At 67.3% G+C, this 57,671-nt stretch carries 44 protein-coding genes and 2 pseudogenes (1 of these 46 running past the window's edge); 18 read left to right on the top strand and 28 right to left on the bottom strand.

What is annotated here, in order from left to right; all coding sequences use genetic code 11:
- The 9 genes from ACR65K_RS08985 to ACR65K_RS08945 all read right to left on the bottom strand — a co-directional run.
- A protein-coding gene (locus tag ACR65K_RS08985) for a hypothetical protein (protein WP_056333315.1) crosses the window boundary here: on the bottom strand, nucleotides 1-21 show its 5' end (the start). 870 nt of this gene lie to the left of the window's left edge; the window shows 21 of its 891 coding nt (coding positions 1-21); the start codon lies at nucleotides 19-21; the stop codon falls past the left edge of the window.
- Between the two features lie 186 nt (nucleotides 22-207).
- Nucleotides 208-1,233, bottom strand: a complete 1,026-nt coding sequence (locus tag ACR65K_RS08980; protein WP_440152360.1) for a nucleoside hydrolase — start codon at nucleotides 1,231-1,233, stop codon at nucleotides 208-210.
- A 6-nt stretch (nucleotides 1,234-1,239) separates the two neighbouring features.
- Nucleotides 1,240-2,217 carry an aldo/keto reductase gene (locus ACR65K_RS08975; RefSeq protein WP_056333309.1) on the bottom strand — a complete coding sequence of 326 codons (978 nt, stop codon included), beginning with the start codon at nucleotides 2,215-2,217 and terminating at the stop codon, nucleotides 1,240-1,242.
- Between the two features lie 9 nt (nucleotides 2,218-2,226).
- Nucleotides 2,227-2,787, bottom strand: coding sequence for a hypothetical protein (locus ACR65K_RS08970; protein ID WP_056333306.1), 561 nt, complete (start codon nucleotides 2,785-2,787; stop codon nucleotides 2,227-2,229).
- Nucleotides 2,784-3,401 carry a DUF402 domain-containing protein gene (locus ACR65K_RS08965; protein WP_200946238.1) on the bottom strand — a complete coding sequence of 206 codons (618 nt, stop codon included), beginning with the start codon at nucleotides 3,399-3,401 and terminating at the stop codon, nucleotides 2,784-2,786. The genes ACR65K_RS08970 and ACR65K_RS08965 overlap by 4 nt, the downstream gene beginning before the upstream one ends.
- Nucleotides 3,398-5,371 carry a 1-deoxy-D-xylulose-5-phosphate synthase gene (dxs, locus tag ACR65K_RS08960; protein ID WP_440152358.1) on the bottom strand — a complete coding sequence of 658 codons (1,974 nt, stop codon included), beginning with the start codon at nucleotides 5,369-5,371 and terminating at the stop codon, nucleotides 3,398-3,400. Before dxs ends, ACR65K_RS08965 begins: the two co-directional genes overlap by 4 nt.
- 130 nt (nucleotides 5,372-5,501) lie before the next feature.
- Nucleotides 5,502-8,327 (bottom strand): aconitate hydratase, encoded by a 2,826-nt coding sequence (locus tag ACR65K_RS08955; RefSeq protein WP_440152356.1) that lies wholly within the window; start codon nucleotides 8,325-8,327, stop codon nucleotides 5,502-5,504.
- A gap of 165 nt (nucleotides 8,328-8,492) precedes the next feature.
- On the bottom strand, nucleotides 8,493-9,881 hold the full coding sequence (locus ACR65K_RS08950; RefSeq protein WP_440152354.1) for a class I SAM-dependent RNA methyltransferase: 1,389 nt from the start codon (nucleotides 9,879-9,881) through the stop codon (nucleotides 8,493-8,495).
- A complete protein-coding gene (locus tag ACR65K_RS08945; protein WP_440152353.1) occupies nucleotides 9,878-11,854 on the bottom strand; it encodes an APC family permease in 1,977 nt (658 codons plus the stop codon). Before ACR65K_RS08945 ends, ACR65K_RS08950 begins: the two co-directional genes overlap by 4 nt.
- Before the next feature lie 118 nt (nucleotides 11,855-11,972).
- On the opposite strand from ACR65K_RS08945, the gene ACR65K_RS08940 reads away from it, so the two are divergent.
- Both ACR65K_RS08940 and ACR65K_RS08935 read left to right on the top strand, forming a co-directional pair.
- On the top strand, nucleotides 11,973-12,647 hold the full coding sequence (locus tag ACR65K_RS08940; protein WP_056333290.1) for a potassium channel family protein: 675 nt from the start codon (nucleotides 11,973-11,975) through the stop codon (nucleotides 12,645-12,647).
- Nucleotides 12,644-13,399: a potassium channel family protein gene (locus ACR65K_RS08935; RefSeq protein ID WP_056333288.1), complete on the top strand. Its 756-nt coding sequence runs from the start codon at nucleotides 12,644-12,646 to the stop codon at nucleotides 13,397-13,399. Before ACR65K_RS08940 ends, ACR65K_RS08935 begins: the two co-directional genes overlap by 4 nt.
- 37 nt (nucleotides 13,400-13,436) lie before the next feature.
- Here the strand turns inward: ACR65K_RS08935 and ACR65K_RS08930 are convergent, their stop codons facing one another.
- The 4 genes from ACR65K_RS08930 to dut form a co-directional block, all read right to left on the bottom strand.
- Nucleotides 13,437-14,207, bottom strand: coding sequence for a DUF3159 domain-containing protein (locus ACR65K_RS08930; protein WP_440152351.1), 771 nt, complete (start codon nucleotides 14,205-14,207; stop codon nucleotides 13,437-13,439).
- Nucleotides 14,204-14,482, bottom strand: a complete 279-nt coding sequence (locus ACR65K_RS08925; RefSeq protein ID WP_082566744.1) for a hypothetical protein — start codon at nucleotides 14,480-14,482, stop codon at nucleotides 14,204-14,206. Before ACR65K_RS08925 ends, ACR65K_RS08930 begins: the two co-directional genes overlap by 4 nt.
- Nucleotides 14,483-14,558: 76 nt before the next feature.
- Complete coding sequence (locus ACR65K_RS08920) at nucleotides 14,559-15,272, bottom strand: DUF3710 domain-containing protein (protein WP_056333283.1); 714 nt, start codon at nucleotides 15,270-15,272, stop codon at nucleotides 14,559-14,561.
- Between the two features lie 105 nt (nucleotides 15,273-15,377).
- Nucleotides 15,378-15,896: a dUTP diphosphatase gene (gene dut / locus ACR65K_RS08915; protein WP_440152350.1), complete on the bottom strand. Its 519-nt coding sequence runs from the start codon at nucleotides 15,894-15,896 to the stop codon at nucleotides 15,378-15,380.
- A 116-nt stretch (nucleotides 15,897-16,012) separates the two neighbouring features.
- Between dut and ACR65K_RS08910 the strand changes: the two genes are divergently transcribed.
- The 3 genes from ACR65K_RS08910 to ACR65K_RS08900 all read left to right on the top strand — a co-directional run bounded on the left by ACR65K_RS08910 (nucleotide 16,013) and on the right by ACR65K_RS08900 (nucleotide 18,668).
- Nucleotides 16,013-16,501: a DUF3093 domain-containing protein gene (locus ACR65K_RS08910; protein ID WP_440152349.1), complete on the top strand. Its 489-nt coding sequence runs from the start codon at nucleotides 16,013-16,015 to the stop codon at nucleotides 16,499-16,501.
- A gap of 148 nt (nucleotides 16,502-16,649) precedes the next feature.
- Nucleotides 16,650-17,972: a septation protein SepH gene (gene sepH, locus ACR65K_RS08905; protein WP_440152348.1), complete on the top strand. Its 1,323-nt coding sequence runs from the start codon at nucleotides 16,650-16,652 to the stop codon at nucleotides 17,970-17,972.
- Nucleotides 17,973-18,080: 108 nt separating this feature from the next.
- Nucleotides 18,081-18,668 (top strand): dihydrofolate reductase family protein, encoded by a 588-nt coding sequence (locus ACR65K_RS08900; RefSeq protein WP_440152347.1) that lies wholly within the window; start codon nucleotides 18,081-18,083, stop codon nucleotides 18,666-18,668.
- 101 nt (nucleotides 18,669-18,769) lie between these two features.
- Here ACR65K_RS08900 and ACR65K_RS08895 read toward each other — a convergent pair.
- The 5 genes and pseudogenes from ACR65K_RS08895 to ACR65K_RS08875 form a co-directional block, all read right to left on the bottom strand.
- Nucleotides 18,770-19,234: pseudogene (locus tag ACR65K_RS08895) on the bottom strand (HNH endonuclease signature motif containing protein); the annotation flags it as partial.
- A gap of 48 nt (nucleotides 19,235-19,282) precedes the next feature.
- Nucleotides 19,283-20,017, bottom strand: coding sequence for a thymidine kinase (locus ACR65K_RS08890; protein WP_440152346.1), 735 nt, complete (start codon nucleotides 20,015-20,017; stop codon nucleotides 19,283-19,285).
- Entirely contained in the window at nucleotides 20,010-21,248 is a 1,239-nt protein-coding gene (locus tag ACR65K_RS08885) for an alkaline phosphatase family protein (protein WP_440152345.1), read from the bottom strand. The genes ACR65K_RS08890 and ACR65K_RS08885 overlap by 8 nt, the downstream gene beginning before the upstream one ends.
- A 1-nt stretch (nucleotide 21,249) precedes the next feature.
- Nucleotides 21,250-21,993, bottom strand: a complete 744-nt coding sequence (locus ACR65K_RS08880) for a DUF5998 family protein (protein WP_056333264.1) — start codon at nucleotides 21,991-21,993, stop codon at nucleotides 21,250-21,252.
- Nucleotides 21,994-22,034: 41 nt separating this feature from the next.
- Nucleotides 22,035-24,719 carry a bifunctional acetate--CoA ligase family protein/GNAT family N-acetyltransferase gene (locus ACR65K_RS08875; protein ID WP_440152344.1) on the bottom strand — a complete coding sequence of 895 codons (2,685 nt, stop codon included), beginning with the start codon at nucleotides 24,717-24,719 and terminating at the stop codon, nucleotides 22,035-22,037.
- A 76-nt stretch (nucleotides 24,720-24,795) separates the two neighbouring features.
- Between ACR65K_RS08875 and ACR65K_RS08870 the strand changes: the two genes are divergently transcribed.
- Together ACR65K_RS08870 and ACR65K_RS08865 are read left to right on the top strand one after the other, a co-directional pair.
- Nucleotides 24,796-27,312 (top strand): DNA gyrase/topoisomerase IV subunit A, encoded by a 2,517-nt coding sequence (locus ACR65K_RS08870; RefSeq protein WP_440152343.1) that lies wholly within the window; start codon nucleotides 24,796-24,798, stop codon nucleotides 27,310-27,312.
- 34 nt (nucleotides 27,313-27,346) lie between these two features.
- Entirely contained in the window at nucleotides 27,347-27,865 is a 519-nt protein-coding gene (locus ACR65K_RS08865) for a DinB family protein (RefSeq protein ID WP_440152341.1), read from the top strand.
- Here the strand turns inward: ACR65K_RS08865 and cydD are convergent.
- From cydD to ACR65K_RS08850, 3 genes are read right to left on the bottom strand one after another with little or no spacing between them, the layout of a single operon-like run.
- Nucleotides 27,788-31,291, bottom strand: coding sequence for a thiol reductant ABC exporter subunit CydD (gene cydD / locus ACR65K_RS08860; RefSeq protein ID WP_440152339.1), 3,504 nt, complete (start codon nucleotides 31,289-31,291; stop codon nucleotides 27,788-27,790). The two genes, ACR65K_RS08865 and cydD, sit on opposite strands and share 78 nt — an antisense overlap.
- A 1-nt stretch (nucleotide 31,292) precedes the next feature.
- On the bottom strand, nucleotides 31,293-32,342 hold the full coding sequence (gene cydB, locus ACR65K_RS08855) for a cytochrome d ubiquinol oxidase subunit II (RefSeq protein ID WP_440152337.1): 1,050 nt from the start codon (nucleotides 32,340-32,342) through the stop codon (nucleotides 31,293-31,295).
- A 15-nt stretch (nucleotides 32,343-32,357) separates the two neighbouring features.
- Nucleotides 32,358-33,962 (bottom strand): cytochrome ubiquinol oxidase subunit I, encoded by a 1,605-nt coding sequence (locus tag ACR65K_RS08850; RefSeq protein ID WP_056333251.1) that lies wholly within the window; start codon nucleotides 33,960-33,962, stop codon nucleotides 32,358-32,360.
- 261 nt (nucleotides 33,963-34,223) lie between these two features.
- On the opposite strand from ACR65K_RS08850, the gene ACR65K_RS08845 reads away from it, so the two are divergent.
- Together ACR65K_RS08845 and ACR65K_RS08840 are read left to right on the top strand one after the other, a co-directional pair.
- Nucleotides 34,224-34,607: a BlaI/MecI/CopY family transcriptional regulator gene (locus tag ACR65K_RS08845; RefSeq protein ID WP_018769682.1), complete on the top strand. Its 384-nt coding sequence runs from the start codon at nucleotides 34,224-34,226 to the stop codon at nucleotides 34,605-34,607.
- Nucleotides 34,608-34,613: 6 nt separating this feature from the next.
- Nucleotides 34,614-35,606, top strand: coding sequence for a M56 family metallopeptidase (locus tag ACR65K_RS08840; RefSeq protein ID WP_056333246.1), 993 nt, complete (start codon nucleotides 34,614-34,616; stop codon nucleotides 35,604-35,606).
- A gap of 26 nt (nucleotides 35,607-35,632) precedes the next feature.
- On the opposite strand, the gene ACR65K_RS08835 is transcribed toward ACR65K_RS08840, so the two are convergent.
- The gene (locus tag ACR65K_RS08835) at nucleotides 35,633-37,741 is read right to left on the bottom strand and encodes a DNA gyrase/topoisomerase IV subunit B (RefSeq protein ID WP_440152336.1); all 2,109 of its coding nucleotides are present in this window, start codon (nucleotides 37,739-37,741) and stop codon (nucleotides 35,633-35,635) included.
- Nucleotides 37,742-37,997: 256 nt separating this feature from the next.
- On the opposite strand from ACR65K_RS08835, the gene ACR65K_RS08830 reads away from it, so the two are divergent.
- Entirely contained in the window at nucleotides 37,998-38,219 is a 222-nt protein-coding gene (locus tag ACR65K_RS08830; protein WP_013600696.1) for a DUF7455 domain-containing protein, read from the top strand.
- 177 nt (nucleotides 38,220-38,396) lie between these two features.
- Here the strand turns inward: ACR65K_RS08830 and ACR65K_RS08825 are convergent, their stop codons facing one another.
- From ACR65K_RS08825 to ACR65K_RS08810, 4 genes are all read right to left on the bottom strand, one after another.
- Nucleotides 38,397-39,710: an RNA polymerase sigma factor gene (locus ACR65K_RS08825; RefSeq protein ID WP_056333241.1), complete on the bottom strand. Its 1,314-nt coding sequence runs from the start codon at nucleotides 39,708-39,710 to the stop codon at nucleotides 38,397-38,399.
- A 315-nt stretch (nucleotides 39,711-40,025) separates the two neighbouring features.
- Entirely contained in the window at nucleotides 40,026-41,384 is a 1,359-nt protein-coding gene (locus ACR65K_RS08820; protein ID WP_440152335.1) for a DUF4192 domain-containing protein, read from the bottom strand.
- A 95-nt stretch (nucleotides 41,385-41,479) separates the two neighbouring features.
- Nucleotides 41,480-42,826, bottom strand: coding sequence for an MFS transporter (locus ACR65K_RS08815; RefSeq protein WP_440152333.1), 1,347 nt, complete (start codon nucleotides 42,824-42,826; stop codon nucleotides 41,480-41,482).
- A 51-nt stretch (nucleotides 42,827-42,877) separates the two neighbouring features.
- Entirely contained in the window at nucleotides 42,878-43,816 is a 939-nt protein-coding gene (locus ACR65K_RS08810; protein ID WP_440152332.1) for a proteasome assembly chaperone family protein, read from the bottom strand.
- Between the two features lie 256 nt (nucleotides 43,817-44,072).
- Here ACR65K_RS08810 and ACR65K_RS08805 point away from each other — a divergent pair, with 256 nt between their 5' ends.
- The 5 genes from ACR65K_RS08805 (at nucleotide 44,073) to ACR65K_RS08785 (ending at nucleotide 50,273) form a co-directional block, all read left to right on the top strand.
- A complete protein-coding gene (locus ACR65K_RS08805) occupies nucleotides 44,073-45,596 on the top strand; it encodes a leucyl aminopeptidase (protein ID WP_440152331.1) in 1,524 nt (507 codons plus the stop codon).
- Between the two features lie 266 nt (nucleotides 45,597-45,862).
- Nucleotides 45,863-47,245: a dihydrolipoyl dehydrogenase gene (gene lpdA, locus ACR65K_RS08800; protein ID WP_056333229.1), complete on the top strand. Its 1,383-nt coding sequence runs from the start codon at nucleotides 45,863-45,865 to the stop codon at nucleotides 47,243-47,245.
- A gap of 114 nt (nucleotides 47,246-47,359) precedes the next feature.
- Complete coding sequence (gene sucB / locus ACR65K_RS08795) at nucleotides 47,360-49,141, top strand: 2-oxoglutarate dehydrogenase, E2 component, dihydrolipoamide succinyltransferase (RefSeq protein ID WP_440152329.1); 1,782 nt, start codon at nucleotides 47,360-47,362, stop codon at nucleotides 49,139-49,141.
- Nucleotides 49,142-49,302: 161 nt separating this feature from the next.
- Nucleotides 49,303-49,656, top strand: a complete 354-nt coding sequence (locus ACR65K_RS08790; protein WP_056333225.1) for a hypothetical protein — start codon at nucleotides 49,303-49,305, stop codon at nucleotides 49,654-49,656.
- A 188-nt stretch (nucleotides 49,657-49,844) separates the two neighbouring features.
- Nucleotides 49,845-50,273, top strand: a complete 429-nt coding sequence (locus tag ACR65K_RS08785) for an OsmC family protein (RefSeq protein WP_056333222.1) — start codon at nucleotides 49,845-49,847, stop codon at nucleotides 50,271-50,273.
- Between the two features lie 82 nt (nucleotides 50,274-50,355).
- On the opposite strand, the gene ACR65K_RS08780 is transcribed toward ACR65K_RS08785, so the two are convergent.
- Entirely contained in the window at nucleotides 50,356-53,949 is a 3,594-nt protein-coding gene (locus ACR65K_RS08780) for a S41 family peptidase (RefSeq protein ID WP_440152328.1), read from the bottom strand.
- Nucleotides 53,950-54,022: 73 nt separating this feature from the next.
- Here ACR65K_RS08780 and ACR65K_RS08775 point away from each other — a divergent pair, with 73 nt between their 5' ends.
- Nucleotides 54,023-54,925, top strand: coding sequence for a TIGR01777 family oxidoreductase (locus tag ACR65K_RS08775; protein WP_440152326.1), 903 nt, complete (start codon nucleotides 54,023-54,025; stop codon nucleotides 54,923-54,925).
- Here the strand turns inward: ACR65K_RS08775 and ACR65K_RS08770 are convergent.
- Nucleotides 54,922-56,559 (bottom strand): serine/threonine-protein kinase, encoded by a 1,638-nt coding sequence (locus ACR65K_RS08770; RefSeq protein ID WP_440152325.1) that lies wholly within the window; start codon nucleotides 56,557-56,559, stop codon nucleotides 54,922-54,924. The two genes, ACR65K_RS08775 and ACR65K_RS08770, sit on opposite strands and share 4 nt — an antisense overlap.
- A 136-nt stretch (nucleotides 56,560-56,695) precedes the next feature.
- On the opposite strand from ACR65K_RS08770, the gene lipB reads away from it, so the two are divergent.
- Both lipB and ACR65K_RS08760 read left to right on the top strand, forming a co-directional pair.
- Nucleotides 56,696-57,364 carry a lipoyl(octanoyl) transferase LipB gene (lipB, locus tag ACR65K_RS08765; protein WP_440152324.1) on the top strand — a complete coding sequence of 223 codons (669 nt, stop codon included), beginning with the start codon at nucleotides 56,696-56,698 and terminating at the stop codon, nucleotides 57,362-57,364.
- Nucleotides 57,361-57,671: pseudogene (locus ACR65K_RS08760) on the top strand (lipoyl synthase); the annotation flags it as partial. The gene lipB and the pseudogene ACR65K_RS08760, both read left to right, overlap by 4 nt.

Below are 57,671 nucleotides of genomic sequence, written 5' to 3'. Positions count from 1 at the left end.
CGTCAAAGAGGGCGATGACATGGGGAAAGTTCCTTTGGGTGCAGGCAGTGGCCCGGCAGTGCCGGGACGAGCGTGTGGCTGCCTATGTCACCTCGGCAGCAGCCGGCGGCAACTGCGCCGGGCCGGTCCGTGCCCCATTCTACCGGGCATCCCGGACGTCGTCCCGTGCGGAATGCACTGGTCGCACGGCGCCCCGCGCCTGCCGTTTCATCCCACCCGGCCGGCCAGGCTTCCGACGGCGGACACCAGCTCGCGGAACGCCTGATCCGGGTTGTTGCCGGACACGATCCGGGCGTTGGGAGGTGTGCCCCAGAGCCCGCGGAAGTCGGCAACGGTGGTGCCGGCCAGGAGCGGCGACTCTGTTTCGACGTCCACGGTGGCGGGGCGGGCCGTATACTCGAGCGTGCCTGCCGCCACTCCTGCGGCGAAAAAGTCGTGGACGTGGGCCAGGTAGCCCTGGTCGTAGAGCCGGTGGAATTCGAAGTAGAAGCGCAGGGCATCCGAAAGGTGCCTGATGAGGGTGTTGTCGGAGCTGCTCCGCTGGCCTTCCGGCTGTTCGGGGAGCACCAGTTCGGGAACGGCGGCACCGGCAGCGCGGGCCAGCGCCGTGACGTGGGCTGGGCGGAGCTCCATGCGTTCGGTGGTGTCCAGCGAGCAGACGATGGGCAGTTTCTCCAGCGGCTTTCCCCGGTACGCGGCGTAGACCTCCTTGGCGGCGTGCGGGTCCACGTGCGTGTTCCATTCGGCGGTGGGGGTGGTGTTGCCCTGGTGGTAGAAGGCGCCGCCCATGATCACCACCTTTGCCAGGAGGTCGGGAAGTTGCGGTTCCCTGCGCAGCGCCAGGGCGAAGTTGGTCAGCGGGGCGGTGATGAGCGCGGTGAGCTCCCCCGGCCTGGCCCTGGCGTGTTCGATCCACAGGTCCACGGCATCCCGTTCGCTGATCCGGCCGGCGGGCTGCGGCAGGACGGCGTAGCCGATTCCTTGTGGTCCGTGGGTCTCCGGGGTGGTCTGCAGCGGGATGGACAGGGGCTTGCGGGCCCCCACGGCCACCTGGACCCCGGGCCGGCCGCACAGTTCCAGCAACGCCAGGGTGTTGCGGGCCACCTGGTCCGCGTCCACGTTGCCGGGGGTGGCAGTGACTGCCACGAATTCCGTGTCCGGGAGGGCCGCCAGGTAGGCCAGGGCCAGGGCGTCGTCGATTCCGGTATCAACGTCCAGGAGGTAGGCGGGCACGGCTGCCTAGAAGAGCGCGACCTTGGGCACGGCCGGGAAGATCCCGTCCAGGGCGGCCAGGTCTTCGGGGGTGGGGATCCAGTTCGCCGCTTCCGCGTTCTGCCTGACCTGCTCCGGCCTGGTGGCCCCGGCGATGACGCTGGCCACCGAGGGCTGCGCGGCGAGCCAGGAGAAGGCCACCTCAATTTCGGTCAGCCCGCGTTCCTTCGCGAAGACACTGAACCGGCCCAGCTGGTCCCAGTCGGCGTCGTCCACCATATTGGTGCGAGTGTGGCTGAGCCGGGATCCTTCCGGCGCATGGCCCGGGGCGTACTTGCCGGTCAGGAGGCCGTTGGCCAGCGGGAAGTACGGAAGGACGCCGAGCCCGAACTCCTCCGCGGCCGGGGTCACTTCAAGCTCGGCACGCCGGTCCAGGAGGTTGTAGTGGTTCTGGGTGGAGATGAAGCGGGCGGTGCCCAGTTCGCGTGCCACGTACTCGGCCTGGGCGATCTGCCAGCCGGACCGGTTGGAGTGGCCGATGTAGCGGACCTTGCCGCTGCGGACCAGGGTGTCCAGCGCGGCGAGGGTCTCGTCGATGGGGGTCAGCGGGTCCGGGGTGTGGAACTGGTAGAGGTCGATCCAGTCCGTGCCCAGCCGCCGCAGCGAAGCCTCAACCGCCTGGATGATGTAACGCCGCGACCCGCGGGCACCGAAGTCCGGCCCGCTGGCGCCCTTCATGTCCATGCCGAACTTGGTGGCCAGCACCACGCTGGAGCGCCGGTTTCCGAGGGCCTTGCCAAGCATGGTTTCGCTCAGCCCGGGCTCGCGGCCGTAGGTGTCGGCGACGTCGAAGAGGGTGATGCCGGCATCGACTGCCGCGTGGACGACGGCGTCCGTTGCGTCCTGCGATTCGGTGGCGGTGTTGGCGCGGCCGAGGTTGTTGCAGCCAAGCCCCACGGTGGAGACGGTCAGGCCTGATTTTCCAACGCGGCGGTAACTGGTCAAGGACGCCTCCTAGAGGGTGAAGCTGCTGGCCGGCTTGGCTGAGTGCTTGAGTTTGTAATGGTCGGGGTTGCTGTACGGGGCGGCACCGATGCTGAGCTTGGTGAAGTCCAGGTCTTCGCCGCGGGCGCAGACCTTGATGGCATTCACGGCCTTGTTCACATCCGGGCAAAGGCAGAAGATGTTGAGTTTGTAGTCCGTGAATTCGGAACGCTCCACCGTGCCAAGGCCCCGCCAGGCGAGGTGGCTGATCAGGGCGTCGGTGGCCTTCTCCTCCAGGTAGCGGTCCCGCTCCGTCCCTTCCCGGGTCTTGAGCGCGAACTGCGCCACCACCCAGAACTGCTCCTCGGCGGGGATCTCGGCGAATCCGTCCTCAGCGCATTGGGCTGCGAAGGCGTCCAGGAGGCCCTCGGCGGCGGCAGCGTCGGGAACGTCGGTTTCCTCGGTCTTGCTCTGGTGCCCCACAGCGCCGAAATTCATGACGAACTGCGAGTAGTCCTCATCGAACCAGGCCTCCCGGAAGTGGAGGGTGCCCTCGTCGTCGCGCTTGTAGACCCTGACAATGCCGCTCATGTGCGTCCTTTTGTAAACCATTCGACGTCGGTGCCGTCGAATGGAGCTTGCTGTGCCTTCACGGCGTGGTACAGAGTGTCCGCGGAGGACTGGATGTCTTCGATCAGTTGCTGCGGGTAGCGCATGGAGACGCTGTGGTCGGCGAATTCGTCCTGGTCGTCGATGAAGACGCCGCGGTCAGCGGTCCGGATGACGTCCAGGTCCATGTCGATGACGTGGAACTCGGTGACGGCCGGCCGGATCTGTGTCCATTCGTGGCCGACCGCCAGGTCGATGTACACCCGTACGCCCCCCGGGTGGGCAGAATCGTAGAACGTGGCCACCCAGTCGCCCTGGCGCGGCACCAGCAGGACGGCGTCGGAACGCGTGTAGAACGCGGCCCCGGGGCGGGAACAGAACTCGTTGGTGCCCTGGAAGATCCACCACCCGTGCCGGTCTTCGCCAAGGTACCGGCCCGGCACCACCCAGTGCGCCTTGCCGTTCCATTTCCGGTTCCGGGAAACCACCAGCTGTCCGGGCTGCAGTCCATTGGGAACACGCGTGGTGGTGGTGTGCAGGACCGGTCCGGACTCCCCCGCGGGTCCGGGGTACTTCAGCTCGTCCTCGTCCCTCACAGGATCGGAAGGCTGCCGGTGGTGGGGTGCTGCTGCCCGGGCAGGGGCCGCGCGAACGGAACCTTGGTTCCCAAAACCTGCGCGACGACGTCGTGCGTGATCTGTTGGGCGGTCAGCCCAACGCGCTCCAGCACCTGGTTGCGGGTGCCGTGCTCCAGGAACTCCACGGGCAGGCCCACCTCATTCAGGGCGGTGTCCACGCCTGCGGCACGCATTTCCTGACGGATGCGCGATCCGACTCCGCCGGCGCGGACGCCGTCCTCGATGCAGATGACCAGCCGGTGGTGGGAGGCCAGCGCAATGATGGAACGGCGGACCGGGAGGACCCAGCGTGGGTCCACCACGGTGGTGCTGATGCCCTGCGCCCCGAGCCGGTTGGCGACGTCGAGGGCCAGCTCTGACATGGCGCCGACGCTGACGATCAGCACGTCGTTCTCGGTGGAACCGGAGGGGCGGCGGGCCAGGACGTCCACGCCGTCGCTCAAGCGTTCCAGCGCCTCCACGGCCGGACCCACGGATCCCTTGGAAAAGCGGACCACGGTGGGGGCATCGCTGATGGCCACCGCCTCACGCAGTTCCTCGCGGAGCCTGGTGGCGTCGCGGGGTGCGGCCAGGTGCAGGCCCGGGACGATCTGGACCATGGCCATGTCCCACATGCCGTGATGGCTGGCGCCGTCCGGGCCGGTCACGCCCGCGCGGTCCAGGACGATGGTGACGCCGGCCTTATGGAGGGCGACGTCCATCAGCAGCTGGTCGAAGGCACGGTTGAGGAAGGTGGCGTAGACGGCCACCACCGGGTGCAGCCCGCCGAAGGCCATGCCGGCGGCCGCGGTGAGCGCATGCTGCTCGGCGATGCCGACGTCGATGACGCGCTCAGGGTGCTTGGCTGCGAACTTGTGCAGGCCCACCGGAATCAGCATGGCCCCGGTGATGCCCACGATGTCGTCGCGCTCGTCCGAGATGGCTGCGATTTCGTCGGCGAACACGGAGGTCCAGGACTGTGCCCCGCCGCTGCCGGTTGGTTCGCCGGTTTCCGGATCGATGATGCCCACCGCGTGGAACTGGTCGGCTTCATGGGCGCGGGCGGGGGCGTAGCCGTGCCCCTTCTCCGTCATGGCGTGCACAATGACCGGGCCGCCGTAGTTCCTGGCGGTGGAGAGGGCGTGTTCCATGGCCTGGAGGTTGTGGCCGTCCACGGGGCCTATGTACTTCATGCCGAGGTCCTCGAACATGCCCTGCGGCGCCCACCAGTCCTTGATGCCCTTCTTCATGGCGTGCAGGCTCTTGTACGTGAACTGGCCCATGGGGCCGCCGTTCTGGAGCTTCTTCTTCCACCAGTCCAGTGCCACCTCATAGGCGGGCGCGGCGCGGAAGGAGTCAATGGTGGGGCGCAGCGAGGCAAGGTAGTCGGCGAATCCGCCGACAGTGGGGGCGTAGGAGCGGCCATTGTCGTTGACCACGATGACGACGCGGCGCTTCTTGTCCGCGGCGATGTTGTTGATGGCTTCCCACGCCATCCCGCCGGTGAGCGCGCCATCGCCAACGACGGCAACGACGTGGCGGTCGCCTTCCCCGGTGAGCTGGCGGGCGCGGGAGATACCGTCGGCCCAGGACAGGGAGGAGGAGGCGTGGGAGCTCTCGACGATGTCGTGCTCTGACTCGGCCCTGGCGGGATAGCCGGAGAGCCCGCCTTCCTGGCGGAGGGTGCTGAAGTCCTGGCGCCCGGTCAGCAGCTTATGGACGTAGGACTGGTGGCCCGTGTCGAAGACGATGCTGTCGCGGGGAGACTCGAAAATGCGGTGCACGGCCAGCGTCAGTTCCACGACGCCGAGGTTGGGTCCGAGGTGGCCGCCCGTCTGGGAAACGTTCGTGATCAGGAACTCCCTGATCTCCGAGGCCAGCTGTGCCAGCTGTTCCTCGGTCAACTCGTTCAGGTCCTGCGGATTCCGGATGGTGTCCAAGATTCCCAATGACCCCTCCTTCGGGTGGTAGACGTGCCGTTTAACTCTAACGCCTTGGTTTTGACTGCAAAGCCGAAGCCCCGGCTGGTCGGTGACCGGCCGGGGCTTCGGGAGGATGTTGCCTGCTGGGCAGAAACCGCTAGTTCGCGGAGATCTGGCGCAGCACGTACTGCAGGATGCCGCCGTTGCGGTAGTAGTCCGCTTCACCCGGGGTATCGATGCGCAGGACGGCGTCGAACGACTTCGAGGAGCCGTCCTCTGCGGTGGCGGTAACCTTCAGGGTCTTGGGCGTGGTGCCCTCGTTGAGGGCGGTGACGCCCTCCACCGAGAAGGTTTCCGTGCCGGCCAGGCCCAGGCTGGCAGCGTTCTCGCCGGCCGGGTACTGCAGCGGCAGGACGCCCATGCCGATGAGGTTGGAGCGGTGGATGCGCTCGTAGCTCTCGGCGACGACGGCCTTGACGCCCAGCAGTGCGGTGCCCTTGGCAGCCCAGTCGCGCGATGATCCGGAACCGTACTCCTTGCCCGCCAGGACCACCAGCGGAGTGCCGGCTGCCTGGTAGTTCTGCGCGGCGTCGTAGACGTAGGCCTGCGGGCCGTCAGCCTGGGTGAAGTCGCGGGTGAAGCCACCCTCAACGCCGTCCAGGAGCTGGTTCTTGATGCGGATGTTCGCGAACGTACCGCGGATCATCACCTCGTGGTTGCCACGCCGTGAGCCGTAGGAGTTGAAGTCCTTGCGCTCCACGCCGTTGGCCAGCAGGTACTGGCCGGCAGGGGTGTCGGACTTGAACGAACCGGCCGGGGAGATGTGGTCGGTGGTGACGGAGTCGCCGAGCTTCAGCAGCACGCGGGCGCCCGTGATGTCCTTGACCGGCTCCGGCTTCGCCTGCATGCCCTCGAAGTACGGGGGCTTCCGGACGTACGTGGAGTTTGGATCCCAGGCGAAGGTGTCGCCGGCCGGGGTGTCCAGGGCCTTCCAACGGTCGTCCCCGTCGAAGACGCCCTCGTAGCCCTTGGCGAACATTTCCTTGTCAATCGAGGAATCGATGACCTGCTGGACCTCAACAGGGTTGGGCCAGATGTCCTTCAGGAAGACGTCGTTGCCGGCCTCATCCTTGCCGAGGGCGTCGGTTTCGAAGTCGAAGTCCATGGAACCGGCCAGGGCGTAGGCGATGACCAGCGGCGGGGAAGCCAGGTAGTTCATCTTGACGTCCGGGTTGATCCGGCCTTCGAAGTTGCGGTTGCCGGACAGGACGGCGGCGACGGCCAGATCGTTGGCCTGGACGGCCTCGGAAATCTCAGCTTCCAGCGGACCGGAGTTGCCGATGCAGGTGGCGCAGCCGTAGCCCACGATGTAGAAGCCCAGCTTCTCCAGGTACGGGGTCAGGCCGGACTTCTCGTAGTAGTCCGTGACAACCTTCGAGCCCGGGGCAACGGAGGTCTTGACCCACGGCTTGGCGGTGAGGCCCTTTTCGACGGCGTTGCGCGCCAGGACGGCGGCGGCCAGCATGACCGAGGGGTTGGACGTGTTGGTGCAGGACGTGATGGAGGCGATGGTGACCGCGCCGTGGTCCAGTTCGAACTCGCGGCCGTCAGCCATCTTCACGGGGACCGGGTTGGAGATACGCCCCGCGCCGCCGTGTGCTGCCGAGTACTTCGGCGGTTCACGGTCCGTGTCGGAGATGTGGGTTGCACCACCGGTGAAGGACGGCGCGTCCGAAGCCGGGAAGGACTCCTCCAGGGACTCGTCCAGGGTTCCCGCGTTGGCGTCGTGCGAGACGTAGTTGAGCAGGTCGTGGCGGAACTCGTCCTTGGCCTCGGTCAGCTCAATGCGGTCCTGCGGGCGCTTGGGGCCGGCGATGGACGGGACAACGGTGGACAGGTCCAGTTCCAGGTACTCCGAGAACTTGATGTCGCGGGACGCGTCGTGCCACAGGCCCTGTTCCTTGGCGTAGGCCTCCACCAGGGCGACGTTCTGCTCGGACCGGCCGGTGAGGCGCAGGTAGTCAAGGGTGACGTCGTCGATGGGGAACATGGCGGCGGTGGAACCGAACTCGGGGCTCATGTTGCCGATGGTGGCGCGGTTGGCCAGCGGCACCGCTGCGACACCTTCGCCGTAGAATTCGACGAACTTGCCCACAACGCCGTGCTTGCGCAGCATTTCGGTGATGGTCAGCACCACGTCGGTTGCGGTGGCACCGGCGGGGATGCTGCCGCTGAGCTTGAAGCCCACGACGCGCGGAATCAGCATGGAGACGGGCTGGCCGAGCATTGCTGCCTCGGCTTCAATGCCGCCCACGCCCCAGCCCAGCACGCCCAAGCCGTTGACCATGGTGGTGTGCGAGTCGGTGCCGACGCAGGTGTCGGGGTAGGCGCGGAGCGCACCGTCCACCTCGCGGGTCATCACGGTGCGGGCCAGGTATTCAATGTTGACCTGGTGCACAATGCCGGTTCCCGGGGGAACCACCTTGAAGTCGTCGAATGCGGTCTGGCCCCAGCGCAGGAACTGGTAGCGCTCACCATTGCGCTGGTATTCGATCTCCATGTTGCGCTCCAGTGCGCCGGAGTTGCCGAAGGCATCGATCTGCACTGAGTGGTCGATGACCATCTCGGCCGGTGCCAGAGGGTTGACCCGCTTGGGGTCCCCGCCCAGGTCCTTGACCGCTTCACGCATGGTGGCAAGGTCAACCACGCAGGGAACGCCGGTGAAGTCCTGCATGATCACGCGTGCCGGCGTGAACTGGATTTCTGTATCGGGTTCCGCATTCGGATCCCAGCCTGCCAAGGCGCGGACGTGATCGTCAGTGATGTTCGCGCCGTCCTCTGTCCTCAACAGGTTTTCAAGCAATACCTTGAGGCTGAACGGAAGGGCTTCTGCACCTTCAACGGAGTTCAACCGGAAAATTTCGTATTCGGTTCCGGCTACATTAAGTTTGCCTTTTGAACCGAAGCTGTCCACAGTGCTCATCGCAGGACTCCTCTCGCAACAGTTTCATCTTTGTCGCGCGGTTGACCGCCTGCTAGTTAGGACGCCCTAAGTAGTTACAGGGCCCGAAAATTGCACACGGCCGGCCGAGAATACGGGCGCGACGTGGGACTACTACGGCCATCGTAGTCCAAAACCCCCGCGGCATCATGGAGCCGGAGCCAGCAGTGCCACCGTCTCGAGGTGGTGGGTATGGGGGTACAGGTCGAAGGCCCGGAGTCCGGCCAGGTCCCACCCTGAGCGGCGGAAGTAACCCAGGTCACGTGCAAACGACGCCGGGTCGCAGGACACATACGCGATGGCCCGGGGTTGCGACGCAACGAGCTGGCCGACGACGGCTTTCCCGGCTCCGGCCCGGGGCGGGTCCAGGAGCAGGGCGTCGAAGTTCCGCGGTTTCTGGCGCAGGACCCGCTCCACGCGGCCCTGGACCACCTCCACCTGGGGTGCCGAGTGCAGGTTCTTCCGGGCGTCCCGGCTGGTTCCCGGCGCCCCCTCGACCGACAGCACGGACCCCGTCTCCCCCACGGCGTCGGCCAAGACTGCGGTGAAGAGGCCGGCGCCGGCGTAGAGGTCGGCAACCACGGCCCCGGCGTGCAGGAAGTCGCCCTCCCGCAGGAATTCTGTGACAGCCCCCACAAGCGTCCCGGGCGCGTCGCGGTGGATTTGCCAGAAGCCCTCCCCGGTGACCCGGTAGTCGTGGCCCACCGCGGATTCCTGTACCCAGGTCCGCCCCCGGAGCTGGGTCACACTGCCCGTCAGCGGATCAAAGACCGCGACCGAGGCATCCTCCGGCACTCCCGCAGCGATTGCCCGCAGCCGTTTGTCCCTGGTTCCGGGCGCCGGGGCCAGGAGCACCAGGGGCCGGGACCCGTTGGCCGGAGCCGCCACCTCGACCCGCTCGATGCCCTGGAGGTCCAGGTCCCACAGGCGCAGGGCGTTGATGGCGTCGCTGGCCAGGGGCATCTCCCGAATGGGGATGATGTGGTTGGAGCGGTGCGCGTGCATGCCCAGCCTGCCCCCGGGGGTGACCGAAAAGCTGGCCCGTGTGCGCCACCCGAGCCCGCTGCCGCCGTCGTGGTTCTCCCCCACGGCTTCCACGCCGCCGGTCCAGGCGGGCGGCACCTGCTCAAAGCCGGCCAGCCGCGTGAGCTGTTCTGCCAGGACGTCGGCCTTCAGGCTGCGCTGCTTTGCCAGCGTCATGTGCCCGAACTCGGCACCTCCCACCGGCGGGTGGCCGTGGCTCCATGCCCGGGGGGAATCCGCCGGGCGCCAAAAGTGCTCCACCCGGTCCGGGGAAGCCTCAAGCACCTCGATCACATCCGCCCGCCAGAACTTCGCGTCGTCTCCTGCGTCGGTGAGCCGCACCCGGACTTTCTCCCCCGGAACGGCGTGCCGGACAAAGACCACCCTGCCCCCGTGGCGCGCCACACAGTGCCCGCCATGGGCTACGGGCCCGACGTCCAGCACCGCCTCTTCGCCTGCATGGCCGGCGGTTTCGGGTGCCTGCGGGGCGTTGGTGGAAGTTCTTGTGGTCACTGCACGTCCTGGAGGTTCTTTGCTTCTTCGGATGATTTGAGCTGCCAGGGAACGCTGGCCACCATGACCCCCGGTTCAAAGTGCAGGCGGGTCTTGATGCGCAGCGCGGTCTGGTTGTGCACCAGCTGCTCCCACCACTTGCCCACCACGTATTCCGGGATGTAGACCACGATGAGGTCCCGCGGGGAGTCCAGGCGCATCTGCTTGATGTAGTCCATGATGGGCGTGACGGTCTCGCGGTAAGGGCTGGCGAGGACGGTCAGCGGGACGGGGATTTCGAGCTTTTCCCAGTCGGCGATGGTATGTGCCGTTTCCTCCTGGTCGATGTCCACCGTGATGGCGTCCAGCCGGGAGGGCCTGGACGCACGTGCATACGCCAGCGCGCGCAGGACGGGCTTGCGGACGTGCGACACCAGCAGCACGGCGTGCACCCGGGTGGGCAGGGCCCGGGGCGAGGAGTCCTCGTCCACCGCAAGTTCCTTGGCCACGTTGTCGTAGTGCGCCCGGATGCTCCACATGATCAGGAACAGGATGAACATGGCCAGCAGGGCGATCCAGGCGCCCTGCTCGAACTTGGTGATCAGGACGATGACCAGCACCAGCGCCGTCATGCCGAAGCCGATGCTGTTGATGGTGCGGGACTTCATCATCCGGCGCCGGACGGCCTTGTCCTTGGCGAGCTTCAGCTCGCGCCCCCAGTGCCGGATCATGCCGAGCTGGCTGAGGGTGAAGGAGATGAAGACTCCCACAATGTAGAGCTGGATGAGCTTGGTGACGTCCGCGTCGAACGAGATGATGAGCACCAGGGCGCCCGCCGCGAGGGCCAGCACACCGTTGCTGAACGCGAGCCTGTCGCCGCGGGTCCGGAGCTGGCGGGGCAGGTAGCCGTCCTGGGCCAGGATGGAGCCCAGGACCGGGAAGCCGTTGAAGGCGGTGTTGGATGCGAACACCAGGATGACGCCGGTAGCGGCCACCACGATGTAGAACGGAATCGAGCCGGCGCCGAAGATGGTCTGGGCGATCTGGCTGATGGCGGGGTTCTGGACGTATCCCTCCGGCAGGGGGTTTCCGTTCAGCAGGAATTCCGTGGCGGGGTCCAGCACGATGTGGACCTTGGTGGCGTTGGCCAGGTAGATGATGCCGGCCAGCATTGCCGCGCCGATCATGCCCAGGAGCAGCAGCGTGGTGGCCGCGTTCTTGCTCTTGGGGTGCTGGAAGTTGGGGACGCCGTTGCTGATCGCTTCCACGCCGGTGAGCGCCGCGGCGCCCGAGGAGAAGGCCCGGAGGAGCAGGAAGGCACCGGCCAGGCCTACAAGGCCCTGGTCGAAGCCCTCTGCCGGGACGATGGTAAAGGCCGCGGAGGGCGCCTCCCCGAGTGTCCCCGTTGCCGCCTGGAATACGCCCACCGCGGTCATGCCAAAAATGGATGCCATGAAGATGTAGGTGGGGACAGCGAAGACGCTGCCCGCTTCCTTGATGCCGCGCAGGTTGACCAGGGCAAGGATGACGACGCCGATGGTGGCGATGACGGCCTGCTCACCGTGCAGCGATGGTACGGCAGTGGTGAGGTACGCCGCTGCCGAGGACATGGACACGGCCACCGTCAAGACGTAGTCCACCAGGAGGGCCGAGGCCACTGTCAGGCCGGCGTACTTGCCCAGGTTCACGTTGGCGATCTCGTAGTCACCGCCGCCTGACGGGTACGCGTGGACGTTTTGCCGGTAGGAAGCGACGACGGTCAGCAGGACCACCATCACGGCCAGGCCCACCAGCGGCGAGATGGCCACGGCGCTGACGCCTGCAAGGGCAAGGGTCAGGAGGATCTCGTCCGGCGCGTAGGCTACGGAGGAAAGGGCGTCGGAGGCGAAGATCGGCAGTGCGATCTTCTTGGGAAGCAGGGTATGGGCCAACCGGTCGTTCCGGAACGGCCGGCCCACCAGCACGCGTTTGACGGCGTTCAGTATTGTCAACACCCCACAAAGCTAGTCTGAATCACGGACGATGTCATGACGGGCGCGGGCCAGGCCGAACAAGGGCCGTGCCGGTAGAGTTCTAGCTGCACGATCCTGACTTACATATGGAGGAGATACGGTGGCGCATTTCGTGATCATGGGATGTGGCCGGGTGGGGGCAACGCTGGCGCACACGCTGGAGGATGCCGGGCATTCCGTGGCCATCATCGACCAGGACGACCGCGCCTTCCGCCGGCTCCGCCAGGGCTTTACCGGACGGAAAGTCACCGGCGTTGGCTTTGACCGGGACACCCTCAAGCAGGCGGGGGTGGCTGAGGCCTACGCCTTCGCCGCCGTCTCCAGCGGTGACAACTCCAACATTCTGGCCACCCGCGTTGCCCGTGAGACCTTCCACGTGCCGCATGTCGTCGCCAGGATCTATGACCCGGGACGGGCCGAGATCTACCAGCGCCTGGGCATTCCCACGGTGGCCGCGGTCCGGTGGAGTGCCGACCAGGTGCTGCGCCGCATCCTTCCCGAACAGCACCTCGCAGGCGACTTCCGCGAGCCCTCCGGACGCCTCGTCCTCGCCGAGCTGGAACTCGACGCCGGCTGGGTCGGGCACCGCGTCAGCAGCATTGAGAAGGCTGCCGACGTCCGCGTGGCGTACCTGACCCGCTTCGGCGAGGGCCTGCTGCCCGACGCCGGGACCGCCTACCAGGACGGCGACACCGTGCACGCCATGCTGCAGGTGGACCGCAGCGCCCAGATCGCCCAGATCCTCGCCAAAGCCCCCGCCAAGGAGTACCAGTGAAAGTCGTTATTGTCGGCGCCGGCAGCGTCGGATCCTCCATCGCCAGGGAGCTGCTGGCGCACAAGCACGAGATCCTCCTGATCGACCTCAAACCCGAGGTGATCGGGCGCAGCGGCCTGCGGGGCGCCCACTGGCTGGTGGGTGACGCCTGCGAGCTCTCCACACTCCAGGGGGCCAAGGTGGAGGACGCGGACGTGGTGGTCTCCGCCACGGGCGACGACAAGGTGAATCTGGTGGTGTCCCTGCTGGCCAAGACCGAGTTTGGGGTCGGGCGCACTGTGGGCCGGGTGAACAACCCGAAGAACGACTGGATGTTCAATGATTCATGGGGCGTCGACGTGGCCGTGAACACCCCGCAGCTGATGACCGCCCTGGTGGAGGAGGCGGTGGAGATTGGCGACCTGGTCCGCCTGCTGACGCTGCAGACGGGTGTGGCTTCCCTGGTGGAATTTACGGTTCCGCACGATTCCCACGTCATCGGCATGACCGTGGGCGACATCCACTGGCCGGAGGACGCCACGCTGGTGGCGATCCTGCGGGACCAGGCACCCATCACGCCCAGCCGGGACGACGTGATCGACGGCGGCGACGAGCTCTTCTTCGTCACCACCATCGCCGCTGAGGACGGGCTCCGGGAGCTGCTCTCCTCCGCCCCCGGCAGCATCGAGACCGGTGAGGCTGCGGACAGTGCCCAGCCCGCTGCCGCCGGCAGCCACGGGCACGCTCAGGACGACGACGGTTTCGACGGCTAGGTCCGCCGCCGCACCCGTGCCGCAGCGCACCTGGGCGTCACGCGGTCTGGTCTGCGCCGGCTTCAGGTTCCGCCGCCGCAGGCCGGGTCACCAGCCAGGCCACCCAGACTCCGAGGATGTACAGCGGGGCCCCCATAATGAGGCGGGTGGTTGCGAGGGCAGCCAGTCCGTCCGTGCCCATCAGGTAGAGGGGCACCTGCACGATGAGCCGGAGCGCCAGGACAGCCACGATGATCCAGGTGCCCAGGCGGTACGCCCTGACGCGGTCAGGGTTCTTGCGCCACTCCACCCCTTCGTTGCGGATGAATCCGAAGAGGAGCCCGGCCACCGGCCACTTGACGGCAATTGAGATGACCATGGCCAGGATGTAGGCGGCATTCGTGAAGAACCCGGGCAGGTAGAAGTCCTCGGCCTTGCCGGTGGTGTTGGCCAGCCAGGCGGAAATGCCCACGCCCACCACGCCCGCCAGGGCCTGGGTGAGGGGGCGCCGCTGCATCAGGCGGACAACCGTGAACACGGCCGCGGATGCCAGTGCTGCCACCAGGGACAGCGTGAGCTCGCGGGTGATGGTGAACGCCACCAGGAACACGAGGCCGGGAACGATGCTCTCGGCAATGCCCTGCACTCCCCCGGCGCTGCGCAGGACGTCCACCCGGCCGTCGTGGGTGCGGTGGAGCCCGGCCTTTGCGGCGTACCCGGCAGCGAGCCCCGCAACCGGGGACGGACCGGGAACCTGCGGCGTGCCCTGCTGTGCTCCGCCCGGCTGTGCAGGACCGGAAGGCTGTTGTTCGGGCTCTTGGGCGGTCATTCGTGCTCCTGGCGGGACAGTATCTCGTAGCGGGGATTGAAGATGGTGGGCACGTCTTTGCCCCGGGCCAGCATCCCCTCAACCCGGATCTGCGCGCCTGCTTCGATGCCGGGCACACGGTGGCGGCCCAGCCAGACGACCCGGAGCCTCGGCGGCCTGCCCCGCCTCGGACCCGGGGCGGGACGCCCGGCATCATCCTCGGAAAGGATGGCGCTGAATTCCGGGGTCCGGTCCGCAGGAACAAAGGTTACTGACTCAACATGCCCCTGGCACATGACGCGTCCCTTGTCCGGAAGTTGCCCCAGCGGGGTGATCCCCCCGGACGCCTGGACCGGGTTGTCGTGGGGAGGTTCAGCCGATCTGGGTAATTTCGGGACCACGTTCGGGCTCCTCCAGGGTGGGCGCGGCGGGCGGAGGAGTGGCGGATGCGTCCTTGGGCAGCCTCAGCTGCAGGAGGTCGCGCGGCGGCATGGGGCTGTCACCGCGGACCACCACCACCTGCCGGAACAGTGCCTCCAGCGGTTCCGCGGCGGGGCGCTCCAGCGCCGCAGGTCCGCCCAAGACGCCGCGCAGGAACCAGCGGGGACCATCGACGCCGATGAAGCGCGCCACGCGGTAGCCCTGGCTGCCGTCCGGTAGCCCGGCGGGCAGCTTGGCCACGAGTTCGGTACCGAAAGCCCCGTCCACCTCTTCAACCTGGCCGCCCTGCGCACCCACCGACTGGCCGATCTGTTCGCGGATCTCGTCCCACAGGGTCTCGGTCTTGGGCGCCGCGAAGGCCTGCAGCTGAAGGCTGGAGCCGTTGAGGTCCAGGGTCACTGCCACCACCCGCTGCGTGGCCTCTTCCACCTCGAGGCGGAGCTGGAGGCCCTCGCTGGGCGTGATCAGCAGGGCGCCAAGGTCCACATAGCCGTCCCGGCCGCTGATCTCGGCCTCGTCGAAAGGTCCGTCCTGGCGGCGGGCGCCGGTGGCGGATGCGCTTTCTTCGCCCTCCGCAACGGTGAGCTCGTCGGCCGGCTCTGCCGGCTCTTCCTTTTTATCTTTCCTGCCGAACCCAAAGACCATGGGTGACTCCTTAATTCTGAAAATGTGCCAGTCCTGAAACCTGCCGCCGGAACATTGGGGGTTCCGCCGTCGTGCATGCCGGCGCGGCAGCGGTGCAGCCTAAGGTCAGGCTCCGGGGACGTTGAACCCGCCGGTGGAGCCGAAGCCGGCCGCGCCGCGCACGGATCCGCTCAGTTCGCTGACAGGAATGAATTGGGCATGCTCCACCCGCTGGATGACCATTTGGGCAATTCTATCGCCGCGCCGGAGCTCTATCGGCTGGGACGAATCGGTGTTCAGCAGCGTTACCGAGATCTCGCCCCGGTAGCCGGCATCAACGGTGCCGGGGGCGTTCACGATGGTCAGGCCGTGCTTGGTGGCCAGGCCCGACCGGGGGTGGATCAGCGCCACGAACCCGTAAGGAAGTGCGATGGCGACGCCGGTGGGAACCAGTTTGCGTTCCCCGGGCATCAGGACCACGTCCTCACGGGCCCGGAGGTCTGCACCGGCGTCGCCCGGATGTGCATAGGACGGCGCCTCCAGTTCCGGATCCAGCATTTTCAACTGGACCTGCAGGGTGGGAGCTGCGGGGGCGGGCATTGCTGCGTCCGGGACAAGGTCTACCGTGGCGGGATGATCAGTCACAGTCACTCACTCTAACCCGCGCCCCCAAATCACTCCTAGGGAGGCCGCCGCCTGAAGCCGGGCGGGGATGCCTGTCCCAAGGTGAAATAGCGGGCCAAAGGTGGAAAGCTGGGGCCATGCCCGATTCAAGCCCGCCTGCGTCCGTTCCCAGCACACCCTCTACCGGGACAGCTGTCATCTACAGGGAGAAGCTGTGGCCGAATGCCTGGATCTGGATTATCGCAGCCGGCGTCTCCGCAGCGGGCATCCTGGTTTTCGCCCCGATCAGCATGGCGGCGGGCTTCACCGCTGCATTGGTGCTCTTCGCCATCATCACTGTCCTCCTGGTTCTTTCCACCCCCGTCATCATGGTCACGGCGGACACCCTCACCGTTGGCAGGGCCACCATTGAACGACGTTTTGTCGGCGCCGTGGAGCACTTCGAGGCCGGCGAGGCGACGGCGGAACGGGGCACCCGGCTTAACGGGCTCGCTTACCTGTGCATCCGTGGCTGGATCGACCCGGTCGTGAAGATCGAGATTACCGACCCCGCCGACCGGACCCCCTACTGGCTGGCCTCAACGCGCCATCCGGATCAGCTGACGGCCGCCCTGGCCCGGCGCTGACGCTGCCGGGCTGCCTGGCCGTAGCCTGAACCCGCCTTTCCGGCCTGGTTCCAGCGGAAAATCACGGCGCGCCCTGCTCCTTGAGCCAATTCCCCGCCGCCGGGTGGCAGAGTTTCGATTGATAGTAATGCCAGGGTGGAGGATTTGTATGCAGGATCTACGGCTTGTAGGCGTGCACGACGACGGGACGCATCTCCTGTTGAGCGGGGCCGGCGGCGAGATGTTCCAGCTGCCGATCGATGAGGCCCTCAGGACGGCCAGCAGGTCCACGGCCAAGCCGCGGGCGGAACGGCCCGCCGTTCCCATGTCGCCAAGGGACATCCAGGCGCGGATTCGCGCCGGAGCGACAGCTGCGGACGTGGCTGAACTGTCCGGAATGCCGCTGGCCAAGGTTGAGCGCTACGAGGGCCCGGTCCTCGCCGAGCGCGAATACGTTGCCCAGCAGGCGCGGAAAGTCGAAGTCGCGGCGCCCTCCCCCGGCCACGACATCTACCGTTCCGCTTTCGGTGACAACCCGGCCACGCTGGACGACATGGTGGCCCACCGTCTCTCCGCCCACGGCATCGACCCAGCAACAGTGGAGTGGGACTCCTGGCGGCGCCAGGACGGGACATGGACTGTGTCGGCAAGCTTTGAGGCCAAGTCCGGCGGCACCTCTGGCATTGGCGAGGAGCCTCCCGCGCTGTGGACCTTCAATCCGGGGCGGAAGTCACTGCAGAACACCAACCGCTGGGCGCAGCAGCTGAGCGAACTTGAGCCGCTGGACGGACCCGTTCCTGCCCGCCGGCTCACCGCGGTTTCCGACCGCCCCTTTGATTTCGAGACTGACGCGGATGCGGCCAGGACCCCGTCCGGTGCCCAGGGAGGGCCCGCCCCGGATTCCGGCAAGGAGTCCGATGGCCTCCTGGACATGCTCCGGTCCCGCCGCGGCCAGCGGCTGGGCGTGGATGAGGACTCGGACGACGCCCTGGCGCTGCTGCTCACGCATGGCGTGCCCGCCGCCCACCCCCGCCCTTCCGAGGTGCCGGCCGAACCTGAGGCAGAGGAGCCGGAACCGCAGGATGACCAGCGGGAAGCGCCGGCAGCCCAGGGAGACTCCTTCATCAAGCGCAGGGACACCAGGCCTTCCATGCTGTCCAGGCTCAGCCTCATTCCGCCGCACCGCGACAACCACGATGATGGGTTGCGGCTTCACGACGGCGTGAGCACCGACACGAGGGAAATCACCATTGCGGCGTCCCCGCAGAAACCCTCCGGGTCCACTCCCGCGGCAGGTTCCGGAACGTCCGGCGGAGCCGGGCTGGATGAACTGCTCGGCAGCAATCCCCGGCGCCCGGCCGCAAAGCAGGACGACGCTTCCCCCTCCACCGGACAGCTGCCGGAGACTGAGGCGCCGGAACGGCCTGCACGGCCCAAGCGGTCCAGCGTACCGTCCTGGGATGAGATCGTTTTCGGTACCCGGAGCGACTAGCCGTCCCAGGCTCCCTTATGGCTTAGGTCACGTGCTACGCTGCCCAGCACGTGCCGCACGCAAGGCACCAACACCAGGAGGTTTGCGGTGCCTGACACAACCTGCCACATGTCAATCTCGCTCGACGGTTTCGTCGCCGGGCCGGACCAGAGCCGGGACAACCCGCTGGGCCGGCGGGGGCTGGAACTGCATGCCTGGCACATCGGCGACCCCCGGGCGAACGATGCCGACAAGGTGGCCAACGAATGGCTCATGCGCCCGCGTGGCGCATATGTGATGGGCCGGAACATGTTCGGCCCCATCCGCGGGGACTGGGATGAGGAATGGAGCGGTTGGTGGGGCGCCGAACCGCCGTACCACGCCCCCGTCTTCGTTCTGACGCATCATCCCCACGCCCCCATCCAGATGGAGGGCGGGACCACCTTCCACTTCATCACCGGCGGCTTCGACGCAGCCTACGCTGCAGCCCGGGAAGCCGCCGGGAACAACGGCGTGGATATCGCCGGCGGAGCCTCCACAGTCCGGCAGGCGCTGGCCGCCGGCGTGGTTGACGAACTCACCCTCGACATCGCCCCGGTCCTGCTCGGTTCAGGGGAACGGATTTTCGACGGCGTTAAATCCTTCGGTTTCGAGCCCGTCGAGGTGCTCCACTCGCCGCTGGCCACCCACATCCGCTACCGCCGCGTTTCCCAGTAGAACGCCCGCGCAGTTAGTAGGCGCCCAGAACTCACTGAGACCCGCCGCCCACTTCGCTGCTGCCAACTGAGGTCCGCGGCCAGAGGTGCAGAAGTTTGGCGTCACGAAGCGAGGAATTCGATGAGCGCGTCTTCGAGGAGGCTTCGTTCTTCAGGTTGCGGTCGCGCAAGTGTTGGTGAACATCGCGGCAACTTTGGTGGCTCCCAGTCCTGATGTTCGCTGGCGTAGTGGCGGCCGGTGGGTGAGGTCCAGCCGGGTGGTTCGCTTTTGCTGGCCGGGGTGGGTTTCCAGCCGGTGGTGTGCCGGAGCTTATGGTGTTTCGGGCAGGGCTGTCCCAAATTGCTGACGCCGGTAGTGCCACCCTTATGCCAGGCGAGGATGTGGTCGGCCTCGTTGTCCAGGGAGTTGTTGCTGCACCCGGGGAACGGGCACTTGCCGTCCCGCATCCGCAACCAGTTCCGCATCGCTTTCGTGATTCGGTAGCTGGTCCTGCCAATCTCCAGCGGCGCCCCGTCCCGCGGGTCCACCAGGACCCGGTGGAACGAGTCCGCCCCGTCGGCAACCAGCCGGCCCTATCCGCGGCCATCCGTGTCCAGAGCGACGCGCCGTGAAGCCTAGGTTCCGCGGTTCTCCCCCGGTCCGCCCGAACCCCGCCACAGGCAGGCATCCACGTCGAACGGCAGCAACTGGTCCTGCTGGGCCATCAGGCTGGCGCCGTGCGCCGTCACCCGCCGCATGAAGTGGCGCCGGCACAGCGTCTCGTAGCCCACCACCGGCAAATGCCCAGCGGCTTCCGGGGCGGCGGGAGCCTCCACCACCATGTCCACGTCACCCACCACTACCTGCGCACCCTCGGTGACCATCACGCCGTCGACCGTCCTGGCGTTGTGCGTGGCGCGCCGCCCGCACCAGCACAGCGCCTCCACCTGGAGCACCTGCACGCGGTCGGCAAGCTCGATGAGCCGTTGTGAACCGGGGAACAGCCGGGTGCGGAAGTCCGCCGTGATGCCGAAGGCAAAAACGTCGACGTCGATTTCGTCCACCACCTTGGCCAGCTGCTCCACCTGCTCCGGGGTGTAAAACTGGGCTTCGTCGCAGATCAGGTAGTCAACGCGCTGACCCTGCGTGCGGCGAAACATGACTTCCTCCCAGAAGTCGGTGCTGTCCACCACCTCCACGGCGTCCGTCTCCAGGCCCAGCCGGCTTGAGATCCGGGACTCTCCGGCCCGGTCGTTGCGGCTGAAGCGCACGCCGCCGCGGCCGCGGGCCCGGTGGTTGTAGTCCATCTGCAGGGCCAGGGTGGATTTGCCGCAGTCCATGGTGCCGGAGAAGAAGATGAGTTCAGCCACGCCGGCGGTTCCTTCCCTCAGCCGTGAAACACAGCAGCGGGACCTCCCGCTCCGCCTTGGTCAGCGAGCCGTGCTGGCCCACCACTTCCATGGCGGTGGGCCGCATCCGCCGTCCGTCGTAAAGCGCGACGGCGTCACGCGCCGCGATCATCACGTCACCGATCCTGCCCGCAACAGCGGGCCGGACGTCACCAAAGAGTCCCCCGGCAATGGCTTCCTCGCGTGTGAAGGCCCAAACGCGGTCACCGAACCGCGCCTTCCATGCAGCAAGCAGCCTGTCCCGCACGCCTGCATCCGCTGCCAGGTCCGCGTGGTCCAGGTACAGGTGCACCATGCGCGGTTCCCCGGCCGTGTGGCGGACGCCGTCCACCAGCTCCGGATGGGTGGAAAAATCAATCCGCTGGGTTTCCGGGACATCCAGCATCCCGTGGTCCGCGGTGAGCACAATGGTGGTCCCGGCGGGGAGCGAGGAGTTGAGCCGCTTGACCGTGGCATCGAGCTCTTCCAGCTGGTGTTCCCACTGCTCGGAACGGCAGCCGTAACGGTGGCCCGCCTTGTCCAGCTCATTGACGTAGAAGTACATGAGGGACGGGCCGGACCCTGCCATGGCCTCGGCAGCTGCCGCCGTGCGCGCGTGCGCGGTGGTCCCGGAGATGAACCTGCCGCCCCGGAGCGCGGCGCGGGTCATGGGCGAGCCGTCGAACTGGGCGAGGCTGACGGTGCTGACATCCACCTGCTGGGCGATTTGTTCGAAGACGGTGGGAAAAGGCTGCCACGTGGCCGGGTCCACGCCCGGATCCCAGTTCCCCAACAGGTTGACCACCTTGTCCTGGCCGGGGTCCAGGACGTCATAGCCCACCATGCCGTGCTGGCCCGCAGGAAGGCCGGTCCCAAAGCTGGACAATGCCGCCGCCGTGGTGGAGGGGAAGGCGGAATCCAGCCACACGGGGACCTCGCCCTGCCCGGCCTGCATAACGGACCGCAGGAAGGGTGTGTGGGCCGCCTTCTGCTTCAGCAGGTTCCGGCCCAGTCCGTCAGCGAGGACTATGCAAACCCGTGAGGCGGCCGGGAATCCCAAGGCGTTGGTGAAGTCCTCCACGCCGATGCTGGCGGCGGCGCTGGTGAGGACTTCCGCGACGGAACGCTGTCCGTAGGCGGGTGCGGCTGGAAGGTCGGGAGTGCGGCCGGTGGCTGCGGTTTCCTGGAGGGCGGAGTGGCGTTCTTCCGGCATCTCAGCGCTGCTGGTGCCCGCGGCTGAGCCGGTTGCCGAACACGCCGGCACGAGGCCGCGGCGCCATGGACTGGGCGTGGGATACGGGAGTTGCGGAGCCGGTGTTGACGGCCCGCAGGGCCCGGGCGAAGAGCTTGGCGTCCTGCACTGCCTGCAGCCCGTCAGCCTCGGCACTGATGCGCAGCACGATGTCTTCCTGGGCAATGGTTCCGGTGTAGCCGTGGTCCGCTTCGCACTGCGGATCGCCGCAGCTGGCCGGACCCATGTCCAGCCGCTGGCCGCCGGACCAGGCAATGGACAAGGTGAGTTCCCGGACCGGGTCCGAGGGCTTGTAGTTCTGCGGCTGGGCGTACATGTAGCTCAGCACCACGGACCGGATCTGGGCCACGGGCACGGACTCGGTGGAGATCTGGGCGACGATCTGCTCCCCCGCCTCGTCCAGCTGCTGGTCGTCCACGTGGGTGATCACCAGCATGTCAGCGGTAAGGACCAGCACGGTGATGTGGCGGCGCACCTCCGCACGGTCAAAGTGGGTTTCCAGGTGCACCAGGTGGGCCACGCAGTCGCGGCCGTCCAGCGCGTCATCGACGACATCGGACACCAGGCGCGGGTAGAACCCTGCCTTCTGCAGCGCATCTTCCAGGCTCTGGCCCTGGATTCCGTGGTTGTGTGAGCTGTGCTGGCGGACTGCCTGGTTTTCATTTCCGGGCGTTTCGGGCGCCGAAGCGGGAGGCTGGAAGCTCATGCCCCCATTTTCACAGATCGTCCGGTCACTTGCTAACCGCGTCAGCCCAGCATGGCCCGGCGGGCGCTGTCGGTGCGCTGCGCGGCGTTGCCGATGCGCACGTCGGCGGCGAGGATGGTGACCCCTGAGGTGCCGCACAAAACTGGGTTAAATTCCACCAGCGCGATCTCCGGATGGTTGTCCTTCATCCAGGCCAGCCGCGCGGCCAGGTCCTCCAGCGCCTGCACGTCCACGGCCGGCAAGCCCTGGTAGCCGAAGAGCTTCCGGGATGCCCTGGGGGCCCGGACGAAATCGTGGACGTCCGCCGCGGAGAGCGGCGGTACCCGGTGAGACCAGTCATCCAGGAGGTTGACGGCGTCGCCGGCGAGGCCGAACGAGATGACCGGGCCCAGCAGCGGATCCTCGATGGCGCGGAAGGTACAGGCCTGGCCCACGGGCGCCATCGCCTGGACTTCCAGGACCGGATCGCCGTAGGCGGCGAGCGCCCGCCGCATCTGTTCGATGTTGAGCCGCAGCGATTCCGCGTCCTCGATGCCGAGGCGCACCCCGCCAAGGTCCAGCCGGTGCCGCAGCGCGGGGTCGGTGGTTTTCAGGACCACCGGCCAGCCCAGTGCGTCTGCCGCCGCCACGGCCTCGTCCGGGGTGGTGAAGCCGGCAGAGGGCAGGACGGAGATGCCGTAATGCCCCAGCAGGGACGCAGCCGCGGCCGGGTCCAGCTGCTTAAGCTGTTCACCCGTGACGTCCCCGAGCAGCGCGTCGAGTTCGGCCTCTGCCTGCCGGGGGTCGCAGCCGGCGGGTTCGACGAACTGCCCCTGGTCGCGCGCCGCCCACTCCGCGTACCTGACCACGGCCGCGAGCGCGGCCACGGCGGCGCCGGGGTTGGAAAAGCACGGGACGGTACAGCCCTCCGCCCCCACCAGGCCTTCCACGTTGATGGCGGGGTCCAGGATGCCGGTGAATGCTGCCACCACCGGCTTCCCGGCACTGGCCGAACATTCCGCCAGGACCTGTGCCACGGCGTCGGCAGTCAGCCCGCGGGCCGGCAGCAGCGCGGCGACGGCGGCGTGCACGGCATCCGAGGCCAGGGCGTCAAGGAGGGCCTTCCGCAGTGCGGGCAGGGCCACGGACTGGCCGGCATCGAGGTCCAGTCCGGAAACCACCCGGGCCACTCCCAGCCCATGGGCTGCGGCGCTGTCCGCCACGACGTTCCCCAGCGCCTGGGAGTTGCTGAAGATCGCCACGTCCGGTCCTGCGGGCAACGGCTGTCCTGATACCACCTGGGCCACATCCACCAGCTGTTCCACCGTTTCCACCCGGATCACGCCCGACTGGCGCAGCATGGCATCCAGCGCCCCGGCCGGCGCCTGGGTGGTCCGGACAGCGTGTCCGGGCGGCAGGCGGAGTCCCATGGTGTCCGACTTGGCCACGATGACCGGCTTGGTGCGCGCCAGGCGGCGCGCGATGCGGGAGAACTTGCGCGGGTTGCCGATCGACTCCAGATACAGGCCCACCGCGGAGGTATCGGCGTCGTCCTCCCAGTACTGCATCATGTCGTTGCCGGAGACGTCGGCCCTGTTGCCTGCCGAGAGGAGGCTGGACAGTCCCAGCCGGCGCCGGCTGGAAGCGGCGTAGAGCGAGACGCCGATGGCCGCCGACTGGCTGAACAGGCCCAGGCCGCCGCGGCGCGGCATGGTGGGTGCCATCGAGGCATTCAGGGACACGTCCGGGTGGGTGTTGACGATGCCCAGCGATGCGGGGCCGATCACCCGCATCCCGTTGGCCCTGGCCTGGCGCACCAGGGCGCGCTGGCGCAGAAGGCCCCGCCCGCCGTCGTCCGCGAAGCCTGCCGAGGCAATCACCACGCCCTTGACCCCCGCTGCGGCACACTCAGCCACGACGCCGGCCACTTCCTCGTAGGGGACGGCGATGATGGCCAGCTGGACGGGTTCGGGAACTTCGGAGAGCTTGCCGTAGGACATCATCCCCGCCAGCTCCAGCGCTTCGGGGTTGATGGCGTACACGGAGCCGTGGAAGCCGCCCTCGATGATGTGCTCCAGCAGCTGGTACCCCACGGTGCCCCACTTGCGGCTGGCACCGATCACGGCAACGGACGACGGCGCCAGCAGCTCCCGGACGCTCCTCGCCTCGGCGCGGTGCTCGCGGGATTCCATCACGGCGCGTGATTTCTCGGTGGGGTCGATGTTGAACTCGAGGGACACGACGCCGTCGTCGAAGTGGCGCTTGACGTCGTAGCCGGCGTCGGAGAAGACCATCAGCATCTTGCGGTTTTCCGGCAAGACCTCGGCGGTGAACTTCCGGATCCCGTTTTCGTGCGCAGCGGCGGCCAGGTGCTCCAGGAGGATTGACCCGATGCCCCTCCCCTGGTGGGCGTCGGCGATGTTGAAGGCGACCTCTGCCTCGGTGGGATCGGCAAGCCGGTCATACCGGCCAATCCCGATGATTTCCCCATGGATGGTGATGACGAACGCCACCCGGTCCTTGTAGTCCACTTCCGTGAAGCGCTTGAGCTCCTTGGCGGACAACCTTGCCTTGAAGGCAAAGAAGCGCATGTAGATTGAGTTCTGCGACTGTCCGGTGTGGAAGGCCTGCACCGCGTCCGCGTCCGACGGGTGGATGGGCCGCAGGTGCGCTGTCCCGCCGTCGCGCAGGACGACATCGGCTTCCCAATGTTCCGGATATTCGCCGTCCCCGGGCTGATCCACCATAGGCTTAGCCTAGCCAAAAACTATCGCAGCACACCCCAAGGCTGCGCAGTAACCCCAGAAGGATTTACCAAACCCCATGGCACGCCGCCAAAGTTCACAGCCCATCGTGGAGAGCGACTACACGGAAAACATCGTCGATATCGATGTGACGTCCGAAATGCAGGGCTCCTTCCTGGAGTACGCGTACTCGGTGATCTACTCCCGTGCCCTCCCCGACGCCCGTGACGGGCTGAAGCCGGTACAGCGCCGCATCCTGTACATGATGAGCGACATGGGCCTGCGCCCGGACCGGGGCCACGTCAAGAGCGCCCGCGTGGTGGGCGAGGTCATGGGCAAGCTGCACCCGCACGGGGACGCCGCCATCTATGACGCCATGGTGCGCATGGCGCAGGACTTCTCGCTGCGGCTGCCGCTGATTGACGGGCACGGCAACTTCGGCTCGCTCGACGACGGCCCGGCAGCGCCGCGGTACACCGAGGCCCGGCTGGCGGCGGCCGCCCTCACCCTCACCAACCACCTCGACGAAGACGTGGTGGACTTCGTCCCCAACTATGACAACCAGCTGACCCAGCCGGACGTCCTTCCCGCCGCGTTCCCCAACCTGCTGGTCAACGGAGCCACCGGGATCGCCGTCGGCATGGCCACCAACATGGCCCCGCACAACCTGGTGGAAGTCATTTCCGCCGCCCGGCACCTGATTGCCAACCCGGACGCCACCCTCGATGACCTCATGCGGTTCGTCCCGGGCCCTGACCTGCCCAGCGGCGGCCGCATCGTTGGCCTGGACGGCATCCGCGACGCCTATGCCACCGGCCGCGGCTCCTTCAAGACCCGGGCAAAGGTGGAGGTGGAACAGCTCTCCGCACGCCGTACCGGCCTGGTGGTCACCGAACTGCCGTACATGGTGGGCCCGGAGAAGGTGATCGAGAAGATCAAGGATGCCGTCAACGCCAAGAAACTGACCGGCATCAGCGACATCGTGGACCTGACGGACCGCAAGCACGGGCTGCGGCTGGTCATCGAGCTCAAGAACGGCTTCAACCCGAACGCTGTCCTGCAGCAGCTCTACCGGTACACCCCGATGGAGGACTCCTTCGGCATCAACAACGTCACGCTGGTGGACGGCCAGCCGCAGACGCTTGGCCTGGTGGACCTGCTGCGCGTCTACGTCAACCACCGCATCAACGTGGTCAGGCGCCGGACCGTCTTCCGGCTCGGGAAGAAGAAGGACCGCCTGCATCTGGTGGAGGGCCTCCTCATCGCCATTGTGGACATCGATGAGGTCATCCAGATCATCCGGTCCTCGGACGAGGCCTCAGCAGCGCGTGAGCGGCTGATGTCCATCTACGACCTCACCGAGATCCAGGCCAACTACATCCTGGAACTGCGCCTCCGCCAGCTCACCAAGTACTCCCGGATCGAGCTGGAAAAGGAACAGGACGAACTCCGCCGCGAAATCGCGGAACTGCAGGCCATCCTGGACTCCGAGGAACTGCTCCGCACCGTGGTCTCCGACGAACTCGGTGCCATTGCCGAGGAACATGGCACCCCCCGCCGCACCGTGCTGCTGGAATCCGAGGCCGTAGCCCCCACCGTTGCGTCCGCCGAACTGGTGGCGGCCAATGGCAAAAAGGGCAAGGCCGCGCCGCTGGCACTGGAGATCGCTGACGACCCCTGCTGGGCCATCCTCACCGCCTCCGGGCAGGTGGCCCGCACCAGCAACCAGGAGCCGCTGGCCGAGGCCGGGCCCCGGAGCAAGCATGACGTGTACGCCTCCGTGGTGAAGACCTCGGCCCGCGGCGAAATCGCGGCCGTCACCTCGCTGGGCCGCATGCTGCGCCTGCAGGTCATGGACATGCCGGTCCTGCCGCCGGTGACCGGCCTGCCCAACCTGGCGGGAGGCGTCCCGGCCAAGGAGTTCCTCACCCTGGTGAAGGGCGAAACCCTGGTGGCGTTCGTGCGCCTCGACGAAGTCCTGGCCATCGGTACGGCGCAGGGTGTGGTGAAGCGCGTCCAGCCGGACTACCCGCTGAACCGCGAGGACTGGGAAGTCATCACCCTCAAGGACAAGGACGTGGTGGTGGGGGTGGCCCCCGCCGGAGACGACGACACCGAACTGGTGTTCCTCACCCGGGAGGCCCAGCTGCTGAAGTTCCCCGCCGCCGTCGTCCGCCCCCAGGGACGTACCGCCGGCGGCATGGCCGGGATCAAGCTCGCCGCGGGCGACCAGGTGATCTTCTTCGGCGCCGTCCAGCCCAAGGACGAGGCCGCCGTCGTGGTCACCATCGCCGGCACCAACGGCGCCCTGCCGGGCACCGCCCCGGGCACGGCCAAGGTCACGGCCTTCTCCGAGTATCCGGCCAAGGGGCGTGCCACCGCCGGGGTCCGGTCACACCGGTTCCTCAAGGGTGAGGACATGCTGCTGCTCGCCTGGGCCGGGCATGGTCCGGCCAAGGCTTCATCCGCTGCGGGCGTGGCGCGGTCGCTGCCGCAGGAACACGGCCGCCGCGACGGTTCGGGCGTCCCGCTCTCCCAGGCGGTTGAAGCGGTGGGTCCGGCGATGGCATGGACGGACGGCCCGGCAGAGGCGTAGCTTCGGGCGCATGGACACCGCTTAGACTGCTCCCATGCCTATCGTTCCTGATGCCAAGGACTGGACCTGGGTCCTGTCCCGCCCCTGCCCGGACTGCTCCTTCGACGCCTCCACGGCCACGCCGGCAACGGTTCCCGGGAGCATCGAAAGCATGATCCCCCGGTGGCGGGCCGTCCTCCGCCGGCCGGACGCCGCGCAGCGCCCCGGCGACGACACATGGTCGGCCCTGGAGTATGCATGCCATGTGCGGGACGTCTTCGCACTCTTCGACCAGCGGCTGAACCTGATGCTGGCCGAAGACGGCGCCCGTTTCGAGGATTGGGACCAGGACCGGACGGCCGTCGAGAAGGACTACGCCAACGCCGAACCATCCGAGGTGGCCCGCGAACTGACGGCGGAAGGCCACCAGGCTGCTGAGGCCTTCGCCCGCGTCCGGGAAGAGGACTGGGGACGCAGGGGGCTGCGCAGCAACGGCTCAGAGTTCACTGTCCTCACGCTCTCCCAATACTTCCTGCACGACGTCGTCCACCACCTTCACGACGTCGACGGCTAAAGAACCCCAGCCAGTCCGGGCCAAGCGGGAAGCGGCCAGCGATCCGCGGCGCTGTCCGGATGACGCCGAAAGATCCAGCCGGGCGTCGCCGGCCAGGATATCTGCCGGGTTGTGGGTGACCAGCACCACGGTGCGGTCCCGCAGCCCTGCGCGCAGGTCCGCCAGCATGGCGGCCGCGGACTCCGCGTCCAGGTGGGCGGTGGGTTCATCCAGCAGGATCACCTCCGCACCGGTCAGCAGTGTCCGTGCCACGGCCAGACGCTGGCGCTCGCCGCCGCTCAGGAAGGCACCGCCGGGACCGATCCGGGTGTCCAGTCCCGCCGGGAGCCGGCCCACCAGGCCGGCAAGTCCGACGGCGGCCAGGACGGCTTCCAGCCCGTCATCCGCCAGCGGTGGTGCAGCGTTCCCTGACGGCCTGCCCACCATCAGGTTGCCACGGATGGTGGAGTCGAAAAGGTGCGCCTCCTGCGGGCACCACGCCGCCCGGCCGCTGACCCGCACCTGGCCCGTGGCCGGCGGCAGGAACCCCAGCAGCACCGAGAGCAGGGTGGACTTTCCCGAACCCGACGGCCCGGTCACTGCCAGCCACCGCCCCGGAGCTGCCACCGCGTCCACGCCTGTGAAGACCGGGGAGCCGCCCGGCCACGCCGCGGCAAGGTCCACCAGTTCAACGCCGGGCAGACCGCCCGCCCGGCCGGGAACGGACTGCAGCCCATCGGATGCCTCGCCGCCGCTCTCAAGGGCCCCCGACTCCCCCACCCTGCGCATGACGGTACGGAGCGCCGGGAACTGCCGGACCGCCGTCGTCATCGCTGCGTACGGTTCCACCAGCGCAAGCAGCAGGAGCACCACGACGGCTGCCGTGGCCGGGGCCACCTGGGCCGCGAGGACGCCGGGAGCCGCCAGCCATGCGGCGGCCAGCGCCGCGGTGCCGCAGGCGGCGGTGGCGACGGCATGTCCCAGGCCGTCGGCCCAGGCTGAGCGCTGGGATGCGCGCGTGGCGCGGCGGTCCTCTGCCAGCAGCGCCTCAAGCACGCGGGGTGCCACGCCGTTTGCGTGCAGTTCGGCGCGCGCGTCCAGGGCCGCCGTGACGCGGCGCAGGACGCCGGAGCGAAGGGACTGCTCGGCGCTGGCGGATTTTCGGTCGCCCCACAGTGCCGCCGCGGGGGCCAGCAGCAGGCCGCTGATGGCCGCGCCCGCAACCGCGGGAAGGGCTGCCGGGACCAGGACGGCGGTGGCGGTCACGGCCAGGACGGATACTGCCAATGCCGTGATGGGCGGCAGGACCACGCGGGGAAGGAGGTCGCGGACCGTGTCCACGTCGTCAATGACCGTCCCCAGCACGTTGCCGCCCTGCAGGAGCCGGCGCAGCGACAGGGCCCTGCGGCTCAGTGACTCCCAAAGCCGGCCGCGCAGGCGGGTGAGTGCGGCGAAGACGGCATCGTGCAGCAGCAGCCGCTCCCAGTAGCGGAAGACGGCCCGGCCGATGCCGAAGAACCGGACGCCGACAATGGCGGTCAGGAGGTAGAGGATGGGCGGCTGCTCGCTGGCGCGGATGATGAGCCAGCCGGAAAGGCCCGAAAGCGCCACGGCGAAGACGGCCGCCAGGGTGCCGATGAAAGCGGCCGCGGCAAACTTTCCCCGCACCGGTGCCAGGAGGGCGGCCAGGAGGCGGACCGGGCCAGGTGCGGCCTGGGTGGGCTGGCTGGTGCCGGCGTTGTTGCCTGCGTTGCCCACGGCCGCCACTGCTGGGGCAGGGTCCGCGGCGGCAGCGGGCAGGAGCTGCTCACCGCTGTCATCCCGGAGTGTTGCCGGCGCGGCCTGGCTCCCCGTTCCCACCGGCACCAGAAGGTCTGCGAGCTGGCGGGTGCGCTGGTTGTGGGCCACCAGGATGACGGTGGCCTCGCCACGGAGCCGCCGGATGGCGTCCTCCACCACGAGCGCGGAAGCATCGTCCAGATGGGCCGTGGGCTCGTCCAGCAGCAGGAGGGTGGCACCGGCCTCGATCCTGGCCAGCCCGCGGGCCAGGGCCACGCGGCGCAGCTCGCCGGGACTCAATTCCGCCTGGTGCTTCGCTGCCAGGTGGGCTGCTCCGGCGCGGTCGAGGCAGCGGCGGGCAGTCTCTTCGGCGGCCAACCGGTCCGTCCCCCGGCCGGGGTCCGGCAAAAGGTACAGCAGCACCTCGTCCAGGACGGTGCCTGCCACCATGACGGGGTGCTGCGGCACCCAGGCCACGGCACGGCGGTCCAGTCCGCTGACGGATCCGGTGATGACCGTCCCGCCGCCGGCGCCGATGGTTCCGGCCAGCACGCCCAGGATGGTGCTCTTGCCCGCGCCGCTGGGTCCGTCCAGGGCGGTGATCCTGTCCTGCGGCGCGGTGAAGGTGAGGGGTCCCACGGCTGCTTCGGACCGTCCGGGGTAGGTCACAGTAAGTCCGGTGACCTCCAGCGGGGCACCGGGCCTGCCGGCCTTTGCCGCCGGCAGGGGTGTTGGCTCGGGGGCGCCGGTCACGGCGGCGGTTTCCGCGAGCGCCACCCGGCCGTCGTCGCTGGCGTGGTGGGCGGTGCCCAGTTCACGCAGCGGAAGGTAGCAGTCCGGCGCGAGGAGGAGCGCCAGCAGGCCGGCTTCCAGTGGCATGTCGCCGTGGACCAGCCGGACCCCGATGAAGACGGCCACAACGGCCACCGAAATGGTGGCGATGAGTTCCAGGGCCAGGGCGGACAGGAAGGCGGTCCGCAGGGTGCCCATGGTGCGGGTGCGGTATTCGTCGGAGATTTCCTCCAGGGCCTTGCGCTGGGCGGTGGCCCGGCCCAGTCCCACCAGGACCGGCAGGCCTTTGGCCAGCTCCAGCATGTGGGCGCTCAGCCGGGCAAGCGACGCCTGCGCCTCGCGGACGCTGTCCTCGGTGTACCGGCCGATCAGCACCATGAACACCGGGATCAGGGGCACGGTGAGGACAATAACCAGCGCGCTCACCCAGTCCGCGAAGAGGATCCGGGCCCCCAGCAGCAGTGGCACGGCCGCGCAGTTGACCAGCGCGGGAAGGAACTGGGTGTAGTAGCTGTCCAGGGCGTCCAGTCCGCGGGTTGCCAGTACTGCCAGGCCGCCGTCGGCAGGGCCTGAGGACCGGACGCCCGTGCGCAGGGCACGCGCCAGCAGCTCCGCCCGGAGCTCTTCCTTGACTCCCAGGGCAGCGCGGCGGGCGGCGACGGCCTGGCCCCAGACGGTCAGCGATCGGAGGACGACGCCGGCGAGTCCGGCCGTCAGCTGGGTTGCCCAGGCAAGGTTCCCGGCTACAAGGCCGGCCAGGACGGAGGCCACCGCCTGGCCGATCAGGACCAGGGACAGGGCTTTGAGGGCGGCCAGGACTCCCAGCCAGTAGATGGCGGAGCGGGTTGCCGGACCGGCAGGAAAGGTGGGCCGCACGTCAGCCCTTGGTGGTGAACGCCTTGGCGGCCACCGCCGGGAGGAAGCTGTGGGCTTCCGGGATGTGGGCGGCACTGACGCGGCGGCGGAACACCCAGTAGGTCCAGGCCTGGTAGGCGATCACCAGGGGAAGGCCGACAGCCGCCACGATGCTCATCAGTCCCAGGGTGTAGTCCGAGGAGGACGCGTTGGAGATGGTGAGGTCAAAGGCGCTGTCCAGCGTGGAGGGCAGCACCACGGGGAACACGGCGCCGAAGATGGACGCCGTGCCCAGGACCAGGAAGGCGCCCAGGGCCAGGAAGGACCGGCCTTCGGAGCCGTTCCGGGCCAGCAGCCAGGCAGTAACGGCAGCAGCAACGGCCAGGATGACGGCGGCCCAGGTCCAAACCTTGCCGTCCATGAACTGGATGGCGAGGGCCCACGCGGCGATGGGCAGGAGCAGGACCGGCAGGAGCCGCACGAACCACTGACGCGCACGGTGCCGTACCTCGCCATCCGTTTTCAGGGCCAGGAAGGCCAAGGCGTGGAGCAGTGCGAAACCCACCACGGCGATGCCGCCCAGCAGGGCGTAGCCGCTGAACCAGGCCATGGGGCCGCCTTCACGGTCGCCGTTGGCGTTCAGCGGAAGGCCGGTGGTCGTGAGGGCCAGGGCGGCGCCGACGCCGAAAGCCGCGAAGAAGGACCCCAGCGCGATGGCCCAGTCCCACCGGTTCCGCCAGCTGTCCGTGTCCACCTTGCCACGGTATTCGAACGCAACCGCACGGAAGATCAGGGCCAGCAGGACCACCAGCAGGGGAAGGTAGAGCGCGGAGAACAGCGATGCGTACCAGAGGGGGAAGGCTGCGAAGGTGGCGCCGCCGGCGGTCAGGAGCCACACCTCGTTGCCGTCCCAGACAGGTCCGATGGTGTTCAGCAGCACCCGGCGCTCGGTGTTGTTGCGGGCGAAGAGCTTCATCAGCATCCCCACGCCCAGGTCGAAGCCCTCCAGGAAGAGGTAGCCGGTCCACAGCACCGCGATGGCGATGAACCAAATGGTGGGAAGCAGTTCCATTGTGTGTTTCCTCTGCTAGTAGGCGAAGGCCAGGACGTCGTCGGCGGGTTTGGTATCGCCGGGGCCGCCGGGGCCCGGCGTCGCATCCTCGTTCTCGTCCACCGGTGCATGGCCGAGTTCGGGCATTGCGGAGACCACGCCGCCGCGGATGTATTTGACCAGCAGTTTGACTTCCACCACCAGCAGGACTGCGTAAACGGCGGTCAATGCCACCAGCGAGGCGATCAGTTCCCCCGCGGAGACACCCGGTGAGACGGCGGCGGCGGTGAACATGAACACCTGGTCGATGCCGCTGGGGTCAGGGTTGGGGGCCACGACGAACGGCTGGCGGCCCATTTCGGTGAAGATCCAGCCGGCGGCGTTGGCACCGAACGGGGCCAGGATGCCGAAGACAGCCAGCCGCATGAGCCCCCGCGACTCCGGCACGGTTCCCTTGCGGGTGAGCCAGAGCGCCACCAGTGCGGCCAGGGCGGCCAGGCCGCCAAAGCCGATCATCATCCGGAACCCCCAGTAGGTGACTTCCATGACGGGCACGTATTCGATCTCCTGGCCCGCGCGCTCACCGTAGATGGGGTTGTCGGGCAGGTTGGTTCCGTAGTTGGCCTTGTATTCGGGCAGCAGGCTGTTGACGCCCTTAACCTCGGTGGTGAAGTCGCCCTTGGCCAGGAAGGACAGGATGCCCGGGACCTCGATCACTGCCACGACATCATCGCAGTTCCTGGACCCCACGTTGCCGATGCTTAGGACGGAGAAGCCGGTGCCGTCGTGGCAGGCCGCCTCCGCGGCTGCCATCTTCATGGGCTGCTGCTGGAACATCAGCTTGCCCTGCAGGTCGCCGGTCACCGCGGTCCCGGCGAAGGAGATCATGGCCACCACGGCGCCGATCCGCAGGGACCGGATCCACACGCTGTGGTCTGCACGGTCACGGCCTGGGATGCGGACGTCTTCACCCGGGATGACCTTGCCGTCGGCACCCACGGTGTCAACGCCATCGTGCCGCCTCCGCCAGAGGTGGTACCAGGCGATGCCCAGGAGGAAGCCGCCGGCCACGGCCAGGGCACCGAAAAGGGTGTGCGGGACGGCCACCAGCGCGGTGTTGTTGGTGAACACGGCCCAGGCATCGGTCATGACGGGCCGGCCGTTGATCATTTCCACGCCTACCGGATGCTGCATCCAGCTGTTGGCCACGATGATGAAGTAGGCGGAAAGAGCCGACCCGATGACGGCCACCCAGAGGCAGGCAAGGTGGATGGCGGGCTTGAGCTGCTTCCAGCCAAAAATCCACAGGCCCAGGAACGTCGATTCAACGAAGAAGGCCAGGAGGGCTTCAAGGGCCAGCGGGGCACCGAAGACGTCCCCCACGAACCGGCTGTACTCGCTCCATGCCATGCCGAACTGGAATTCCTGCACGATGCCCGTGGCCACGCCCATGATGAAGTTGATGAGGAACAGCTTCCCCCAGAACTTGGTCATGCGCAGGTACTCGGGCCTGCCGGTGCGGTACCAGGCGGTCTGGATAACCGCGACCACCAGGCCCAGGCCGATGGTCAGCGGCACCATCATGAAGTGGTAGACCGTGGTGATACCGAATTGCCAGCGTGCGATTTCCAAGGCGTCCATGGCGGTCCCTACTGTTAGCCAATGAAGTTTTCTACACGTCGTAGAACTATAACTTCTACAAAGTGTAGAACATTGGCGCCGGCGGGCGAAAACGAACCACCCTCCCCAAGCATGGACCGGCAGGCGCCGGCGCGCCACTGTTCTACCCGATGTAGAACCCGGGACGTTTTCGGGGTAGATTTAGTGGTGTAGTTGAACAAACCTGGTGAGGTCACCGTGCATCCAAAGAGCACGGTGCGGGGAATTAAAAGGAAAAGTGAAATGGCTAGTCTTGGTGAACTGGAACGGGCAGTCATGGACCTGCTCTGGGCGGGCCAGGAAGCGGCTACGGCCAATACCCTGAGGGACCAGCTGGCGCGCACGTCCGCAGCGCAGGGCGGGCCGGGCCACGAAGGCAAGGAGCTGGCCGTCACCACGGTGCTCACCGTACTCTCCCGCCTGGAAAAGAAGGGGCTGGTGGAACGCGAACGCGGAACCCGCCCGCACCGCTACCAGGCGGTGTCCAGCCGCGCGGACCACACCGCCGAACTCATGCATGAAGTCCTGGGCTCAGCCCCGGACCGCGAGGCCGTCCTGGCCCGCTTCATCGGGTCCGTGTCCGAAGGTGAAGCCGAGACGCTGCGCAAACTGCTGGGCCACCTCTAACACACCATGTTCTGGGCCTCATACCTGCTGGCGGTCCTTGCGATAATCCTGGCCTGGCCGGTGCCGATCCTCCTGTCACGCGCACAATGGCCGGCCAGGTCGCCCTTCACGGCCATGCTGCTGTGGCAGGCGATCGCGCTTGCAGGTGGACTGTCCATGATCGGCGCCATGCTGGTCTACGGCCTGGAACCCATCGGGGACAACCTCATCGCAGGGCTCCGCGCACTGGCAGGAATGGTGCTCTTCAATGCCCCCACCACTGCGCTGGGCTTTTGGCATATCTTTGCGCTGTCCACGGCTGCCCTGCTCACGGCCCACCTGGTGTTCACGCTGCTGCTGACGTACTACAAGATCCAGCGGCAGCGGCGCCGGCACCGCGAACTGCTGGCCCTGCTGGCCTCCCCCTCGGCCCAGGATGCAGGGACGCTGGTCATCAGCCACGACTCCCCCGTCGCGTACTGCCTTCCCGGCGGCGCCCGCTCGGTAACCGTCCTGTCGGACGGCCTGATGGCTGCCCTTGAGCCGGCCGAACTGCGGGCCGTCCTGATTCACGAAAACGCCCACTTGAGCCAACGGCACCACCTGCTGCTGTGGGCCTTCGCTGCCTGGCGCCAGGCGCTCCCTTGGCTGCCCACCACCCGGCTTGCCCAGGAGGCCGTCAATTCGCTGATCGAGATGCTGGCCGACGACGTTGCATTGCGGACCGAGAGCAAGGCGACCCTCATCAAGGCGATCGCCATCGTGGCCAGCGGCTCGGCGGGAAACGCCGGAGCCGGTGACATCCGGCCGTCCTCGCCCACGCTGGCCCTGTCAGGGCTGGAGGCGGCGTCGGGCGGACCGGGTTCGGACGCCGTCAGGACCGCGGCCTCGCGGGTCAGCCGCCTCCTGACGCCGCAGCCCCAGCTTCCCGCCGCCGTCCGCAGCGCCGTCCTGGCCGGCTCCGTCCTGCTGCTGGCGTTGCCCACGGCGCTGCTGGTGGTTCCCGGGCTGCTCGGCTGACGCCGGCGCGCTGGACCTGCCTTCAATCAGGCGTCGATGCGCTCCCGGTCAAGGCTGGACGCGCCCGCGATGATGAAGTCCTTGCGCGGGGAAACGTCGGAGCCCATCAGGAGGTCAAAGATCTCCTCTGCCTGCTGCGCGTTTTCGATCCCCACCTTGCGCAGGGTGCGGTGCCGCGGGTCCATGGTGGTTTCCGCCAGCTGCTCGGCGTCCATCTCCCCCAGGCCCTTGTACCGCTGGATGGGTTCCTTGTACCGCTTGCCCTCCTTGGCCAGGCGGGCCAGCAGGACGTGGAGTTCGGCCTCGGAGTAGGTGTAGATCATTTCGTTGGCCTTCTGGCCGGCGTTGATGACCTCCACCCGGTGCAGCGGCGGAACCGCGGCAAACACCCTGCCCTCCAGGATCATGGGCCGCATGTAGCGGAAGAAAAGGGTCAGCAGCAGGGTCCGGATGTGGGCGCCGTCCACGTCGGCGTCCGTCATGAGGATCACCTTGCCGTACCGCGCGGCGCCGATGTCGAAGCTGCGGCCGGAGCCCGCGCCCACCACCTGGATAAGGGCGGCGCATTCGGCGTTGGAGAGCATGTCCCCCACCGATGCCTTCTGGACGTTGAGAATCTTGCCGCGGATGGGCAGGAGCGCCTGGAAGTCGGAGGAGCGGGCCAGCTTGGCGGTGCCCAGCGCGGAGTCGCCTTCCACGATGAACAGCTCGGAACGTTCGACGTCGTCCGTCCGGCAGTCAGCGAGCTTGGTGGGCATCGAGGAGGTTTCCAGCGCATTCTTGCGCCGTTGGGTCTCCTTGTGCACGCGTGCGGAGATGCGGGACTTCATCTCGCTGACGATCTTTTCCAGCAGCAGGGCGGACTGGGCTTTGTCGTTCCGGTTGCTGGCGGACAACTTGGCGGAGATTTCACGCTCCACCACCCTTGCCACGATGGCACGCACCGCGCTGGTGCCCAGGATTTCCTTGGTCTGGCCCTCGAACTGCGGTTCCGCGAGCCGAACCGTCAGCACCGCCGTCAGGCCGGCGAAGATGTCGTCCTTTTCGATCTTGTCGTTTCCGGCCTTGAGTTTGCGGGCATTGGTCTCGACCGCTTTACGGAATGTCTTGACCAGCGCCTGCTCGAACCCGGACTGGTGGGTGCCGCCCTTGGGCGTGGCGATGATGTTCACGTAGCTGCGCACGGTGCTGTCGTAGCCGATACCCCACCGCAGCGCCACGTCCACTTCACAGTCACGTTCAACCTCGGCCAGCTGGCTGTGCCCGCGTTCGTCAAGGACCGGGACGGTCTCCTTGAACTTCCCCGATCCGTGCAGCCGCCATACGTCGGTGACGGCCGGGTCCGCGGCGAGGAACTCGACGAACTCGGAGATTCCGCCGTCGTGGTGGAAGACCTCTTCATGCGGGCCCGCTTCGCCCGGGGTTCCGGGGAGCTTGCGTTCGTCCCGCACAGTGAGCTTGAGGCCCGGCACCAGGAAGGAGGTCTGGCGGGCACGGGCAACGAGGTCCTCGTAGGAGAACTTGGCATCGGGGGTGAAGATCTGCCGGTCCGCCCAGTAGCGGATCCGGGTTCCGGTGACGCCGCGCTTGGCCTTGCCCACGATGTCGAGCACCGAATCATCGACGAACGGGGTGAACGGCGCTGAGGGGTCCAGGCGGGACCCGGTGTCCTTGAAGCGGCCCGGCTCGCCGCGGCGGAAGGACATTTTGTACGTCTTGCCGCCGCGGTCCACCTCGACGTCCAACCGGGATGACAGGGCGTTGACCACGGACGCGCCCACACCGTGCAGGCCGCCCGAGGCGGTGTAGGAGCCGCCGCCGAACTTTCCGCCGGCGTGCAGCTTGGTGAACACCACTTCGACGCCGGTGAGGCCCGTCTTGGGTTCCTTGTCGATGGGGATGCCGCGGCCGTCGTCGTGGATCTCCACGGAGTTGTCAGCGTGCAGGATGATGCGGATGTCGTGGCCGAACCCGGCCAGCGCCTCGTCAACGGAGTTGTCGATGATCTCCCAGAGGCAGTGCATGAGGCCACGCGAGTCGGTTGAGCCGATGTACATGCCCGGGCGCTTGCGGACCGCTTCGAGGCCCTCCAGTACGGAAAGGTGCCGGGCGGTGTACTCAGAGCTTGGTGCCACTGGTGATGAACTCCTTCAGGGACGTGGAAGCGGCGCTGGGACCGCACCTTCCAGAGTAGTCGGCGGCAGCGGCCACAGGCGCCTGCCACACCCTCAACGCCATGTGCGGCGCGCCACCAGCCCTTGTGATGCACGGGACTGGGCAATTCTTGACCTAACCTTGCGGATACGCGGACAGCGAACTTGCCCCATCCTTGCGATGGTTCGGATACGAATACTGGTTATATAGATGTACTGATCTACTAAGGAGGCCGACATGACAACAGCAGTGGCAGACCGCACACTAAACGCACTCGACCGGTGCGACCGTTGCGGAGCTCAGGCATATGTCCGGGTTGTACTCGAGTCCTCCGGCGGTGAGCTGTTGTTCTGCGGCCACCACGCCCGTGCAGTCGAGGCGACGCTCAAGCCGTTGAGCTCCGACTGGCACGACGAGACGGGAAAGCTTCACGAGAAAGCTGCCGTGGAAATCGACTAGATGAGGCATCGGTAACAACGAACCTGCGGGGCCCTTCCATTCAGGAAGGGCCCCGCAGCCGTTTAACGGCACAGGGACAGACACTGCCGGCAGCAGCTGAAACCAAAGCAGGGGCCGTTCCGAAAACCACCTCGAGTGGGTTTCGGAACGGCCCCTGCTTTGATGTGCGGAAGAGACCTAGTCCAGGTAGTCCCTGAGCACCTGCGACCGGGAGGGGTGGCGGAGCTTGGACATGGTCTTGGACTCGATCTGGCGGATCCGCTCGCGTGTGACGCCGTAGACCTTGCCGATTTCGTCTAAAGTCTTCGGCTGTCCGTCAGTGAGGCCGAACCGCATGGCCACCACGCCGGCCTCGCGTTCGGAAAGGGTGTCCAGGACCGAGTGCAGCTGCTCCTGCAGGAGGGTGAAGCTCACCGCGTCGGCCGGAACAACAGCTTCGGAGTCCTCAATCAGGTCGCCGAACTCGGAGTCGCCGTCCTCACCCAGGGGGGTGTGCAACGAAATCGGCTCGCGGCCGTACTTCTGGACCTCCACCACCTTTTCCGGGGTCATGTCCAGTTCCAGCGCCAGCTCTTCGGGCGTGGGTTCGCGGCCCAGGTCCTGCAGCATCTGGCGCTGGACGCGTGCCAGCTTGTTGATGACCTCAACCATGTGCACCGGGATACGAATGGTGCGGGCCTGGTCGGCCATGGCGCGGGTGATGGCCTGGCGGATCCACCACGTGGCGTAGGTGGAGAACTTGAAGCCCTTGGTGTAGTCGAACTTCTCCACGGCGCGGATCAGGCCAAGGTTGCCTTCCTGGATGAGGTCCAGGAACAGCATGCCGCGGCCGGTGTAGCGCTTGGCCAGCGAGACCACCAGGCGGAGGTTGGCCTCCAGCAGGTGGTTCTTGGCGCGCTTGCCGTCGTGGATGATGAATTCGAGTTCGCGCTTGTACTTCGGATCCATGGATCCGTCGTCGGCGGCAATCTTCTCCTCGGCGAACAGCCCGGCTTCGATCCGCAGTGCAAGGTCGACTTCCTGCTCCGCGTTGAGCAGCGCCACCTTACCGATCTGCTTCAGGTAGTCCTTGACGGGGTCAGCCGTGGCGCCGGCAGACATGACCTGCTGCACTGGGGCGTCATCGTCGTCCGCATCAGAGTAGACGAAGCCCTTGCCGCTGCCGGCGGCACCCTTGACGGGATCGGCGTCGGCGTCCTCTGCTGCGTCCGGACCCTCGAGGACGATGTCGTCGAGGTCTTCCTCGACGTCTTCGACCTCATCGGGGTCAACGTCACCGGCGGCCTTTCCCGCAGCCTCGGCTGCGGCCTTGGCACCGGGCTTGGGCCCACGCTTCTTGGGCTCGCGCTTGCCGTCGCCTGCAGCCTCGCCGGCCGAAGCCTTGTTGGCTGCCCGCGTGGCTGCCCGCTTGGCATTGGTCGCGGCCTGCTTCTCCTCAGGGGACAAGACATCCTGGGCGGCGGAATCCTTCTTCGTGGAAGACGGGGTCACAGAAAACCTTTCTAGCGGTGGTCTGTGGAATCACCATACGGGCAACACCACTATGACCCTGTCAAGTCCGTGGTGAAAACCAAGCACCACCACGGCCGGCAGAGTCACTTAAGACAACTCCCGGAGCGGCTGTAATGTTCCCTTGCGGGGACGGTTACAAGCACTCGATACACGGACCCAACCGGGTCTCGGCATCTATTGTCTCACGATTTGCCCGGATCCGGCCTCCCGTGCCGCCATCCATTCCTGCTGCCCTTGGCCGGCCCGTCCCGGCCGGTCCCATGTCCTCCGCGCTTCAGGCCGGTTGACCCCGCTTCACAACGTTTCCTTTTGCCCTGCGGGATCCGTCCGGAATTTCTGCCAGGCGGCGTCCTTCCGCCCGGCCCAGCCACAGAGCGTTCCCCTGCCCACGAGGTCCAGCAGGAGTTCGGCCAGCCGGTATTCCGGCTCGATTTCAAGGGCCTGCCCCAGATGGGCAGCAGCGTAGGAGCCGCGGCCGCGGCACCACGCCACCCAGCCTCGGAGCGTCAGCGCCGCGGCAGCCGGCGGACCTCCGGGCACCGCCAGCTGCCCGAGGACCCGGTCCAGCGCGTCAAGGCGCGCCCAGTCCGGCACGTCCGGCGCCAGTCCCATGAGGACCTCGCCGTAGCCGGCAGGAACAGCGCCGGTAACGTCACCCGGCATCCGGCGCCGCGTCCCGGCCGCGCGTCTCGATGCCCGCGGGGCTTTCGCCCCCGGTTCCGTTGTCCCCCGTCCCGTTATCCCCGGTTCCGTTGCCCCCTGCCGCCGGCCGCCGGATTCCGCCGGCGGCAGCAACGGCACCGCCACTACGCAATGGTCGCTGCCGTCCCCAATTCCGTCCGAGAGGACGCGAAACTGTTCCGCGCCTGCCTCCGCGGCCGCCCTGCCCGCTGCAGCCATTACGAGCACGGCATCGCGCCAAGTGGGAACGAGCAGTGTGGCGCGCAGGAAGGCGTCCCGCTCAGCGTCCGGAATCCAAGGGCCCGCGTGGGTCCGGTCAAGCAGCATCTCCCAGAAGTCGAGCACGGCAGTGAAGTGCGCCCTGCTCCGCGACCGCCCGCCAAGCTCAGCCTCCCAGCCGGCCTCCGCCTCAAGGACGGCCGCCAGGTGAAGGGCAGGGACCGGAGCCTGGGGGCCTTCGGGCCCGCCCGCGGATCGTGGCGCGGGTCCGACACTGCTGCCCCGGTACACCATTTCCGTATTCAGCATGCTGTCCCTGATCTCCTGCAGGGGCCGTCCTGGAAGCGGACAGCAGGTGGCGTCGCTGCACAAGGCGTCCCGCCAGTACTCATCGCCCACGAACCAGGCATCACGCACGGGCATCCCGGCCTGGTCCAGAACACTCTGCACTGCGGCGACCAGAAGGTCGTACGCAGACGGCCTGCCCATTCCGGCGTCGTTGGTGAAGACCGCCAGCAAAGCGCCGTCAGCGTCCTGGTCTGATTCGAGGTAGCGGCGGACGGCACGGGCAAACACTGCCGGGTCCGCCCTTGTTCCCGGCCCCGGCAGATCCAGCCGGAGCGTGGCTCCAAGCCTGGTGCCGTGCAGCGTCATGGCCACCAGGCTTGCCTCTGGCCAGTACCCCAGCGAGTGTGGAATGAAGCCAAGGATGTCTTCCGGCCCGCGGACTATTAATCGTTCTGAAGCTGTCATGGCTCAAGCATTCGCCGCCGGCGATGGTGCGGGCAGAGGCCAATCCGGCTATGTGCGTAGCCACCGTGCGGTGGAGGAAGAGTGGCCGGACCGGCTCAGTCGTCGCTTGGCGTCGGCTGGCGGCGGCGGGCCAGGCTTTCCCGGCGCTGCCGGGCGAGGGCGCTGCGCAGCGGCGGAACCACGATCCCCTGCGCAGCCATCTGCCGGCGCACCTTCCGCCGGGAGGCCAGGATGGCCGCGGCACCGATGGCCAAAAGCAGGAACTGGACACTCAGGGCCAACCTGAAGGGCGCCAGGCCGTAGAGGACCCCCTGGGAAAATCCGGTGGCGTAGAGGACGTCGAGTACCAGTCCGATCAGGAAGATGGACACCAGGGCAGCGATGAAGCCGCCCACGTTGACGATGCCGGTGGCGGTGCCGATCCGGTGCGCCGGGTTGAAGGTCCGTGCGAAGTCGAAGCCGATCATCGACCCGGGACCGCCGATTGCGAGCACCACCACCAGCCCGGCCAGCAGCCACAGCGGGGCGCGTCCGGGCAGAAGCAGCACCGCGGCCCATGCTGCGGCGGTGGCGCCGGCGATCAGCAGCACCATGGTGGAACGGCGCAGGGGGTGGCGCGAAACGAAGCGGCCGATGAACGGGCCCACCGCCATGGCTGCCGCGACGTACAGGGCCATCAGGGCGGCAACGGTGCCGGCCTCCAGCCCCTGGCCCGAAATCAGGAACGGGTAGCCCCACGTCATCGCGAAGACGGTGCCGCTGAACTGGATGGTGAAGTGGCTCCACATCCCCAGCCGGGTCCCGGGCTGGCTCCAGGCACGGGCCAGCGAGGCACCGGTGGCCCTGAGTCCCTGCCTGGCATGCGGGCGCCCGGTCCCGGGTGGAGAATCCTGCAGGAGCAGCAGTACCAGCACGACGGCGAGGGCGGACATCCCTGCCAGCAGCAGGAAAGCCGGGGTCCAGCCGGACAGGTGCAGGACCAGCGCGAAGGGCAGGACACTGAAGAGCTGTCCCAACTGGCCGGACATGCCGGTCAACTGGGTGACCAGCGGGACGCGGGCCGGGGCGAACCACAGTGGGATGAGCCTGATCACTGAGATAAAGGTCATGGCATCACCGGCACCCACCAGGACCCGGCCCAGGACTCCCCCGGGGATGCTTTCGGCGAAGGCCAGCTGCAGCTGCCCCAGTCCCATCAGGACAGCGCCGCCGGCGATCATGGCGCGCGAACCGAACCTGTCCACCAGCACGCCCACCGGAATCTGGAGCCCGGCGTAGACCAGCAGCTGCAGGACAGTGAAGAAGGAAATGGCGGACGCGGTCGCATGGAAGCGCTCCGTGGCCTCAAGCCCCACCACGCCGAAGGACGTCCGCTGTGCCACGGCCACCAGGTACCCGAAAATTCCAATGGTCCAGATAAGCCAGGCGCGGGGAGCAGTCACTACTTCATTATGCCCGGCCCGCACCCGCGGCCCGGATGCTGTGACGCCCTGCTACTGACCGGGGTTCTCCCTGGCCAGGTAGGCCTCCACGGCAGCTCCAAGGTCGTCCGCGTCGGGAAGCTCGTCATTCTCATTCGCCAGGAGCGACCTGCGCACCATGCCGTCCGCCTTCTCGTCGTACCGCGTCTCAAGGCGGGAGACCACCTGCTGGACCTCCTCGGACGCCTCGATCTGCTGCGCGATCTGGCGGCTGACCTCACGGCCGGACTCACGGAGCCGGTCGGTGGGCAGCATCAGCGATGTTGCGGCGCCAAGGTATTCCAGTCCGGCGACGGCGGCGGTGGGGTACTCGGCCTCAGCCAGGTAGTGCGGCACGTGGATGACGTATCCGGCAACGTTGCGTCCTGCCTCTACCAGGCGCAGCTCCAGGATGTGGCCGACAGCAGCCGGAACTTCAACGGTGGGCTTCCAGACGGAGATGCCCTCGATCAGCTCGGGCCGGTTCCCATGCACCGTCACGCCGACGGGCCGGGTATGGGGCACGGGCATGGGGATGGAGTGGATCCAGGTGACCAGGTTGACGTCCAGCTTTTCCACGATGTTCACTACCGCACGGGCGAACCGTTCCCACTGCAGGTCGGGTTCGAAGCCGGCCAGGAGGAGGAACGGCTTCCCCAGCCCATCCACCAACCGGTACAGGGCCAGGCGCGGCTCCTGGTAGTCCTGGATGTGGTCTTCCACGAAGCTCAGGTGCGGCCGCCGGGACCTGTAGTCAATCAACTGGTCGGCATCGAAGACAGCAACGGGCTGGGCATCGAGGGTGTCCAGCAGCTCGGCGTTGATCTGCTTGACCACATGGCCGGCGTCGGCGAACCCCGTGAAACCCATCACCAGGTCCAGTCCCTGCAGCTCAGGGCTGTGGAACAGCTCGATGTTGCTGGCATAGAGCGCGTCGGGGTCCAGCAGGGAGCCGGAAATCCGTTCAAGCACGGCGTGTTCCTTTCAGGGGTACGGGTGGACATCCTGCATAACGCGGCGGGCGCATCCGGCATTCCGCGGCGCGGTGTGGCGCACATCTCAGGAAATTCTCCCGCTGTGCGGGCGAAGGGCTACGATCGGAACTGGCCTGCCAGACGGGCTTGCACGCACCCGGGCACCGTCCAGAACGGCCGGCTCCGGGCCACCATGGCAGAGCGCCCAACATGCATCCCTGCCCGAACGTTTCGAGAATTGAGGACTCATCCCTGTGGTCAAGAATACTGAAATCAACCTTAGTACCGTCTCGCGGGACCTTAAGAAGAACCCCAGCGACGCAGTGGTCATCGGGGTGGGGCAGGGAAGCGACGGGCCAGTCCTGCTGGACAACCCGCTCACGGCGAAGTCCGCGGAGGCCCTCGCTGACTCGCTCAAGGCGCTTGGTATGACCGGCGCGGCGGACCAGCTGGTCCGCCTCCCCGGCCTGCCTGAGACCGGCGCCGGCATCCTGGTCCTCGCCGGGGTGGGAAAAGTGTCTGACAGCAGCCCGCTCGGGGGCGAATCCCTCCGCCGCGCGGCGGGATCGGCCATCCGGCAGCTGGCCGGCCTCCCCACGGTGACGCTGGCATTCCCGACGGCGACCATCCAGGATGTCACGGCTGTCGCCGAAGGTGCCGCGCTGGGCGCCTATTCCTTCACCGAGTTCCGGACTTCCACCGACGGGCTCAAGGATCCCGTCCGCAATGCCGTCATCTTCACGGAACTGGCAGGCAACACGGGCGTGGACTCCGCCCTGAAGCGGGCCGGACTGCTGGCGAAGGCCGTCAACGCCACCCGGTCCCTGGTCAACACGCCGCCGAGCCACCTGTACCCGGAGTCCTTCGCCGAGGCCGCCAAGGACCTCGCCAAGGGCCTGCCCGTCAAGGTCACCGTCTGGGATGAGAAGCGCCTTGAAAAGGAAGGCTTCGGCGGCATCATGGGCGTCGGCAAGGGCTCCACCCGGCAGCCGCGGCTGGTCAAGGTCGAGTACTCCCCCGCCAAGGCCGCCGCCAAAATTGCCCTGGTAGGCAAGGGCATCACGTTCGACACCGGTGGCATCTCCCTCAAGCCGGCCCTGAACATGGGCGACATGAAGAGCGACATGGCGGGCGCCGCCGTCGTACTTAATACTGTCCTGGCCCTCGCCGGCCTGGGCCTGCCGGTGAAGGCCACCGCCTGGCTGTGCATCGCAGAGAACATGCCCGGCGGCGGCGCGTCCCGCCCTGCCGATGTGCTGACCATGTTCGGCGGCAAGACGGTGGAAGTCCTCAACACCGACGCCGAAGGCCGCCTGGTGATGGCGGACGGCATCGTCGCCGCCAGCCGCGAATACCCGGACGCCATCATCGACGTGGCCACGCTGACCGGCGCGCAGCTCATCGCCCTGGGCAACCGCACTGCCGGTGTCATGGGTTCGGAGAGCGTCACGGGCCCCCTCAAGGCAGCGGCGGACCGCGCCGGCGAGCTCGTCTGGCCCATGCCCCTGCCGGAGGAACTGCGGCCCAGCCTGGATTCCCAGGTGGCGGACCTGGCCAACATCGGCGAACGCCACGGCGGCATGATGACCGCTGCCGTGTTCCTGCGCGAGTTCGTGGGTAAGGACAAGGCAGGCGACCAGATCCCCTGGGCGCACATCGATATCGCGGGGCCGTCCTTTAACAACGGCAGCCCCTACGGCTACACCCACAAGCAGGGCACCGGATGCACTGTCCGTACCCTGGTTGCCTACGTCGAGGACATCCTGGCCGCGGCCTGAAAAGCTGTCCGGACGAAGGCTGCAGCGACTGTGTCACGCGGTTCTGAAGTGCAGTGATTCCTGTACCACAGAGCCGCGTGACACTGGACACAAGCGCTCCACAAACACAGCGCCAAGGTGGAGCATGGATAGGTGGTTCGCTAAGGTGAACCACGGTAGTCACAAATGCAAGAGAGTTGCCCTGCTGACATAATCACGGCAGTGCAAGTTCCAAGACCAGATGATGCGCGCAGAACGCGTCATCGTTCACGCGAGGGAGCGTTTTAGTGGCCGATCAGGCAACTGCGCAAGAATTCGACATCCTGGTACTCGGTGGCGGCAGCGGCGGATACGCTGCGGCGCTGCGCGGGGTACAGCTCGGCCTCACCGTCGGCCTCGTGGAGAAGGGCAAGCTGGGCGGCACCTGCCTCCACAACGGCTGCATTCCCACTAAGGCCCTGCTGCACTCCGCAGAGCTGGCCGACCACGCCCGTGACTCCGCCAAGTACGGCGTGAACGTCACCCTCGACGGCATCGACATCAACGCCGTTAACGCGTACAAGGACGGCATCATCGCCGGCAAGTTCAAGGGCCTGCAGGGACTCATCAAGTCCAAGGGCATCACCGTCATCGAAGGTGAAGGCAAGCTGCAGGGCACCGACACCGTTGTGGTGAACGGCACCGCGTACAAGGGCAAGAACATCGTCCTGGCCACAGGCTCCTACTCGCGCACCCTGCCCGGCCTGGAAATCGGCGGCAAGGTCATCACCTCCGACCAGGCCCTGACCATGGACTTCATCCCCAAGAGCGCCATCATCCTGGGCGGCGGCGTCATCGGCGTCGAATTCGCCTCGGTCTGGAAGTCGTTCGGCGTGGACGTCACCATCGTCGAAGGCCTGCCCTCCCTCGTTCCCAACGAGGACGCCACGATCGTCAAGAACTTCGAGCGCGCCTTCAAGAAGCGCGGCATCAAGTTCTCCACCGGCATCTTCTTCCAGGGCGTGGAGCAGAATGACGACGGCGTCAAGGTCACCCTGGTGGACGGCAAGACGTTCGAAGCGGACCTGCTGCTGGTCGCCGTCGGGCGCGGCCCCGTCACGGCCAACCTGGGCTACGAGGAAGCCGGCGTCACCATCGACCGCGGCTTCGTCATCACCAACGAGCGCCTGCACACCGGCGTGGGCAACATCTACGCCGTGGGCGACATCGTCCCGGGCGTGCAGCTGGCCCACCGCGGCTACCAGCAGGGCATCTTCGTGGCCGAGGAAATCGCCGGCCTGAAGCCCGTGGTGGTCGAAGACATCAACATCCCCAAGGTCACCTACTCCGAACCCGAAATCGCCACCGTCGGCTATACCGAAAAGGCTGCCAAGGAAAAGTTCGGCGAAGACCAGGTCCAGACCCAGGAATACAACCTGGCCGGCAACGGCAAGAGCTCCATCCTGGGCACCTCCGGCCTGGTCAAGCTGGTCCGCCAGAAGGACGGCCCCGTTGTGGGCGTCCACATGATCGGCGCACGCATGGGCGAGCAGGTGGGCGAGGCCCAGCTGATCGTGAACTGGGAAGCCTACCCGGAGGACGTGGCACAGCTGGTGCACGCCCACCCCACCCAGAACGAAGCCCTCGGCGAAGCCCACCTGGCGCTGGCCGGCAAGCCGCTGCACGGCTAGGTTTCCCCAGCATTACCAGGCCCGGTGCACCCGGTCGTCCAGACCGGGTGCACTAGGCTTCCAACAAGGCAGCAATCATTCGCACTAAAGATCAATAAGGAGAACGGGGACGACATGTCTGAATCCGTTAACTTGCCCGCCCTCGGTGAGAGTGTCACCGAAGGAACCGTCACCCGCTGGCTCAAGCAGGTAGGTGACCGGGTAGAGGTGGACGAGCCGCTGCTCGAAGTCTCCACCGACAAAGTAGACACTGAAATCCCCTCTCCCGTAGCTGGCGTGATTGAAGAAATCCTGGTCGCAGAAGACGAGACCGCCGAGGTAGGCGCACCCCTGGTGCGCATCGGTGACGGCTCCGGCGGCGGTTCCGCACCCGCCGAAGAAGCTCCCGGTGCCGCACCGGCCCAGGAGGCTCCCGCGGAAGCAGCTCCTGCGCAGGAAGCACCGGCTGAAGCAGCTCCCGCCCAGGAAGCACCTGCACAGGAAACCCCCGCACAGGAGCCGCCGGCTGCCGGCGGCGGCGAAAGCCACGAGGTAACCCTCCCCGCACTGGGCGAAAGCGTCACCGAAGGAACCGTCACCCGCTGGCTCAAGGCCGTTGGCGACCAGGTGGAGGTCGACGAACCCCTGCTGGAGGTCTCCACGGACAAGGTGGACACCGAGATTCCGTCCCCGGTTGCCGGCACGCTGCAGGAAATCCGGGTCAACGAGGACGAGACCGCTGAAGTCGGTTCCGTGCTTGCCGTGATCGGTTCCGGCGCAGCCGCTGCTCCGGCACCCCAGGCTGCACCGGCCCCGGCTGCCGCTCCGCAGCAGGAAGCACCCAAGCAGGAAGCACCCAAGCAGGAGGCCCCCAAGCAGGAAGCCCCGGCTGCACCTGCCCCGGCACCCGCCCAGGAAGCTCCCAAGGCGGCCCCCGCTCCCGCTGCTGCTCCCGCAGCCCAGGAGCCGGCACCGGCCGGTGGTTCGGAGTCCGGCTACGTCACTCCCCTGGTCCGCAAGCTGGCCAACCAGCACGGCGTGGACATCTCCTCGCTCGCCGGCACCGGCGTTGGCGGCCGCATCCGCAAGCAGGACGTCATGGCCGCCGCTGAGGCCAAGGCCGCTCCGGCTGCCGCTCCGGCCGCAGCTCCTGCTGCGTCCGCACCGGCCGCCTCGGCTGCAGCTGCTTCCTCGCTGCGCGGCACCACCCAGAAGGCTCCCCGCATCCGCCAGGTCATTGCCCGGCGCATGCGCGAATCCCTGGAGATCTCCACCCAGCTGACCCAGGTCCACGAGGTGGACATGACCAAGGTCGCCAAGCTGCGTGCCCGGGCCAAGAACTCGTTCCAGGCCCAGAACGGCACCAAGCTGACGTTCCTGCCCTTCATCGCCAAGGCTGTTGCCGAGGCCCTCAAGCAGCACCCCAAGCTCAACGCTGCGTACGACGAGGAAAAGCAGGAAATCACCTACCACAACGCCGAACACCTGGCCATCGCCGTCGACACGGACAAGGGCCTGCTGGTTCCGGTCATCGCCGACGCCGGCAACCTGAACCTTGCCGGCCTGGCCGGCAAGATCGCCGATGTTGCCTCCCGCACCCGCGACGGCAAGATCGGCCCTGACGAGCTGTCCGGCGGCACGTTCAGCATCACCAACATCGGTTCGGTGGGCGCGCTGTTCGATACTCCGATCATCAACCAGCCGCAGGTGGGCATCCTGGGAACCGGCGCCATCGTCAAGCGGCCCGTTGTGGTTTCTGACGAAAACGGTGACGACTCAATCGCCATCCGCTCCATGATGTACCTGTCCCTGACGTACGACCACCGCCTGGTGGACGGTGCCGACGCAGGCCGGTTCCTCCAGACCCTGAAGGCACGCCTCGAAGAAGGCGCCTTCGAAGCGGACCTGGGACTGTAACCTTCAGAGCAGTACAACGACGGCGGTGCCGGCACGGGTGGGAAACCTCCCGCAGCCGGCGCCGCCGTCGCGGTTTTAAGCTGAAGCAGCCCGGGGCCGCCGGAGCTGACGTCCGCGTGGCTTTGCTACGGGCCGTAGAACTGACTGGCTAAGCTGGAGCCATGAATATTCTCTTCAACATCCTGGTCTTCCTGCACGTCGTGGGCGCCGCCATGATCGTGGGCTACTGGATCGCCACGATGCGGACCCCCACGGTGCACCCGCGCCAGCGTGACGGCGCCTTCCTGCAGCTCCTCACCGGCATCGCCATGATGGGCATCCTGCCGTTCCTGCCGGACTCCGACCCCAACTACGCCAAGCTGGGCATCAAGTTCGTCATTGCCGTCGTGGTTGCCGTCCTGGCAGTCATTGGAACGCGCAAGGTCAAGAACGGGCAGCCTGTCTCCACCGGCCTCGCGCACGGCGTCGGCGGACTGGCGTTGGTCAACATCGCCATCGCCACCTTGTGGCAGTAAGCGGCTCCATCCGCACCCTACGCCGGCGGCGCCCCTTCACAGGGGCGCCGTCGGCGGCGTATTAACGCCATGGTCACAATCCTCTGACAGCGGACAACCCGTGCGCCTGCGGTGCCGAATCCCTAGGATGGGTAGCGGCGGGGTCCTGGCAGCAGCCTGCCCCGGTAAGGATCAATCTGAGGAGTGACATGGCAGCAACACGTTCAGCAAACGCAGTATGGAACGGCAACCTGACGGAGGGTTCCGGCACCACCAGCCTGGCCACCTCAGGCCTGGGCACCTTCGATGTCACGTGGAAGGCCAGGACTGAAGCGGCCAACGGCAAGACGAGCCCGGAAGAGCTGATCGCTGCAGCCCACGCTGCCTGCTTCTCCATGGCCTTTAGCAATGAACTGGCCAATGCAGGCCACACACCGGAGGAAGTGCGCACCAAGGCAGATGTTACTTTCGTGCCGGGCACGGGCATCACCGGCAGCCACCTGACCATGTCAGCCCGCGTCCCCGGCATCTCAGAGGATGAGTTCCAGAAGATCGCAGCGGACGCCAAGGTGGGCTGCCCCGTCTCCGGCGCCCTCGCCAGCATCGACATCACGCTGGACGCCACGCTGGAGGCCTAGGCCCCGCCCCGCGCTAACCAAAACGCCCTGCCCGGCCGGAAGATTTTCCGGCCGGGCAGGGCGTTTTAGTTACCGTCTGGAGCTACGGCTGCTGGCTCCCCTGCCGGCGGGCCGGCAGGGGTGCGGGCTTCAGGCGGCGGTAGCCCGAACGGGCCGGCGGCCGGTCGGTGGGCAGTTCCTGGATCATTTCCTTCAGCGCCCCGATGCCGTACTCCAGCTGCGGATCGCGGCCCGCCGCGTAGGCGTGGGGCGGGTAGGTCACTTCGATGTCCGGATCCACGCCGTAGTTTTCCACGCCCCAGCCAACGCCGCCGCTGAACCAGTTGGCGTAGCGGGGCTGGGTGACGCCCGTGCCGTCCGCCAGCGCAAACCGGTTGTCGATGCCCACCACACCGCCCCACGTCCGTGTTCCAATGACCGGGCCGATGCCCCGCAGCTTCGACACCTGGGTGATGATGTCGCCGTCGGATCCGGCAAACTCGTCCGCAAGGATGATCACTGGCCCCCTGGGCGCGTGGTGCGGGTACGTGCGCGGTTTCTCCCCGCGCGGCATGCTCCATCCGGTGACCTTGCGGCCGATCAGTTCCGCCACCAGCTGCGACGTGTGTCCGCCACGGTTGCGGCGGACGTCGACAATCAGGCCGTCGAGCGCTGTTTCCGTATCGAGGTCGCGGTGCAGCTGGGCCCAGCCGTTGGCCATCATGTCCGGAATGTGGAGGTAGCCGAAGGTTCCGTTGGAGGCCTCCCGGACAGTCCGCCGGTTGCCCGCAACCCATTCCTGGTAGCGCAGGCGTTCCTCATCCTTGATGGGCACGACGGCGACCCGGCGCTGGGTGCCTTCAGCAGCACCGTGCCCAGGGCCGTTGAGGAGGGTCAGCTCCACGGCTCGGCCTGCTGCGCCCACCAGCTGCATGGCCGGGGTGACGCCTTCGGACAACGGGACGCCGTCGATGGCCAGCAGGATGTCCCCCGCCCTGGCACCGACGCCAGGCCTGGTGAGCGGGGAGGTCGCGAGGGGGTCGGAGGACTCGCCCGCCAGGATGCGGGTAATTTCCCAGCCGCGGGCAGTGTGCGCGAGGTCCGCGCCGAGCCTGCCTTGTCCCCGGCTGCCACGTTCGGTAACAGGGGCGGGGCGCACGTACGCGTGGGAAGTCCCCAGCTCGCCATGGAGTTCCCACAGCAGGTCCACCAGGTCATCGTGCGAACCCAGCCGTTCAACCAGGGGCCGGTAGCGGGCATGGATGGAGTCCCAGTCCTGACCGGCCATGTCCTCGGTCCAGAAGAAGTCCCGCTGCAGCCGCCAGGCCTCATCAAAGGCCTGGCCCCAGACGCTGAGCGGGTCCATGAGGACGCGGATCCGGCCAAGGTCCACCTTGACCGCCTTGCCGGAGTCTTCGTCCGCCTTGGCGTCCGATGGAATCACGGTGACCTGTTTGTCGGCAATCACTGCCACCTTGCTGCGGTCGCCGGAGAGGCGGTAGCTGTCCACGGCATCCATCAGGGTGGTCTGTTTGCGCCGTGCGATGTCATACCGGACCAGGCTGGGGCGGGCATCCTTGTCCTCTTGGCTGGCCTTTCCGTCGCCGGTTACGCCGGCCAGGGCGGAGTCGAGCCAGAGGAGGCCGCCGTCAACGGCCTTCAGCGAGGTGTAGTTGCCCTGCGGCACGGGAACACTGATGACCCGGTGCGCCAGTCCCTCCGCGTCCACGTGGACGGCAGGCACGGCATCTTCCCGTCCGTCGCCGCCTGCCGCGGCATCCGCGTTGAATCCGGTTTCCGGTTCCACGCCGGCAGGATCAACCGACGGGCCAAAGGGCGACGGCGTCTCTGCCGAGAGTGCCACCAGGTACGGCTTGATGGGGCTGGGGAACGAGAGGTCGAACGAATGTCCGTCGTACACGGGATCGAAGCTGCGGTTGGACAGGAAGGCGAGGAACCTGCCGTCCGGGGTGAAGGCCGGCGAGGCGTCGCGGAAACGGCCGTCGGTAACGTCCACCGGTTCGGCGTCGAGCCGTTCCACAGTGGCCAGCCGCAGCCGGCTGCGCGAACCAAAGGACGTGACCGGCTCGGACCAGGCCAGCCAGCGCGAGTCCGCGGACCATGCCAGTTCGGAAATGCTGCCTTCGCCGATGCTTGCCACCTGTGTGAGCTGGCCGCCGCGGGTGTCCAGGACGTAGACGTCGCCAAAGGAGGTCCCCAGGGCAAGCCAGCGTCCGTCCGGGCTTGCTTCCAGCGAACTGGCGCGTGACGGCGTGGGGACGGTGATGCCTGTCCCTGCCGCGGGTTCCGGAGCGTCAGCTGCGGGAGCCGGTGCCACATCTGCCTGCTGTTCGTCGTCCGCGGCAACGTGGGGCGCACGTCCCTCCAGTACCGCCGCGCCGGCCGCGGGAACAGGCTGCGGCAGGCTCACCGTTTCCGTCCCCGCCGCGCCGGCCGCGGGAACAGGCTGCGGCAGGCTCACCGTTTCCGTCCCCGCCGCGCCGGTCTCTGCTGTGTCTCCGGAACCGGGAGTTGGTGACGCTGGTGTTTCCGATGCTGCGGCGGCCAGGGTGGCGCCTGCCCCAGTGTGCCCGGCAGTGTGCGGAACCGGCGCGGCAATGTCCTTGATGTGCAGTGCTTCCACGTTGTCGTGGTCAGCGATGTAGGCGATGCGGCCGTCCCCCAGCGGCCGCGGCAGCCGGCCGCGGACTCCCGGGGTGGCCTCGATGATGCGGGACGGACCATCCTTCTGCCGTAGCCAATGGATGGTCCCGTGCGACTCCACCGCGCTGGCGGAACCTGCCACGTCCGGCGCCACCGCACCAAGGTGCTTGACGGCATCCAGGAGGGCAGGACGCCTGGTCTGCGTGGCCGAGCCGAGGGTGATGTCCAGCTTTGCGGCTTCCGAGCCAAGATCACGGAGGATCCAGAGTTCCCCGGCGGATTCGAAGATGACCCGCTTGCCATCCGTGGCGGCGTGCCGGACGTAGAAGTCCTGGTGGTCGGTATGGCGGCGCAGGTCCTTTCCGCTGGGAAGGACCGAGTACAGGTTGCCGTACCCTTCGTGGTCGGACAGGAAGGCGATCCGGCCGTCCACCCACAGCGGATCGGTGAGGTTGCCGTCAAGGTCCGGCACCAGGCGCTCGAACTCGCCGTTGCCGTCGCGGTCGATCCACAACTTGCCGGCCGTCCCGCCCCGGTACCGCTTCCACCATGCCGGTTCACGCGACAGCACGCTTGCCAGCACCACGGGCCGTTCATCGCCGACCTCGGGGCCGAAGGCTACGGACTCAACCGGACCGTATGGAAGCTCCTGCGCCCAGCCGCCCTCCAGGGGGACGCTGTAGGCGTGGGTGTGCCGGCTCTCAGCCTGGCGGAACGCGCTGGTGACCACTACGGAACCACCGGCGGTGAATCCCTTGACCTTCGTGGTGCTGTGGCCGAAGTAAGTGAGCTGCCGGTACCCGCCGCCGTCGACCTGTGCCGACACGACTTCCGGCGCCGTTCCCTGCACAACCGTCCACACCAGGCGCTTGCCGTCAGGGGTGAAACGCGGGTTGCGGGCGGGAAGCTGGAGCGACGAGACACGCCAGGCGCGGCCGCCGTCCAGGGGCGCAATCCACACGTCGTCCTCGGCCACGAAAGTGACCAGATCGCTGTGCACATGCGGGAAACGGAAGTAGCTCGAAGAGGTCATCGTTCGATCATAGTCAACCCCCCACCTGCGCAGCGGGAGGTACACAACGCGCGCTGCCATGGTGAGATGGACCATGCATATCGTCATGGCCGGCGCCTCCGGGCTCATCGGCACTTCCATGTCCGCAGCCTTCCGCAGCGCAGGCCACTCGGTGTCGACCCTGGTCCGCCGGCCGCCAGCCGGCCCCGCCGAAATCCGCTGGGACCCCGCCGCCGGCATCCTGGATCCAGGCGCGCTGGCCGGGGCAGATGCTGTGGTCAATCTCTCCGGTGCAGGCATCGGAGACAGGCCGTGGACGCGGAAGCGGGTGGAGGAACTGTTCAGTTCCCGGTTGGGGCCCACCAGGACTTTGGTGCACGCCATGGCGCAGCTGGATGCTCCGCCGGCAACCTTCATCAGCCAGTCAGGTTCGGGCTACTACGGCGATGCGGGTTATACGGTCCTGCGCGAAGACGCGCCCGCGGGTTCCGGGACGCTGGCGCAGATCTGCATTGAGTGGGAGCAGGCTGCCCACATGGCTCCGGCAGGGGTGCGGGTGGTAACGCCCCGCACCGGGGTGGTGTTCAGCCGTTCCGGTGGAGCATTGGGGAAGCTGCTTCCGCTGCTGCGTTTGGGCGTTGGAGGTCCGTTCGGCAACGGCCACCAGTTCTGGCCCTGGGTGACGCTTCCGGACGTTACCGCCGCCTTCCTTTTCCTCCTCGGCTCACCGGTCTCCGGCCCCGTGAATGTCAACGCACCGGAGCAGGCGGACGTCACCACGATCATCGGGGCCCTGGCCCACGCCATGCACCGGCCGGCCGTGCTGCGGGTTCCGGCACCTGTGCTGCGGACCGTCATGCCGGGCCTCGGCGAGGAGCTGCTGCTATACAGCCAGCGGATGGAACCTGCGGTCCTGTCATCGGCCGGGTTCCAGTGGCAGCACGGACGTTTGGAAGATGCAGCCCGCTGGGTGGCCGGCAAGGGCGGCAGCGCCTAGCCGGAACCGGATGCCGCAAGGATGTCGCTGACGCGCCACCGGCCATCGACCATCACCAGGACCAGCCGAAGGGGCTGTGGCGGACTGGGAGCACCCGCTGCCAGCACCGTGCCTTCCGCGCTGACTGTGTGGTAGCCGGAGGTGGCTGAGGTGACCCGGACTACGGCCTGGTGCGCGGTTCCCCCGTCTTCCACCACCATCCCGGACAGGGTGCTGGTAAAGCCGTCAAGGCGGCGCCTGGAAGCATGAAGTTCGCCGGCGGTGCGCTCGTCCGCGGCCGCTGCAGCAGACCCGGACGCGTTCACCTCCGCCAGCAGTTCCAGCCTGCCGCTGCTGAAGGCATAGTCCCGCAGCGCCGCCAGCCCCTGCACGGCAAGTACGGGATCAACTGCGCCGGCCCGCTGCCGGGCACCGTCAACAGATGCAGCTGCGCCCGTTCCGACGGCGACCGCCCCGGATGGGTCCGCAGACACCGGCGGCGATACGTTTGCCGAGGCCCATATCTCCTGCCCTGACCCCGCGGACAGCCACCACATTCCCGCCGCGGCGGCGGCAACGGCCGGGACCATCACAGGCAGAAGCATGCGGGTACCCCGGGAGGCAACGGGCGCATCCGCATGTTTACCCCGGGACTGCACCGCCTTTGACTGCCGCCGGTTCCTGTTCTCCTGTGGCACCGGCCGGGCGGACCAGCGGGATGTCACCGCCCGCCGCCGCAGGCCCTGGAGTTTCGCCCGAAGGCTGCCGCCTTTTGGGGTGGCGGGAACGTGGCGCCGCGTCAGCAGCTCCGGCAGGACGGTGGGATGGACGGCATCCGAAAGATCCACGGGCTGGGGTTCGGCACTGCGGTAAACGGCCGTGGCCAGGGCCAGCGCGTCAGGGCGCAGCCGCCGGTCCTCGTTCAGTCCTGCTTCCAGGGCGGCCGCAAGATCCTTGGGGACGCCGGGAACCAGGAGGGACAGCGGGGGACGGTCGGCGGTGCGGCCAGGGGCCTCACCCGTCAGGCAGAACCAGCCCAGGGCGGCCACCGAGTAGACGTCCCGTCCCGGCTGGAGTCCGGCGCGGACGGCATCCACCGGCGACGGATCCAGGAAGCCCCCCGTACCAACAGTCCCTGTGCTGCCCGGATCGCCAAGCATCCGCGCAACACCCAGGTCGGACAGCATCGGTTTCCCCTGCCCCGTGAACAGCACGTTCCCCGGCGACACGTCCGAGTGCGTGAACCCTTTTCCATGCAGGTAGCCAAGTGCCTGGGCGATGGGGGTCAGAACGGTGACCGTCTCCCCCACGCTGAGCCTGCCACGGGCAGCCACCAACTGGGCCAGCGAGCCGCCGGCGGCATAATCCATGCTCAAGGCCGTGCCGCCGCCGGGTCCCGCCACGCGCACCGCGTCGTGGGCCTTAATGAGGTGCTGGTGCTCCAGGACGGACAGGATCCGGATCTCCCGCCTCACGTCCTCCTCGCTGAGGGCTGCGCTGCCCCGGATTCCACTGCCCCCGGAGCGGAAGCACTTGAGCGCGAAATCCCTGCCGCTGCCTTGTTCCCTGGCCAGCCATACGTCGGCGCTGCCGCCCCTGCCCAGCAACCGCCCGACGTCGTAACCGGGAACCTCCGGCGCCTGTGCATCGTCCATACTGCATGTGTAGTCGAGTTTCGGCCGCGCTGCAGAAGTTATCCACAGGTCTGGCTGTTGCGGTCACAAAGCGGGCAGCCGGTGAGCTTGGACACTAAACCCGGCCGGCACGGCTTCGGGGTCTAAGCTGGATGCCATGACTCTTGAGTTTTCACGGCTGGGTCTTGCCCCTGACTTCGTTGATTACATGGAAGGCTGGGATGCCCAGCGCGAACTCCATGACAAGGTTGTCGCCGGAGTTGCGCCCAGCACAGTCCTGCTCTTGGAGCACGCCGCCGTATACACGGCCGGCAAACTGACCGAGGACCACGAGCGGCCGTTTGACGGCACGCCGGTTGTCGCCGTGGACCGCGGCGGCAAACTTACCTGGCACGGACCGGGCCAGCTGATTGCCTACCCCATCCTGAAGCTGAAGAACCGCGCCGGCATCCGTGATTACGTGGAGCGTCTGGAAGAGGTCATGATTACCGTCATGGCGGACTACGGCATCACTGCCGAACGCATCAAGGGCCGCGCAGGTGTCTGGATCAAGGCCGATGCCAAGGGTCCGGACCGCAAGATCGCCGCCATCGGCATCCGCGTCCTGAACGGTGTCACCATGCACGGCATTGCCATCAACTGCAGCAACGACCTGGCACCCTACGGCCAGATCATCGCCTGCGGCATCACCGACGCCGGCGTGACCACCATGTCCCAGGAGACAGGCCGGGACATCCGGCCAGCGGATATCGTGGACCGGTTCGTGGAGGAATTCCGCAAACATGAAGAAGCATTGGTTTCGAGCCCTGAAGGAGCTCTACTGTGACATTGGCACCTGAAGGCCGGAAGATGCTGCGGATCGAGCAGCGAAACGCTGCGGTCCCGGTGGAACGCAAACCGGAATGGATCAAGGCCAAGGTCCAGATGGGCCCGGAGTTCGTCGGGCTGAAGAACTTGGTGAAAAAGGAAGGCCTGCACACCGTCTGCGAAGAAGCCGGCTGCCCCAACATCTTCGAATGCTGGGAAGACAAGGAAGCCACCTTCCTGATCGGCGGCTCCGAATGCACCCGCCGCTGCGACTTCTGCCAGATCGACACCGGCAAACCCTCCCCCGTGGACATGTTCGAACCCAC

Source organism: Arthrobacter sp. SAFR-179, assembly GCF_059414945.1.
Note: the sequence above shows the minus strand (reverse complement) of the source record. Positions and strands in the feature narration are given on the sequence as shown.

What these genes read in the sequence shown, in the direction of transcription:
- ACR65K_RS08970 (WP_056333306.1), bottom strand. Translation starts at nt 2,787, where the DNA reads ATGAGCGGCATTGTCAGGGTCTACAAGCGCGACGACGAGGGCACCCTC.
- ACR65K_RS08955 (WP_440152356.1), bottom strand. Translation starts at nt 8,327, where the DNA reads ATGAGCACTGTGGACAGCTTCGGTTCAAAAGGCAAACTTAATGTAGCC.
- ACR65K_RS08930 (WP_440152351.1), bottom strand. Translation starts at nt 14,207, where the DNA reads ATGACCGCCCAAGAGCCCGAACAACAGCCTTCCGGTCCTGCACAGCCG.
- ACR65K_RS08925 (WP_082566744.1), bottom strand. Translation starts at nt 14,482, where the DNA reads ATGTGCCAGGGGCATGTTGAGTCAGTAACCTTTGTTCCTGCGGACCGG.
- ACR65K_RS08920 (WP_056333283.1), bottom strand. Translation starts at nt 15,272, where the DNA reads ATGGTCTTTGGGTTCGGCAGGAAAGATAAAAAGGAAGAGCCGGCAGAG.
- ACR65K_RS08910 (WP_440152349.1), top strand. Translation starts at nt 16,013, where the DNA reads ATGCCCGATTCAAGCCCGCCTGCGTCCGTTCCCAGCACACCCTCTACC.
- sepH (WP_440152348.1), top strand. Translation starts at nt 16,650, where the DNA reads ATGCAGGATCTACGGCTTGTAGGCGTGCACGACGACGGGACGCATCTC.
- ACR65K_RS08900 (WP_440152347.1), top strand. Translation starts at nt 18,081, where the DNA reads ATGTCAATCTCGCTCGACGGTTTCGTCGCCGGGCCGGACCAGAGCCGG.
- ACR65K_RS08885 (WP_440152345.1), bottom strand. Translation starts at nt 21,248, where the DNA reads ATGCCGGAAGAACGCCACTCCGCCCTCCAGGAAACCGCAGCCACCGGC.
- ACR65K_RS08880 (WP_056333264.1), bottom strand. Translation starts at nt 21,993, where the DNA reads ATGAGCTTCCAGCCTCCCGCTTCGGCGCCCGAAACGCCCGGAAATGAA.
- ACR65K_RS08875 (WP_440152344.1), bottom strand. Translation starts at nt 24,719, where the DNA reads ATGGTGGATCAGCCCGGGGACGGCGAATATCCGGAACATTGGGAAGCC.
- ACR65K_RS08870 (WP_440152343.1), top strand. Translation starts at nt 24,796, where the DNA reads ATGGCACGCCGCCAAAGTTCACAGCCCATCGTGGAGAGCGACTACACG.
- ACR65K_RS08865 (WP_440152341.1), top strand. Translation starts at nt 27,347, where the DNA reads ATGCCTATCGTTCCTGATGCCAAGGACTGGACCTGGGTCCTGTCCCGC.
- cydB (WP_440152337.1), bottom strand. Translation starts at nt 32,342, where the DNA reads ATGGAACTGCTTCCCACCATTTGGTTCATCGCCATCGCGGTGCTGTGG.
- ACR65K_RS08850 (WP_056333251.1), bottom strand. Translation starts at nt 33,962, where the DNA reads ATGGACGCCTTGGAAATCGCACGCTGGCAATTCGGTATCACCACGGTC.
- ACR65K_RS08845 (WP_018769682.1), top strand. Translation starts at nt 34,224, where the DNA reads ATGGCTAGTCTTGGTGAACTGGAACGGGCAGTCATGGACCTGCTCTGG.
- ACR65K_RS08840 (WP_056333246.1), top strand. Translation starts at nt 34,614, where the DNA reads ATGTTCTGGGCCTCATACCTGCTGGCGGTCCTTGCGATAATCCTGGCC.
- ACR65K_RS08830 (WP_013600696.1), top strand. Translation starts at nt 37,998, where the DNA reads ATGACAACAGCAGTGGCAGACCGCACACTAAACGCACTCGACCGGTGC.
- ACR65K_RS08820 (WP_440152335.1), bottom strand. Translation starts at nt 41,384, where the DNA reads ATGACAGCTTCAGAACGATTAATAGTCCGCGGGCCGGAAGACATCCTT.
- sucB (WP_440152329.1), top strand. Translation starts at nt 47,360, where the DNA reads ATGTCTGAATCCGTTAACTTGCCCGCCCTCGGTGAGAGTGTCACCGAA.
- ACR65K_RS08790 (WP_056333225.1), top strand. Translation starts at nt 49,303, where the DNA reads ATGAATATTCTCTTCAACATCCTGGTCTTCCTGCACGTCGTGGGCGCC.
- ACR65K_RS08785 (WP_056333222.1), top strand. Translation starts at nt 49,845, where the DNA reads ATGGCAGCAACACGTTCAGCAAACGCAGTATGGAACGGCAACCTGACG.
- ACR65K_RS08780 (WP_440152328.1), bottom strand. Translation starts at nt 53,949, where the DNA reads ATGACCTCTTCGAGCTACTTCCGTTTCCCGCATGTGCACAGCGATCTG.
- ACR65K_RS08775 (WP_440152326.1), top strand. Translation starts at nt 54,023, where the DNA reads ATGCATATCGTCATGGCCGGCGCCTCCGGGCTCATCGGCACTTCCATG.
- ACR65K_RS08770 (WP_440152325.1), bottom strand. Translation starts at nt 56,559, where the DNA reads ATGGACGATGCACAGGCGCCGGAGGTTCCCGGTTACGACGTCGGGCGG.
- lipB (WP_440152324.1), top strand. Translation starts at nt 56,696, where the DNA reads ATGACTCTTGAGTTTTCACGGCTGGGTCTTGCCCCTGACTTCGTTGAT.